The organism is Oceanobacillus saliphilus, assembly GCF_023522835.1.
GTDB lineage: Bacteria > Bacillota > Bacilli > Bacillales > Amphibacillaceae > Oceanobacillus > Oceanobacillus saliphilus.
In genome coordinates, this window is sequence record NZ_JALCZU010000007.1 from 115,343 (window position 1) to 173,013 (window position 57,671).

A 57,671-nucleotide genomic window follows, 5' to 3' on the forward strand; every position below is an offset into this window, starting at 1 on the left:
ACCATCCGTCAAATTTCGGAGGCAGTTCTAATCAATACCGGATCCATAACGTATGTGATTGATAAATTGGAAAATAAGGGATTGTTGGAACGAAGTGATTGTGCAGAGGATCGACGTGTCGTGTACATTCAGATTACAGATAAAGGGACAAAGCTAATGGATGAGATTTTCCCGAAACACCAAAAGGTTATCGAGGATGTTTTTGAAGATGTTTCTAACGAACATAAACAGATACTAATTGACGTATTAAAAAAAGTTGGCAATAGAGGAGAAAGCATAAAGTAAACAAGGCATTTGCGTTGCTGTTATTTAAGTCTAAGCCAGCCACTAGAAAGTAGTCATTCCGCCTATTCCTTTGGGCGTATACCCTATTTGAACTGCTAGTGTCAGCTAAGTTTCTTATTGCCAACAAAAGAAGTTTAAAAAAATTTGGAGGAGTATTTTATGCTTTCATTAGATCCAACGAACAATACGGAACGGGAAAATTATAAGTTATTAATTGGAAGCATCATACCGAGGCCAATAGCCTTTGTCACTAGTCTTACTGAAAATGATACAGTTAATGCAGCACCATTCAGCTATTTCAATATTGTATCATCCAATCCCCCGATGATTTCTGTCTCGGCCCAGCGAAGAGATGGAAAGCAAAAAGATACTGCGCGCAATATTCTGGGCAAAAAGGAATTTGTAATACACATTGTTGATGAAAGTAATGTGGTTGAAATCAACAAAACTGCTGCTACCCTATCCCCAAATGAGAGCGAAATAGCTTTGACCAGCCTAACTCTCATTGACAGTGAACAAGTATCTGTTCCGGGAGTAAAAGAAGCTAAAGTTCGGATGGAATGCACCTTAGAGCAAGTGATTGAATTGGGGGAAGATGGATCCATTGGTACTGATTTAATTATCGGCAAAATTGTCCGTTTTCACATTGATGAAGAAATCTATCACGATGGAAAAATTGACCCCATTAAACTGGGTGCCCTTAGCCGACTAGCAGGGACGAATTACGCTAAAATAGGAGATATATTTGCAATGGAGAGACCTAAATAACGAGAGGAGAATAAAGCATGAAGCATATTTTTAATAAAGGAACTGACCAATCTAGACCTACATTATTATTGCTGCACGGTACAGGAGGAACAGAACAAGACCTTCTTCAGCTTGCCGGAATTATTGACAAAGAAGCAAATGTACTAAGTGTCCGCGGAAATGTACTTGAAAATGGAATGCCACGCTTCTTCAAACGATTGGCTGAAGGAGTCTTTGATGAGGAAGATTTGATTTTCCGTACAAATGAGTTAAATGAATTTCTGGACGTGGCAGCTGCAAAATACGAATTTGATCGCGAAAATATCACTGCAGTTGGCTACTCGAATGGAGCCAATATTGCCGCAAGCTTAATGTTCCATTTTAAGGATGCATTACAAGGGGCAATATTGCATCACCCGATGGTACCTAGAAGAGGAATCGATTTACCGGATCTTTCAGGTAAAAATGTATTCATTGGAGCAGGTACCAATGATCCAATATGCCCTGCTCATGAATCAGAGGAGCTCAAAACATTATTGGAAAATGCTGGCGCACAAGTGGAACTTCACTGGGAGAACCATGGTCACCAATTAACAATGGCAGAAGTACAGGCAGCAAGTGCATGGTATAAAAATTAAATAAATCCGATGTGCTACCAGAGATAACTAGCACATCGGATTTTTAATTTCGGATAATAACATAGATGAGGTAAACAACATACGCAAATGCGAGAATAAGCCCTTCACGCTTTCCAATTCTATAATTCGTTCTGGAAAAAATTAATAAAACAATCGTTAAAATAACCATAATATACAGATCAGTAAAAACCTTACCATCAAAGGCAAGCGGTGTGATAACGGAAGAGGTACCTAGAACGAGAAGAATATTAAAGATATTACTTCCAACAATATTTCCAAGCGCAATTTCACTTTGTTTTTTCAATGCTGCAGAAATGGAAGTGACAAGCTCAGGAAGTGAGGTACCTATTGCTACAATGGTCAGACCTACCATTGTTTCACTCATACCAAACGTATACGCTATTTCTGTTGCATTGGAAACCACCAGATCTCCACCGACAATAATCGCAGCAAGCCCTAATAGCGATATAAAAATATTTCTGCCCCATGTAATTCCTTCTGGCAGTGGCTCTTCCTTTGAAGCCTTCCTATCCTTTAAAGCAATCTCAAAAATATAGATCATAAAGATAGTAAAGAATAAAAGTAAAATCAACCCATCACCACGGGTAAGCAGGTTATTTCTCTCCCCTTGAAGAAAAGCATCACTCATTAATATGAGTAAAGCAGCGGTGGATAATAATGTAAAAGGTATTTCTTTCTTAACCGTTTCATTCTGTACAGCGAGCGGATATAAAAATGCAGCCAAACCAACTACAAGGGTAATATTAAAAATATTACTCCCGACCACATTACCGAGAGCCACATCTGCACTTCCCTCCAGTGCAGCAATAATACTGACTGTTATCTCAGGAGAGCTTGTACCAAAAGCGACAATCGTAAGGCCGATAAGAATTGGCGAAATTCTGAGTAATTTTGCTATATTGGAGGATCCATCAACAAACCAATCTGCCCCTTTTATCAATAGCACAAAGCCTATAATCAATAATATGTATACCATGTTGTTTCCTTCCTTCAAAAAAAATTTTACATAGTATAACTTTACCCTTTATGAAGAAAATAATCTCCTCCAAAGTAAAATAGTTATAAAATGACAATAGAATAAAGATGAAGCTGCAGAAATTAAACTTCTGCAGCTTCCTTTATTTCATCCATTTTTTCTATTTCCCGACGTAATACCGGTGCAACCTCTGTTGCTAATAATTCAATTGTCTTGGCCACTTTTTCGAATGGCAATGCCCCAATGTCCGTTTGGAGCATGAAGCGCGTGTGGCCATACAATTCATGCTGATAAAGTACTTTTTCAATAATTTCCTGAGGACTTCCAATGAACATGACATTTTCTTTCCCTGTTATGCGTTCAAAATCTGAACGCTTTAGTTGCCCATTCATCCCTCTCTGCTTGCTAATGTTCTGCATATAGTTGGCATAATACGGATAAAATTCATCCTTTGCATTTTCCATTGTCTCTGCAATGTAGCCATGTCCGGTTATCCCAATTTCAAGCTGGTTATCAAAGCCAGCCTGTTGTCCAGCAGTACGGTAGGCATCAATTAAGGGCATAAATCCGGAATGTGTTCCACCGATCATTGCAATTGTCATACCGAGTCCGTACCTCCCAGCCCTAGCTGCACTGGAAGGAGTTCCTCCAACTCCCACCCAAACAGGGATTTTTTCTTGAAATGGTCGTGGTGCTATTTCAGCGTCCTGAAGTGGTGTTCGGAATTTCCCGTTCCATGTAACCCGTTCACTTTCATTCAACTTCATTAAAAGTTCAAGGTTTTCTTCAAACAGTGAATCGTAATCGTTAAAATCGTATCCGAATAGCGGGAATGATTCCACAAATGCCCCCCGGCCGGCGATTATTTCAGCGCGCCCATTTGAAATCAAATCGAGGGTAGCAAAATCTTCAAATAACCTTACCGGATCAACTGTATTTAAAACGGTTGTCGTCGTTGTAAGCTTTATATTCTTCGTTGCCTGCGCAATAGCAGATAGCACCATCTGAGGCGACGAAACGGCATAATCCAGACGATGATGCTCCCCGACACCAAAAATGTCCAGTCCGGCTTCATCTGCAAGTTTTGCGGCCTCAATTATTTCCAACGTCCGTTTCCTTGCTGAAATCGTTTCTCCATTCATCGGATTTGTCTGGATATCTCCCAATGTATATAGGCCAACTTCAAATGATCTACTCTTTTGTTGTTTAGTCATGAATGGTTCCCCCGCTTAATTTAGTTTCAGAAGAATGGTGTTCCCTGATGGATCTTCAGTAGCATAGTGATCTTTCTCAGCTTTAACTGAAGCTCCTGCTGCGTTCAGTTTTTCAATTGTACTTTTACGTGTTTCTTCATCTGGAAAATTCAACGTAAACCAGTTTAATCCAACACTATTTTGAGCTGGTTTTGGCGCACCTGTCCCGTTCCAGACATTCAATCCAATATGATGGTGATACCCATTATGGGAAGTGAAAAGTGCTCCGGGATATTCTGTGACCACATCAAACCCAAGACCATCTACGTAGAATTTCCTTGTTGATTCCAGATTGGCAACATGCAGATGAATATGCCCCATTACTGTATCCTCAGGCATTCCCTTCCAATTATCTTCTGCTTCAGCAAGTAATCCATCCCCATCAAGCGCCTCCGTTGCCATGGAAACTTGATTATCAGACCAATTCCATTCGGATGAATCCCTATCATGAGCAACTTCTATTCCATTCCCATCAGGATCATCAAAATAGAGTGCCTCACTGACATAATGATCAGATGCTCCCAAACGCATTTGTCCATTTGTAGCTTGGATGATATGTTTCAAAAAGGTGGCCAAATCCTTACGGGAAGGTAAAAGGATAGCAAAGTGATATAATCCGGTCGTTCTTTCAGCCTTTGGTAATACATTTTCAGGCTGTTTCAATGTTAATATAGGGGTTTTCCCATCTGCTGTCATTACTGCTTTACTTTCCTCTTGGCTCAACACCTTAAATCCCATGAAATCTTTATAGAAAGTAACGGATCTCTCCAAGTTTGTTACATTAATGTTAACTTCACCAACATAGATTGTCGGTTTCTCAAAAAATTTCTTTTCCATATAAATCTTCCTTTACTTTTTATTTTTATTTTAAATTAATCAAATCGTATCCAATAATAATTACAAGTCTATACTTAGTTACTTTATGTAAGTATAATTATTTTCGTTGAAAAAGTCAACAGACTGATACCATAGAAAAAAACCTTTTCTTTTCCCAGCTTTTGTATTATACTAATTTGCATTGCTTTACGTGGTTCGTAACCATCCCACGATAAAAAACTAAGGAGAGATTTATCATGAAAGTTAGAACACTTGTTATAAATGGGCTATTGGCAGCATTGTACATTGCCGTATCCGCACTTATTGTACCCTTTGGTTTTACGAATATCCAATTCCGGATTTCTGAGATATTCAACCACCTCATCGTATTTGACCGACGCTATTTTTTTGGAATTGTATTAGGTGTATTCTTATATAACTTATTATTCTCGCCGTTAGGATGGTACGATTTAGTGTTTGGGGTAGCACATTCAGCCATCTCATTGGCAGTTATCATCTTGCTCGCAAGATATATTAAAAACATCTGGGTATTGCTTGTTGCTAACACCCTTGTTTTCACATTTAACATGTTTATCATCGCCTTTGAATTAACACTGGCATTGGAGCTTCCATTCCTGTTCACATGGTTCACGACAGCGGTTGGTGAATTTGCTGTACTGGCAATCGGCATCCCGATCATATATGCCTTGAATAAAAGGTTGCAGTTTAATAAACTGATTTAGATTACTTCATCACCCGTTTTCGTTTTAATAAACGGGTGATGAAGTTTTTATTTTGCCCTTTTATCAAATTTGCTTATACTTAGATTACATTCTAACGATAGGAAGGATGACTTTGGATGATTGTCAGAGAACGTGAACATGATTATGTATTGATTCAACAGGATCACCATGCACAGATTTCCGGAGATATTCTCAAACAGTGGAAAGCAGATTATTTCTATGGCCAAGAGCTCCGCGAATCGGTCGAATATGCGGCATATCAGCATGATCACGGATGGAAAGAATTTGATAAACAACCTTTCCTGAACGACAAAGAAAAGACACCATATTCCTTTTTTGACTTTCCAAATCTGCCTAAAATCATACTGTATAAGCATGGAATTGATGAAGTGGAAAAGGTTGATCCTTATGCAGCGATGCTTTGCAGTGAACACTATAAGCGATTTTTAGTGAACAATACTTCACTTGAAGCGCAGGCATTTGTAACCTATGAGGAATTGAGGCAACAAACAATTGTTGACACACTGGATAATTTCAACAAACGTTTGTTTGAATTTCATTATGGACTTATTCAGCTTGCAGATAACCTCTCCCTATATGTTTGCATGAATGAACCCGGAGTAGAAAAACAAGATGAACATTCTTTTTTCAAAAACGGAATTCCAACCAATGAAGACATTCATGAATTTTGTAAACCGAAATTACATCTCAAGTGGCAAGATGCCAATACAGTCGTGTTGGATGACTTTCCATTCAATGGGCCAATCAACGTAAATCTGAAACAAAAGGTCATTCAAAAGAAAGCAATATGTACAAAAGGTTTAATTGACAGTTATGAAGAAGCACCTTTTGAAGAGCACCCAATAACATATACTGCCAATAGCAAACAACCCCTCTTTTCATAGGGTTCGTTGTTTTCTCGCAGTTGAAATAAAATGCAACGTAACTGTAGCTTTTTTCTCAAAAATCTGCTTTTCCCGTCGTCCGAGATCGCTGCGGGCAGTCGCTTTCCGCGGGCACGGCCTCAGCCCCGAAGAGAAAACCACTCTTCGGGGCTGAGGACACGTGCTGTTCCCGCAGGAGTCGACTGCCCTCCGCTCACCCGGACTGTTGAAGCTGTATAATTCTATTTTAATTATAGCAAGAGCAGTAATGGGCAGAAATTTTCTAACCAGCTCTGGGAAAATACACGGAGACTTCTGCGGGAAAAGAGGCATCGGTGAGACACTGAAATGCGTGATTCTTGAAGGGGCTCACCAGCCGCCCGCGATCCTGAGAGTGTATTTCCCAGAGCGGTCGCCGAAGCTACTTATCCCGCAGTCAGTCTACAGATTTCGCAACAAAACAGCACTTCTTTCTAGTGGGACAAGTAATAAACAGAGGTCCAAGTTTGCAGCAAACAGCCTAAACAAAAAAGCTGAAGCTACGGTTTACGCGTAAGCTCAGCTTTTTTTCTGTAGTGAAGTGAAGTCAATCCCATTCGTATGGAGTTGCCTGGTATACATAGTAATTCAGCCAATTGGAAAACATGAGACTGCAATGACTCTTCCATCTGTACAATGGAGCTTTTTCCGGATCATTATCAGGGAAGTAGTTTTCAGGCAACTTTGTATCGATTCCCCGTTTACGGTCACGGTGATATTCTTCTGCCAATGTGGTTGCACTATATTCCAAATGACCTGTTGCAAAAATGTTTTTCCCGTCTTTGGATGAAGCAAGAAATACTCCTGCCTGATCCGAACGAGCCAATACTTGAAGTTCGGGATGGTTCATTAATTTCTCGTATTCGATATCTGTATACCGTGAATGTGGAGCAGGGAAATGATCATCAAATCCACGAACAAGGTTTTCGTTTGGCAATAATACTTCATGTTCATAAACACCGAAACACTTCTCTGGCAACCTATATTTGCCAATGCCGTAATGGTGATATAATGCAGCCTGTGCTCCCCAGCAAATGTGCAACGTTGACGTCACATTTTCTTTCGACCAATCCATTATGTCCTTCAATTCATCCCAATAATCCACTTCTTCGAACGAGAGTAGTTCTACAGGAGAACCTGTAATAATCATACCATCAAATCTTTTTTTGTTTACTTCGGAAAATGGTTTGTAAAAAGTGTCCAGGTGATACTTACTTGTATTTTTAGATTCATGTGTTGTGAGTCGTAGGAATGATATATTTACCTGTATGGGTGTATTTCCCAAAAAACGTAGCAGCTGGGCTTCTGTTTTTATTTTTTCAGGCATTAAATTTAAGATTACTATATTTAGAGGTCGAATATCCTGGGTTGTTGCGCGTTCTTCTTCCATTACAAAAATATTTTCCCGTTCCAGAACTTCTTTTGCAGGCAGTTTAGCTGGTATTCTTATAGGCATTCCAAAAGCCCCCTTCTTTGTTTTACTCACTATAGCTATTTATTTTCTAAGTCTTTGAATGCAGATTAATATCATTTTAGCAGAAGGAGGGTAAAATTTGTTAGAGATTAATCAAAAAGATGGAAAAATTCTATTATATCTATCTAAATAACATTTCCATACATATCATCCTTTCTAACTTGTTATCCATTCTAAACTGCTATTTTCTATAATCATATATTTCCATTTTTTTCTTGATTTACGATTATTTTGTCTGCCTTAGGGAAATTATAGGTAATGTTAAGCTTTATTTGGCTGCAACTACAAATCTCAAAAGAAAAGAGGAGAAGGAATGGCAAAAGATCCGTCAAAGGAGAATAATTCTCAAACGAATTTGGAAAATAATGATACGTTAACGACGAGACAGGGACATCCAGTGACAAATAATCAGAACATAAGAACTGTCGGAAATCGTGGGCCGGCTACACTTGAGAACTATGATTTCATTGAAAAGATCAGTCATTTTGACAGGGAAAAAGTTCCTGAGCGGATTGTTCATGCCCGCGGTGCAGGTGCACATGGTTATTTTGAGACATATGGAACCGTTGGTGATGAACCAGTATCCAAATATACCAGAGCTAAAGTTTTTCAAGATAAAGGAAAACAAACACCTGTATTTGTACGTTTTTCAACAGTAGTAAATAATGCAGGTTCCCCTGAAACGGTACGTGACCCGCGTGGGTTTGCAGTTAAATTTTACACAGAAGATGGCAACTGGGATTTAGTAGGTAATAATTTAAAAATATTTTTTATCCGTGATGCCATGAAATTCCCTGACATGATCCATGCATTCCGACCAGATCCGGTAACAAATATTCAAGATGCAGAACGGTTCTTTGATTTTTGTGCCAATTCTCCTGAATCATTTCATATGGTTACATTTATTTACTCACCTTGGGGAATACCGGCCAACTATCGAATGATGCAAGGTTCTGGAGTCAACACATACAAATGGGTCAACAGTGAAGGAGAAGCTGTGCTTGTCAAGTACCACTGGGAACCTAAACAGGGCATCAAAAATCTGACTACGAAAGATGCGGAAGAAATTCAAGCCAAAAACTTCAACCATGCTACTGAAGATCTTTACGATGCAATCGAACAAGGAGATTATCCGGAGTGGGAGCTTTTTGTCCAAATCTTAAGTGATGACGATCATCCTGAGTTGGACTTTGATCCACTTGATGATACGAAACTGTGGCCAAAAGATCAGATTCCTTGGCGTCCTGTCGGAAAAATGATATTGAACAAGAATCCAGAGAACTATTTCAATGAAGTGGAACAGGCTGCTTTCGGTACAGGGGTTCTTGTTGATGGGCTTGATTTCTCAGATGATAAAATGCTTCAGGGCAGAACATTCTCCTATTCTGATACCCAACGTTATCGTGTAGGAGCAAATTATCTCCAAGTACCAATAAACGCTGCGAAAAAACGTGTCGCAACTAATCAGGAAGGTGGGCAACTGAGACACCAAAGTGATAAAGCTCCTGGTCAGAATCCGCACATAAATTATGAACCCTCCGTACTAGGCGGTCTGAAGGAAGCGGAACAGATTGGCAAGGAACATACACCACATGTGGAAGGTAAGCTTGTCCGTGAATCCATTGACAGAAATGACAATACGAAACAGGCTGGACAAACCTACCGTGAATTTGAAGACTGGGAAAAAGACGAGTTAATCAGCAATCTCGTGAACGATCTTGCCACATGCGACCAGCGTATTCAAGATAAAATGATCGCTCTCGCTGAAGAAGCAGACGAGGAATACGGCCGAAGATTGCGTGAAGGGCTCAAAAAGGCTGTTCAGATGCTGGACAAAAACGTATCAAGTCACCATCCACTAGGTGCAAAGGATGCTGAAAAAGCAAAGAAAGATGCAGTCGATAAAGGCCATGAAGCGGACCCTTATTAATAAAGAAGCCGCTGTTTAAATTACAGCGGCTTCTTCCCTATTCACCAAAGATTATCTGATTTTCGGCAGCTTATTGGATTACCTAACTTTCAATGAGCTTACAAAATTTATCCCTTAACCGGTTTTATATATTTACCAATCAACCCATGTGTCGGGGAAAAGATAAAACTTACGAGAAAAACGATTCCTGTCGCAAATGCCATGGAACCTGATATCGATGTATCTATCCATGCAGCTAGGTAATACCCTAGAATTGCTGATATCACACCAAATGAGCCGCTCAGTACAAGCATTATGGAAAGTTTGTCTGTCCATAGGTAAGCGGAAGCAGCAGGCGTGATTAACATTGCAACGACCATTATTGCGCCAACTGCATCAAAAGAAGCAACGGTCGTGAGTGAAACGAGACTCATAAATAAATAATGCATCAATAGCACAGGAATGCCTAAGCTTGCCGCCAGCGCAGGATCGAATGAAGTAATCTTCCATTCCTTATAAAACACAAGGATGAAAAACAATACGATAAAGAATACGATTATTAGCATTGCGGTAGCCTGCGGAACATTGCCGACCAATGGAAGTGTTATTGTATTGAATGGGATAAACGTAATCTCACCCATTAAAGCATGCTGCACATCTAAATGCGCATTACCGACAGATGTAGCAATAAGGACAACTCCAATTGCGAACAACGTCGTAAACACGATTCCAATCGCTGCATCCTGCTGAATATTAAATGTTTGGAGCCATTGAATTAAAACGGCAGTTAACAACCCTGCCAGCAATGCGCCTACCAACATATGCGGACCATTTAGTTCATTCGTAATCAAATAGGCAATGACAATGCCCAAAAGAACAGTATGACTGATTGCATCCGCCATCATTGCCATTTTTCTGAGAATCAGAAATACGCCAATTAAACCACAAGTAAGACCTACTAAGGAAGCTGTTAAAATAATCCATCCTGTATAAGACATCTACTTCGCACCTCTTGATTGCAGAATGCCATCTTTCTTTTCGTATGTCATTCGTTTCCGATCTTTTTTAAAATACAAATAGTTAATAAGAATACCCTTTTCCTTGCCAAAAACCAGTGAAATAACAAACAATCCAGAGGCAATAATCACGATAAAGGGACCTGTGGGCCACCCGCTGCCAAATGCACTTATGATTGTACCTCCAATACCTGCCATTCCCCCAAAGAAGGCAGATAATAGAAGCATCGTTTTAAATGAATTGGTCCAATAATTGCTGCTTACTGGTGGTATGATCAGCAATGCTGCCATCAAAATTACCCCTACTGCCTGAATACCTATCACAATCGTTGTTACCAGCACCGCTGTATATAATGTATCCATCCCTTTTAAGGAAAGTCCTTGTCCTTTCGCGAATTCAGGATCAAACAGGTAAATTTTCCATTCTTTTAAACCAGCAAAAACAACGAAAATAACCAGCAATGCCAATATCAGCATAGTCATAACATCTGACCTTACCATGGAAGCAGCCTGCCCATATATAAAACTATCCAGTCCACTTTGATTCCCCCCAGCGCTTCTGTTGGCTACAGTCAGCAGCATAATTCCCAATCCATAAAAAATGGAAAGGATCATCCCCATCGCCGTATCCTCTGTTATTCTTGTCGATGATCGAATCCACTGGATAAAAAAGGCACCAATCAATGCACTGATCGCAGCTCCTATAATCAGGATAAATAAGTTCTTTTCTCTGAAAATAAGAAAAGCAATAATGACACCTGGTAATGAAGCATGAGCCAAAGCATCGCTCATTAAACTTTGTCGTTTCCAATAAGCGAAACAGCCTATTAAACCACTGGCGACACCGAGAATCATTGTACTGACCATCACCCATTGCGTGTTACTATTCAATAGAATGGACCACATGGGTTTGCTCCTCCCTCATCCATCGCAAATCCCCTCCGTACGTCTTCGCTATATTCTCTTTTGTATAAACATCGTTCGTTTTACCATGACTTATTACTGTACGGTTCAACAGTAGAACATGATCAAAATAACCTTTAACTGTCTGTAAATCATGATGCACAACCATTACAGTCTTCCCTGAGTCTTTCAAGTCTTTCAGTATAGTCATAATGGCAACCTCTGTTGCTGCATCTACACCTGCAAGAGGTTCATCCATAAAATACAGATCGGCATCCTGAACCAGTGCACGTGCTAAAAACACACGTTGCTGCTGGCCACCCGATAGCTGGCTTATTTGACGATTGGCATAATTTGCCATGCCCATTTTATCAAGAGCCTCATATGCCTTCTTTTTATGAAGATTCGATGGATTTTTCAGCCAACCAATCTGCCCATAAAGTCCCATTGTGACAACATCAAGGGCATTTGTGGGAAACTCCCAATCTACTGATCCTCTCTGGGGAACATAACCTATTCTCTTTTTTACTTTTTTGAATGGGAGTCCAAAAAACCGAACCGACCCTTTTAATGGTGGGTGGAGATGAAGCATTGTTTTTATAAGTGTTGATTTTCCGGCACCATTTGGTCCAACGATGCCTGTCAGTGAACCCGGCTGGATTTCAAAACTAACATCGTGAAGTACTGTGTTTCTTCTATACGAAGCAGCCAAATGATTCACCTTGATAATAGCATCGTCCATTTTATTCTTCCTCCGTAATTAAGGCTTCATAAATTGTATTAATATTATGACGATACATACCTATATACGTACCTTCTTCACTGCCGGGCTCTCCCATCGCGTCAGAAAATAATTCTCCACCCAATTCCACTGCCAATCCATTGCTTTTCGCCCCTTCAATGACCGCACGTATGGAACTTTCATTAATACTACTTTCAACAAAAATGGCAGGTACTTGATATTCCTTAATAATTTCAATCGTTTCATTGATATCAGAAACGCCTATTTCCCCATCGGTACTTAAACCTTGCAGTCCAATAACCTCCATATGATGCATTTTACCGAAATATCCAAAAGCATCATGCGCAGTAATAAGTATTCTTTTAGCATCCGGTATTTCAGCTAGCTTCTCTGATTCCTGTCGTACTTTATCCAATTCTTTTATATAGTTTTGTTTATTATCTTCAAAATAATCCGCATCCTCAGGAGCGTATTCTTTTAACGCCTCAATGGCCGCTTCCAACGCCTTTTGCCAAAGATCCAAATCAAACCAAATATGAGGATCGACTGCCCCTTCTTCATCATGTAATAAAGATTGTTCGGGTATTGTCTCTCCCAATGCCAAAACTGGTACCGTACTTGACATCTCCTCAAACATTTCAACCATGTTAGCTTCCAAATCTAAACCGTTGTAGAAAACCAGATCTGCTTCAGCAATGGTTGTAATATCACTTTGAGTCGGATTGTAAAGATGTGGATCCACCGATGGCCCCATCAAACTTTTTACGTCAACTCGATCTCCACCAATGATGGACAAGGGTTCCCCAATCTGTGCAATCGTTGTAACTACATGAATCGTTTCATCACTAGCTTGTGAAGTCCCATTTTCTGAATTACATCCGGCGAATACGAGCACTAAAACGAATAATGCCACAACCCATAACTTTTTCATTAATACTTTCATGTTTCGTCCTCCTTTTTATTTTGCCTATACGCAAGTTTATTAGTTTGAGGCTAGTTTAATTCCTGTTTTACCATAAGTCAAGTATTTTTGTGTTAGTTTAATGTTTTTCCCTAAGGAAACTTATGTATCATTTCTATGTTAAGAAACTAAAATCGTGCTCGTTTTACTACACTAAAAAGCTTCATTTCCAATGTTGGAAATGAAGCTTTTTAGTGTAGTGAATTTTTCAATCAAACGTTTGAGCAAAGTAATTTTATGATGTTAACTCGTTTTTTATAATCTTTCCATAATAGTAAATAGGGAAGCTGCTAATTCGCCAACTATTTAATGTTTAGTCAGCTCAATTTTACCATTGTTGGTTTTCAATTTTATTAGATTTTCTCCCTCACCAATGACAGTATCCCAATTGGAATTACCAAAGACAGTCACTGATCCATTATCTACTTTCATATCCAGGATTGCATTTGTCGGTTCCGTTTTCGTCTCTATTTCAATCCGACCATTGTCCGTTTGAATATCGATGGGACGATCTAAATGCTCCACGGTAACTTTGACCCTGCCATTATTCGTTCTCCCAATAATTTCGCCTTCAACATGTTCCAATAGAATGGCTCCGTTGTCAGTATCCGTTGACAATCTAGTACTCTGTATATCCTTCAATTCAATTCGGCCATTGTTAGTTTGAACATCAATATCCTCCGATTGCATTCCTTGGACTGTAATTTTACCGTTGTTTCCTTTTATTTGTAATGTTTCATAATTTTTTACAGGAACATAAACCTTTAATTTAGGGGGAGAAGAAAAACTGAAATTAATGAACGTTAATCTTTTTTCCTTCACTTTTATTGAGAGAATGTCATCTTTTACATCCGCGGAAAAATGATAACTGCTATCATTTCCACCGAATGTTACAGTGGTAATCGTATTATCAGATGGTAAAATTTCAATTTCAGCATTATCAGCCACAACATCGATATCCGTAAAATCCTTATCAACAAATTCTTTGCTTTCTTCCATTACGTTCGTCGCTTCTGTTAAATTAAATGTAAAAATACTTCCAATCACACCAACCAATAAGAGAAGAATGGCTACTATGGAAAGTTTTTTAACTTTAGACATGTTTCAATCCCCCTTTGAGAAATCTTACATTGAATTTTAAATAACGAACAAACCACCTAGTAACTGTACGCGTAACATAGTACATACCAATTGTAATTAATAAGCCAAGACCGGCAAGTGCAATAGAGAAAAACAAATTATAGAAGTTAAATACTTCAGGATAAATGATTGTGTTTATCATTACGATTACTGGTGAGACAATGAATGAAATCCCAGCAATCCAACCAGATAAAATAATTGCCGCTAAGGCAATGAATGGTCCCAATACAATAATAAGATTGAAGAACCCCAACCCAATGACTGCCCATACCGCACGAAACATATTACTTGTTGTAGCAGTTGTCTCTACTTTATCAACATGATAAGTGGCAACCAATTCCTTTGCAATCTGATGGGGGGATCCAAGCGACGCTGAAATTTGCTCCTCTGTTTTCCCTTCCCCTACTCCAATGGCAAAATGCTCCTCAAAATCTTGCAAAATATCATGTCTTTCCTCTGTTGATAGTCTTTTCAAAGATGTGTTTAATGTCGATAAAAATTGGTCTTTAGTCATCATGAACACCTTCTTTTATTAATTGATTCACTCCATTTGAAAACTGATTCCATTCATCAAGTAGTTCCTGAAGATAGTTTCTTCCTACATCTGTCAGTTTGTAATACTTTCTTGGTGGACCTTCTGTAGACTCCTTCAAATAGGTTGTAAAATACCCTTCCTTCGTTAATCTCCTTAATAAGGGGTAGACAGACCCTTCAGAGATATCAATTTGCTCAGATATCTTTTGTACAAGTTCATAGCCATAGCGTTCCTTTTGATCCAATAAAACAAGAACGCATAATTCCAATACACCTTTTTTAAATTGCACATTCATCGTCGAACCACCCTCTTTTCCAAATCATCCGCTAGTATATATTATATAGTACTGATTCATTTATAGTACTCTTATTAATAAGATATCATGAAGTACTATACAATGCAAGGTACTATATGATGCAAATAAATATCAAAAGATCAGTTGGTTTGATGTAATCCCGATGTTAATCGAATAATCATACAGCAATAGGACGAACTAGGCTCCATCCCAGTTTTAGCCGGCCCTCCATAACCGCTGGATTTGGATGTAGTTGTTTACGTGCAAGTAATAATTGCTGCTAAAATATTTTCAATAAACCTCATTTCCAATAATGGAAATGAGGCTAATCTACTTAATAAAATTCTTTTCAATCAACTTTTGAGTAAAGTATTTATTATCTTTTATCGGTATTACCCTATGTCAATTGTTGTTCTGCAAACTTTCTATACAATTCATGTGATTCAATTAATTGCTGATGTGTACCCATTCCCGTGACATTACCATCTTCAATAAAAATGATTTTATCTGCATCAACAATTGTTGATAACCTGTGCGCAATAACAAAGGTTGTGCGCCCTTCCATTAATCTTGTAAGTGCTTCCTGGACAGCATGTTCTGATTGACTATCCAAACTTGCTGTTGCTTCATCCAGCATCAAAATTTTAGGATCCCTTAAAAAAGCCCTGGCAATACTGATTCGCTGTCGTTGCCCACCCGATAGCTTCACTCCACGCTCTCCTACTTCGGTATCAAGTCCATTCGCAAATGTTTTTATAAATTGATCTGCGTATGCCATTTCGGTAACTTTCCATAATTGTTCATCTGTTATGTTCTTAGAATCCTTCAACCCGTATAGTAAATTATTACGTATCGTCCCGGCCATCATTGCGCTTTCTTGAGAAACATAGCCTATTTGACTGCGCCAGGATACCATCGATAACTTATGAATAGGCGTATTACCAACTCGTATTTCTCCTAAAATTGGTTCGTAATATCTTTCCAACAAGCTAAATAACGTTGTTTTCCCTCCGCCACTTGGACCAGCGAAAGCAATCATCTCACCTGGTTGAGCATCGAACGATACGTTTTCCAATACGGGCTCATTTTCACTGTAGGAAAATGATACGTGAGAAACATGAACAGGTTGATTGGAGATGTCTTTTTCCAGCCCATCCTGGCCGCCTTCTTCCGTGACATCTAGGATCTCGATAATTCGCTCCGTAGCTCCCTTAGCTTTCTGTAATTCAGTAAAGAACATTGCAAATGAAGTTATCGGATAAATAATCTGGAACAAGTAAAGCAGAAATGCAACAAGAGAACCGGTTGACATGGTTCCTTCCGCGACACGGATTCCACCATACCCAATAATAACAACAATTACAAACATCATAATGGTATACATAAATGGTCCAATCAAAGCAAAAATACGTGCCTCTTTCAAGCCATATTGAAACATTTTGCCAATACCTGTAAGACCCTTTTCTTCTTCCTCTTTTTCAGCGGTTGAAGACTTCATTAAACGGGATTCACTTAATGTTTGTTGGATATCTCCTGTAAAAGCTGCTGTCTCATCCTGTAGCCCTTTTGATACTTTCGCCATTTTTGTTCCGAGAGGAAACATAATGGCAAGCGTAACCGGTACTGCGATTAACATTAACAATGTCATTTTCCAATCCATAATGAGCAGAATAATAAGAGCGCCTATTATCGTAATGAGTCCGGTAATAAACTGTGGAAAATGCTGCGATATGAGGTTTTTCACAATTCCTGTATCATTCACCACACGACTGACTGATTCTCCACTTGCATTTTTATCAAAATAGCTCACTGGAAGACGGATCAATTTAAACCACATCTTTTCACGCAACCGTGCAACAATTTTATGTCCAACAGCAGATAGTAAATACGTGGATAAACCGTCCACCACTGCTTGAACGATAAATACTAAAATGATAATGACAATAAGTGTTGTGCTTAATGTTTCGACAGAAAAGCCATCAACTAATTCCCTCGTAAGCAATGGTATGGAAAGGCCGACAATCATCGTAATGATGCTGCCAACTAAGCCAAATATCAGTGCCCACTTTGGAATTCCTGTTGATAGCATCAGTGATATAAATGGTTTTAATCCTTCTTTTTCTTGTTTTTTCATTATGTAGCCCCTGTCTGATCGTTCTAATTTTAAAAATTTGTTCTCGTGAACTTTCTTAAATGATTATCCTCATAAATGTACCATATTAGAGGAAAACCACCACACAAAAGAACCAGCCTTACTTTTTCAAAGCTTAGTAAGGCGATTATAGTTGAGTGATAAGAATTATATAATGTTTCTTATAGTTCTTCTCACGAGAAATCACGATCATCCTTTTATATCCCTTCTGTTGTACCCGATGAAACCTCCTACCGTTAAAGTGATTGCCACAATTGTTACAATGATAACAACCAAAATATCCATTTCTTCCACTGGAATTTGAGGAATATGTCCAAATGGAGATAACTTACTCAACCATTCAGGCAATTGAAGTAAATCACCCAAGTAAACAATAATGAAAGAATAAATTAAATAAAGCCATATAAGTCCACTTAATTTTGGTGCACTACCTACAAGCAGCACTGCAGCACCGATCATTATCCAAATTGCCGGTAAGTAAATCATCCCAGCATTGAATAATGTGCGGAATGAAATTCCATCATCCATAACAGTCGACCCAGCTGACCATAGGCCAAATATAGCCAGAAACTGCATGACAATACTGACAGCTAGAGATAAAATAAAATAATTTCCCAAAACCCTATTTCGAGTAATTGGATGACTATATAAATGCTCAGTTCGGTTCTTGTTTTCTTCACTTTTGATTTTCAAAATTATCATAATGACTGGAATGGTGCTAATCATCGACATAATTGCCATAAGCATCGTAATAAACTGCTCCGTTAGCGAAAATCCTTCTACCGGGCTTACCATCTGCTCCATAATCTCTATTTCTGCCATAAAAGATTCCAAGTCACCTAGTACCGACCCATAACTAACACCAATTGCAAACATACCAACCGCCCAGGAAATAATTGCCGTCCGCTGAAGCCGTACTGCCAGACCAAGCGGAGATTGCAAAAAGATTGACGCATCTCTGCGGCCAGTTCGTGAAGGTAGGAAACCGGACCCCATGTCACGTATTGCATGCAGAATGAATGCTACAACAAATAAAATGAGTGAAAAACCTAGTGTCAATACGATTGGCCACCAATAGTTATTAACATACACCTCCGTACCTAAAACCCAACCCAGCGGGGAAAACCAGGATATTGTTTCATTTCCGACATCACCGATTGCACGTATAAGATAGGTAAGTCCCAACACTGCAAAGGAAAGACCTATCGTCCCTCTTGAACTTTCGGATAGTTGGGCAAAAACAGCTGTTATTGCTGTAAAAAAGATACCCGTCACGCCCAAAGCAGCTCCATATAATAATGAACCTTCCAAATCCATACTTTCGATACCTAGAGCATAATTTCCAAAACCTATAATCAATGCCAATACTACATTTGTAATGCTCACGAATACAATAGTGGAAGTTAAATTGGATAAACGCCCGGAAGGCAGTGCGCGAATCATTTCAACTCGGCCATCCTCCTCATCTGTCCGGGTATGACGTGTAACAAGTAATATACTCATAATAGCAACAGTAATTGCCGTAAAAAGTAACATCTGATGCGCCATCATCGCACCAACTGTATAGTCATCCAGGCCGTACCCCTGGCCAACCATCGCTGTCATTGCAGGATTACGCATTGTTTCAGCTACCGCCTGACGTTCTGCATCATTTTGATATAAGTCAACGAATGCCAGAGCTGTGGCAAATGTTAGGATTGATAAAGAAATTATCCAAACTGGTATACGAACTCTGTCCTGCCTTAGTTGGAAGCGGGTAAGTTTGCCAGTATTTTTAAACAACTGATACATGATTACGCACCTCCTGCTCCTGAATCTGCAGTTTCATCCGTGCCTTCATAATGACGCATAAATAAGTCTTCCAATGTTGGTGGTGCACTTTCCAATCGAATGATTCCATATTGACTAATCGTTTTAATCACATGATCCAGCTCTTCTGTATCCACCTGAAAAGAGACTTCCTTCTCTCTATCATCGATTCCATGTACGCCCTTTAATTCATTCAAAGAAACAATGGGCTCCTTCGTCTCAACTACAAAATTAGTACGGGTTAAATGGCGCAATTCATGTAATGAACCTGTTTCAATCATCTTACCTTCACGAATAATCCCAACACGATCACATAACTTTTCTACCTCGGATAGAATATGACTGGAAAGCAGCACACTTTTTCCTTCGCGTTTGGCTTGTATGACGCATTCCTGAAATATATTTTCCATCAACGGATCAAGACCAGATGTTGGTTCATCCAAAATATAAAGATCTGCATCCGAGGAAAAAGCAGCAACCAATGCAACTTTTTGCCGGTTTCCTTTTGAGTACGTGCTGCATTTTTTTCCTGGGTCCAACTTAAATCTGTTGATCAGTTCTTCTTTTTTGTCTTTGTTGTTCCCACCACGAAGCTTAAGAAAGAAGTCAATTACCTCCCCGCCTGTCAGATTTGGCCATAAATTAACATCCCCAGGAACATACGCGATACGTTTATGTATTTCAACAGCCTCCCTCCAAGCATCCTTTCCGAAAATCGTCACTTCCCCTTCCGTCGCCTTTAAAATACCAAGCAGGACACGGATTGCTGTTGACTTACCAGCACCGTTCGGCCCGATAAAACCAAATACTTCCCCTTTGTTCACTTCAATATCAACACCATCAAGTGCAGTAAACTTTCCGAATTTCTTCGTTAAATTGGTTGTTTTTAAAATCGTCACCATTCCATCCCCTTCTATAAGATATTTTTCTTCCAGATGATTAAAAAAGTAATTAATGTTATATAATTCATACTATATAAGTGCATTTCCTTTTGCAATATAATTATGAACTATTTACATTGTCTTATTACATAAATTTTATTACTATAAATGTGAGGTGAAACGATATGGACGGTTTTGAGAAGCGCAGAAAAGAAAAAAAGAAAAATATTCTTGTTACTGCACAATCTTTGTTTACGGCGCATGGGGTGAAAAACGTTTCCGTAGCTCAAATAGCGAAAAAAGCAAATGTTTCTCAAGTCACAATCTACAACTATTTTGAAAGCAAGCATAAATTAGTGCACGAGGTGTTTATACATTATGTAGATACAGTATCGAAGGAATACGAGGCATTATTAAATCGTAACATTGCTTTCCCTGAGAAAATAAAGCAAATCATTTTTAATAAAAAAGAAAGTGCCAAACATATTCATGAGGACTTTTATAATTATTTTATGAAAGATTATTCACAGGGTATAAATTATATAGAAGAGCTTTACGCTAGGGAAATTTTCCCAAAACTTATTGAATTATTCAATGAAGGAAGAAAACAAGGCTATATGAATCATGATATATCAAATGAAGCTATCTTATTTTACATTCAAATGATAAAGGAAGCGATGCAACGGAAAGATGTGTATCAGAAATTATTGCCGATGACTGAAGACATTACTAAGCTGCTGTTTTATGGAATTATCGGAAATGGTAAGGATTGATTTGTGTTCCTCAAGTAATGGGTTAAAATAATGATTGCATGTAAAAAGGCGGTTGAAGCCTATTCGGTTTCAACCGCCTGCATACAGCTATTCTCCCTTACGCCGTACCCTCCAAGGAGTTCCTAAAGCAGGCAATGCCCAACGATCTACCCCATACCAACCTGCTACTTTCCAGGCCAATATTAATAACATGGCAATGATTAACATGATAGGATTTGAACTGACTGTACCGGCTAATAAAAATGACATATTCATAAGTGCACCAAAGAATGCGGAAATACCTGTTAAAAATCCAACAATTAGTCCAAGTCCCACTAACACTTCACCCCATGCTACCAAATAGGAAAATACAGCAGCATTTGGGATAACCACAGTTTCCAGGAACCATGCATACCATCCCGCTACCCCACCTTCTTCAGCAAGTGACATAACTCCCATCATATAGCCTTCAAGAGCCATACCGGCATTTTCACCGGTCCATGCATCATTTGTTACTTTTCCAATTCCTGAAGTAAACCACGTATAACCAATATAAAGTCTGAGTATTAACCATATCCAAGCAGATTTTGTATTGGTAAACAGCCATTTAGATAAAGGGTTTTCTTCCACTATCACTTCATTTCCATGTTGGCCTTTTTTAATTTCAACCATTTCATCACTCCTTCTAAGATATTGTCGTATTGTTTTTAACTTACCCAATAAGTATTGCACACCAAACATAGTTTTTCCATTATTTCCATTATTATCAAATAATTGCTCTATTCCCTTTTTTTCTTCAACATACAGCCTACACTATTGATAAATTCCAAGCATATTTATAATCCAATCAACATAATGGTATGCGGACAATTTTGTTATTATATCTCTACCGAGAAAATAAAATTGATGATATGGCATTTTTTAATTATACTAAGATGAAAGTGAAAGGAGATTATACAATGGAACAAATCAAATTAGAATCAAAAGTGTTTTCTATATTAAAAGACAAAATACAATTAATAAGATCTGACGATCAAGCTATATATTTGGTAGGTCCAATTCAATTGCCCGTTAACTTATATGGAGAGACGACCATTTTCCAATGGTATTGCTGGCTGAATTACGATGAGGTCACAGAGGATTATGAAAAGATCATCGATAAGTTATCTTCCTCCAATCTGGCTGAGTATCAGCAATCAAGTGTCCTTGTATACGGAGATTTCGAAAATGCAGACGATGCTTTAATCCGAATGCATTCGATTTGCCATACCGGAGATATTTTTGGAAGCAAACGATGTGACTGTGGTTTTCAATTAAAAGAATCTATGAAAAAAATTAAGGAACATGGATCGGGTGCTTTATTTTACTTGGCGAATCATGAAGGAAGAGGGATTGGCCTGTTCAGCAAGGCAATGGCCTATGTTCTTCAGGAAAATGGTTATGACACGGTAGAGGCCAATGAGAGTCTTGGGTTTGTCAATGATTCCAGAGATTACGATGACGCCATTAAAGTGTTAAAAACCCTGCGCATGAAACCAGTAACACTGATCACAAATAATCCGCAAAAGCTAGAAGCACTGGAAAATTCAGGTATGCATGTAACGGGACGTACACCATTATGGGGAGATGTGTCCGAATATAACCAAAAATATTTACAAACAAAAGTTGACAAATCTGGACATTTACAGGAAGAAAGGACCTGCTGCAATGACTAATGATGAATTTTATATGGATCTTGCTTTAAATAATGCGCAGGCAATGAAAGGACAAACGGATCCCAACCCACTTGTTGGTTCCGTTATTGTAATCGATAACCGAATTGTTGGCGTTGGTGCACACTTAAAAGCAGGAGAACCGCATGCAGAGATTCATGCATTACGAATGGCAGGCGAGAAGGCAAGAGGGGCAACTATTTATGTAACACTTGAACCTTGCTCACATCACGGACGAACAGGACCTTGCGCTATTGCAATCGTAGAAGCAGGAATTAAAAAGGTTGTTATCGCAACATTGGACCCTAACCCGATTGTCGCGGGAAACGGCGTCAAAATTTTAAAAGATGCGGGTATTGAAGTTGTTACCGGGGTAATGGAAAATGAATCGAAAAAGATGAATGAAGTTTTCAATAAATTCATTATGACAAAGCAACCGTTTGTAACATTAAAATCCGGAATAACATTAGATGGAAAAGTAGCATCCCGCACGTTCAGTAGCAAATGGATAACTTCTGAAGAATCCAGGCGTGATGTGCATCAACTTAGGAACGAAAATATGGCAATCCTAGTGGGAATCAATACTGTCTTAAAAGATGATCCCGCTTTAACAACAAGAATACCAAACGGACGTAATCCCATTCGTATTATCATGGACTCTAGTTTAAGAATCCCTTTGGAAGCACAAGTTCTTACAGACAACGAGGCCGAAACATTGATTTTCACTACCAGCAATTGCGATAAGGAAAAAAAGAAGTCCCTGGAAGCCATGAACATAACTGTGATTGAGACAACTGGAAGCAAACATACCGATCCAATGGAAGTAGTAGCACAATTAGGAGAAAGAGGCATCTCTTCCCTGATAATTGAAGGTGGGGGCAATATCAGCGCTTCTTTCCTTGAACATGCACTTATCGATAAAGTAGTTCTATATGTTGCACCAAAATTGATTGGTGGTAAAGATGCACCTACCTTCCTGGAAGGTACAGGCATCGACCAAATGAAAGACGCCATTGAATTGGACTATACAGACATCAGCCGGATAGGTCCTGACTTTAAATTTATCGGCTATCCAAGCTATAGCAATTCATACGATAATGAGGGGAATTTATGAGATTTGGTTTTGATATTGATGATACATTAATTAATTTAAGAGAGCATGCTTTTCATATTTACAACAGAAAGTTAAACAAAACCGTCGGATTAGATGTATTTCATCAGATACAGCGAGTGGAAATCCATGAAGCTTTCGATATGTCCGACGAACAGGGGAATGAAATGTGGAACAGCTCTCTGGATGAGATTTACTATACAGCCTGTCCCCCATTTCCTGGTGCTGTAGAAACGTTGCAAGCACTGGAGAAAAAAGGACATGAAATTTACTACATTACCGCACGGCCAAAAGAACATGGTGAGAGATCCAAAGATTGGTTAAAGCAACAAGGGTTCCCGGTACATGATGATCGGTTTTTCTATGGTATGCAGGACGAAGAAAAAATACATATCATACAGGATTTGCAACTCGATTACTACGTAGACGATAAACCCGCAGTTCTAAATACTCTCTTTGAAAGCACAACCAAATTATATGTAAAAGACCAGGCTTATAATCGGCAAATGGAAGGGATTCCAAGGATTATCGAATGGACAGACTTTATCCATAAATTATAAAGTACGCGAACAAAAAAGAAAGCTAATCCACACTTACTATCGGAAAAAGCTTTCTTTTCCATTAAACGACATCTCCTATATAGAATGCATTGCGTTGTTAATAAATGGGTCTTTATTTCCATTTTATCGTATTGCAATATATTACATATTTCATTAGTTGACATTTTAATGTATACTTTCATTAGAAGTGTTTTCTATCTTTCCAGGAAGGTGTGAATATATTGCCAATACCAACTGATCATTCAAAACCAATTCGTTTATCTGCAAAGGAAAATGCATATAATCAGCTTCAACAATGGATTATTGACGGAACTTTACTTCCCGGAGAAAAATTGAACGATACTGAACTGGCAAAAGCATTGGGAGTCAGCAGGACACCGATCCGCGAATCATTACAGTTACTAGAGTCACAAGGGTTTGTAAAAATGTATCCAGGAAAGGCTACACAAGTAACCGAAGTGGAAAAGGACTCCATCAAAGACCTCCTTCCCCCACTGGCTGTATTACAAGCGTTATCTGCAGAATTGGCGATTCCTCATTTAACAGAAGAGATTTTAGAACAGCTGAGAAAAACAAATAATCATTTCTCTGAAGCTATCAAAACTGAAAATTACTATTCAGCTTTAAAAATTGATGAACACTTCCATAAAATTATCGTCTCCGCAGCAAGCAATCCGTACATAGAGGGCGTATTGGAATCGTTACAGGCCCATGTAAGAAGACAATACTTTCATAATTCTATTGTATTGACTGAAAAATCGGTCGAGGAACACTGGGAGATTATTAATCTGATGGAAATTGGCGATATACATGCCCTGACTACAGTAATGAAAGAAAATTGGTTAAGAAACACCAATAAATTTTAACAACATGCAATTATAGATAAATCCATTGACTTATTTTAGTGTGACAAGTCTTTCAATGACAGCCTCCGTTTCACTTATGCAGTTCGGAAAGTTTTTATACTTCTTTCTTTATCTGCACATAAAAAACCGGTTCCCTAGTGGAAACCGGTTTTTTATTATACTTCCTGTGGAGAACTTAAATTCTGCCACTTAGCAATTACTCCAGTAATTACAATAACAATCAATGCCGGCAGTAACCAGCCAAGACCCTCATTGTATAATGGTAGAACATTTTCAAAGAATGATACGGCTGGTACCATCCAGCTGAAATAATCAATTCCAAGTGTAGAACACAATGCTTTTAACCCATCAAAAACAGCTAATATGAACGTAACAGCTGTAGTTGCCACATATACTACCCTCGCATGATTGAATAGCGGGGAAATAAATGTCAGCAGCATCAGTACGATTGCCAACGGATATAAGAACATTAAAACTGGTATTGAGAATGTGATAATATTAGCCAATCCGAAGTTGGCAATGACAAATGTTAATACCGTGAAAAATACAACCAAAACTTTATAGCTCATATTCGGAAAGAGTGTATTGAAATACTCTGCATTTGCTGTGATTAGTCCAATTGCTGTCGTTAAACAAGCTATGATAATCACTACAGCCAACAGAAGCGATCCAACCGTTCCAAAATAGTGGGATGCAGCTCCACTAAGTACAGGACCACCTGTATCAAATAGACCTAAAGTTGAAGCGCTTGTTGCTCCAAGGTAAGCAATTCCTACATAAATAACTCCTAGAAGCACAATTGCGATTGTACCCGATTTAGCTGTAGCAGAAAGGATTTCACTTTTCCCGGTAATTCCCATTGAACGAATAACGTTAATCACGATTATACCGAACACAAGTGAAGCCAATGCATCCATCGTGTTGTAGCCTTCTAAAAACCCTGTCATAAACGCACCACTCTGATACGCTCCCTCTGGCGACTGCAATCCACCCATTGGATTAAATAAAGCGACCAGCAGCAGAACTGCCAACAGTACTACAAGTAATGGTGCCAAAAATTTCCCTATGGTACTCACTATCTTAGCTGGATATAGCGAGAAAACAAGTGCAATAGCAAAGAAGATAATAGTGAAAATAAGCAGCGCACTTTGCAGTGAACCTTCACTAACAAATGGTGCAATCCCTACTTCAAATGCAACTGTCCCTGTTCTAGGTGCGGCAAAGAAAGGTCCAATTGTCAAATACAATAACGCCGTAAAGAATATTCCATAAATTGGATGAACTCTACTGGCTAAATCCTGCAAGTTTCTGCTTCCCGAAAAGCCCATCGCCAATATTCCAAGCAAAGGAAGACCTACCCCGGTAATTAGAAATCCAATTGCAGCAGGTCCAATGTTTGTCCCTGAATATTGACCCAATTGAGCTGGAAAGATTAAGTTCCCCGCTCCAAAAAATAATGCAAACAACATAAATCCAATTGCCATATAAGAAGAAAATGATAGCTTGTCCTTCATAATATATTGATCCTCCTCTAGATGTTAGCTCTTTATTTTATTGAATTTTTAGAATTATCGAAGAGCCATGTGCGATATATCAATGTTCATAATCATACTATTTTTTCTACCAAAATGCAATATATTACAGTAGATTTATTTGAAAATTTTCGTAAATGGAAGTTTAGCATTTTTATAGACTATAGATTGTTTTTTATAGACTATAGATTGTAAAAGAAATGATCTGTCATTTATAGACTAGACATCTTCCATAAAAGAATATAAGATTTAACTAATTATTTTAGCAAAAGAGGGATTTATAATGGAATTTTCCGACCGTTTGAAAAGCTTACCCTCCCAATTCTTTGCATCGTTGGTGAAAAAGGTTGCAGCAGCTGTTGCTGAAGGAAGGGATGTTATTAATTTGGGGCAAGGGAATCCAGATCAACCTACCCCACCACATATTGTAAAAGCAATGCAGCAGTCTGTTGAAAATCCGAATACACATAAGTATTCTCCTTTTCGTGGAACGAGGGAACTTAAGCAAGCAGCAGCAGATTTCTACAAGCGGGAGTACAATGTTGATCTCGACCCAGAATTGGAAGTGGCGGTATTATTCGGTACTAAAATAGGTTTGGTTGAGCTCCCTCTCGCCTTAATGAATGAAGGAGATTTATTATTGCTTCCTGACCCAGGATATCCCGATTACTTATCTGGCGTCGGCCTGGCAAATATCACTTATGACACGATGCCTTTACATCGTGCAAATGGTTTTTTACCTGATTATGAGGCACTAACCGAGGCCCAGAAAGAAAATGCAAAATTACTTTATTTAAATTATCCAAATAACCCAACTGGCGCAACGGCAACTGCTACGTTTTTTGAAGAAACCGTTCAGCTTGGCAAGAAGCATGACATAGGAATTGTACACGACTTTGCATATGGTGCTATCGGTTTTAATGGATTAAAACCGGCCAGCTTTATGGAGGCTGAAGGTGCCAAGGAAGTGGGAATTGAGCTGTATACATTATCTAAAACCTACAATATGGCAGGATGGCGTATAGGTTTTGCAGTTGGGAATGCAAAGATGATTGAAGCTATCAATCTGCTGCAAGACCACTTGTTTGTCAGCATTTTCCCTGCCGTTCAGCATGCTGCAGCAATCGCATTAACGGATAGTCAGGAATGCGTAGAGGAATTAGTTTCGCTCTATGAAAGACGACGTGACACCTTGATTCAGGAATGTAATCGAATTGGCTGGAAAGTCGATGCGCCACAAGGATCTTTCTTTGCATGGCTACCGGTTCCTGATGGTTTCCAGAGCGAAGAATTTGCAGACTATTTGCTTGAAAATGCAGATGTTGCGGTTGCCGCCGGAAATGGATTTGGAACATTTGGTGAGGGATACGTGCGCATAGGGCTGCTTGTGGATGAAGATCGGTTAATTGAAGCTATAAGCCGAATAGAAAAATTAAACATATTTAGTCACTAGTGTTGTAGTAATCATAGGTAATAATACAATAAGACGTTTACTTGTAACAAAAGGTTTTTTATAAGAAAAATTTATACATCTATTCGTCCAAACTCGGATAATAAAGATAAAGAAGGTCATTCGCTAGAGGAATGACCTTCTTTCTTGCTTACTGGCATTACACACGTTACAGATTTTCCTTGTTCTACCGGGTAAAATTGATTACCATTCGTTTCTTCATCATATTTCCGGTAAAAATCCACACCATCTATTTCTGTCAATACGAGATCCACCGTTATGACGGGATTTTCCCCCTTCACTAGATGGCCACCAAATACGTTCCCATCCTGATCACACATCGTGCCATGAAAGTGCGTATCAAATGCATCGTCCCGCCTACAGACTACTCCTGTTCCTTGCAGAAATTCAATTGGTCCCTGTTTCACTTTCAAATCACCATACCCTACACCAATACTAGACTTCTCCTGAGGCACCAGATATATAGATAACCAGTTTGACTGAAGCTGCCAAAACTTTCCGTTACATCATTAAAGCACCCATTAATTACAGATTATTTAGCAATGATTTTAATTAATTAGCAGTAATTAATAATTAATAATTAATAAAGCCATTATAAATATTGGCGTTCTCCAGTTTGTGATGCTTTTTCCACTGCATCAAGAAGCTGATGAAGTTTTACTGCATCCGCAAAACTAGGTGTTAGTGATGTTCCTTCTTGTATATCTTTAACAAACTTTCTGTGAGCCTGAGCGACATTCAGAACCAATCCTGTATCGTTTTTAAGGGAATCTGGTACCCAGTAATAAGCATTTGGGATTGTTAATTAATGAAGTTCTTTATCAGTAGGGCCTGCACCCCGTAATTTGTATGATCCCATTTGAATGGAAGCAGGCGCATTGAGTACGATTGTTTCCTTCTCTCCGAAAATTTCAAGAGTAAGTCCTGTTTGGTACTTAACTCCCCCTTGTATATGAACGCTAGCTGTTTCGTCATTGGTCAATTTACCTGTAATCAATATTTGATCATCTATCGTTTTTTCAATGACTTTTTGGATATCCACCAATTCGACTTCAGGGAATTGTTGCGCTGTGACGGCTGAAAGTTCTTTAAACTCTCCAAGCATGTAGGTAAATGCATCAAGATTATGTCCGCCTACAATAGTGAGCAAGTTTCCTCCTATCTTCCGATCAAATACGTACGCAGTAGCCTTGTCACCCACTCCACCCATTGCATCAATAGAGACATTTAAATTGGCTGACAAAACTTTTCCAACATAGCCTTCCGTCAATAAATCTTTAACATAATTGATGGCTGGAGCCTGTCTGGCCTGCAATCCAATCGCATTTGGCAATTGTCGGGACTCCACCCATTCCTGCATTTCGATCGCTTCAGTGGTGTTCGAGTCTAGAGGCCATTCACAATAAATTGGTTTTACAGCAGGAACAATAGCTTTTACTGCATCATAATGTTCCTTTACGTTGATGCTGACGACTACCATATCCACATCAGAATGTTGCGCCAAATCTTCCGCTTTATCAAAAGCATGAGTTGCCTTGAAGGTATCAGCGCTTATCATGGCACCTTCTATATTGCTGGTCCCAACTGCAGTGAGTTCAAGCTCTTTCAGGTGCTCCATTGCTGGAATATGTGACCCTCTAGCCCATCCGTTATTAAATGACCCGCATATAATACCTGCTCGTACTTTTTTGTTATTCATTGTAAGAATACCTTTTCCATTTTTATTAACATTCGTTTAACTAGAGCTATTTATTTAGGCTACTAAATAAATAGCTAAATTATGAATTATAAAAGGTTATTCTCCATTTATTCTCTAATTAATAATATCTTAATTAAATATATTTGACATTGTTCTGGCGATGTTATATATTTATATCGAATTCGAGATTAATCATTTCAGGAATTTTTATTTAAGGGTTTAATATTAACTTATAAAAATTTTAAAACAATTATCTTGAATCAAAATATGAAAAAGGAGGTAGTATTAAGAGTTTAATAATTGATAGGTATATAAATTTATAGTTTATAAGAAATAAAATAAATAATTATGGAGAGTGAATTTAAATGCATAAAATATTCAAAAAACTAATTGCAATCGGAATTGTTTTAACTATGGTACTAGGTATTATTGGAACTGTATCATTTACTAATACTACAAGTTCACAAGCAGCAGCTAATGAAAATCAAAAAGTGAAGGCAGAGTCGAAATCAACATCAGACATATTAACTCCTTCAAATCACACGTTATTAATGATTGATCATCAACCACAGATGGCTTTTGCTACTAAGTCACATGATATGACCTTAGTTCTTAATAACGTAGCTGGGTTAGCAAAATCAGCGAAAACATTTAACGTACCAACAGTATTGTCAACAGTATCTGCAGATACATTTAGTGGTCAAATTTTCCCTGAGATTAAAGAAGTATTTCCTGATCAAGAAATTATTGATCGTACATCAATGAATGCTTGGGATGATCAAAATGTTGTAAATGCAGTTGAAGACGCTGGAAATAAAAAATTAGTCGTTGCCGGTCTTTGGACTGAGGTTTGTGTAGTTATGCCAGTGCTAGACGCACTTGAAGAAGGTTATGAGGTTTACGTGGTAACGGATGCTTCAGGTGGTGTCACTACTGAAGCACATGATATGGCTATTGAACGTATGATTCAAGCTGGTGCAACACCAATTACTTGGATGCAGTATATGCTGGAATTACAACGTGACTGGGCAAATCAAGAGACTTATGATGAAGTATTGTCAATTGCTAAAGAACATGGTGGAGCATACGGATTGGGTGTCCAATATGCTGAAGATATGTTCGGTGCTAAAGAAGGTAAGTAATTAGATAATTAATAAAAAAATACCTCCCTATCAAAAGATAAGGAGGTATTTTTTACTTTTTAAATCATTTTAAAAAGATAACCGTCCGGCGCTGGAAGCTGCAGCATTAACAGATCTAACAACTGCTTCTATTGGATTTAAATTTAATGTAGCTAGCATATACACACGTAACGGAGAACGTAACAACCATTTTAAATCAGCAGAATTCTTTGATGTCGAAAATAACTCAAGTATTAAAGGGGTAACAAAACCAGTTACATTTGACGTTGAATGCAGAGGTTTATGGATTTGAGGAAAAATTTATGAAATGTTGGTGGTACCCTACATGCAAAATATCGATTAAAACAGGTGCAAGATAGCATCTAAAGTGACAAACAATGAATACATTTAAAAATAAATATTGACGGAATCAAATTTATAATGTAAATTTAATTATTAATTAACACTGATAATTTAATAGCTTATATCTCTTATCAAGAGTAGCTGAGGGACTGGCCCGTTGAAGCTCGGCAACCTCTATGTAACTATCATAGAAGGTGCTAAATCCTGCAAAACGTCATGTTTTGAAAGATAAGGGAGGACCTTGTAGAACTTACAAGCCTCTCTTTCTTATAAAGAGAGGCTTTTTCTGTTATCATCAAGACTATCTAAATTCAGGAGGAAAGAAAATGAAAAAAATTGGTTTTATATTATTCGTCGTTTTATTTGTTGGAATTCTTAGCGCTTGTGGCAGTGGATCATCTGAGGGAGCTTCATTAAGTGAAGATAAACTTGTTGTAGGGGTAACTGCCGGCCCACATGAACAAATCGTGGAAGTTGCTGCGGATGTTGCTGCAGAGCAAGGTCTGGAAATTGAAATAAAAGTATTCTCGGATTATGTCCTGCCAAACACTGCGTTAGCTGAAGGTGACTTGAGTGCCAACAGTTATCAACACGGACCCTTCTTGGATCAATTCAACGAAGACCATGGAACTGATTTAATACCTGTTGGTAAAACGATTCTAAATCCAATGGGTGTATATTCCGAAACGTATCAAAGCATCGAAGACCTTCCAGATGGTGCAACATTTGGTTTGCCGAATGACCCAACAAACGGTGGGCGTGCACTTTTCATATTGGAAGAAGCTGGAGTCATTACACTTGCAGAGGGTAAGCAAGAAACTGCTTCCATCTATGATGTAGTAGAAAACCCAAAAAACTTAGAGTTTATTGAATTGGATGCTGCACAGATTCCAAATCAGCTGAGTGAAGTAGATGCAGCAGCAATTAATACCAACTTTGCACTAGGGGCAGGGATGAATCCGAAAGAAGATTCCATCCTATTAGAATCCACAAATTCCCCATATGTAAACTTTATCGTCGTTCGTGCCGAAAATGAAAATGATCCGGTCATCGAAAAGTTGGTAAATGCTTACCAATCAGAAGAAGTTAAAACTTTTATCGAAGAAGAATTTCAAGGTTCTGTTATACCAAGCTGGGATGAATAAAGGTAGGAGAATGCTGTCCTTATTGGAACAGCATTCTCTTTTGAAAGGAATGTAGACATAAATGATTAAACTAGAAAATATTTCAAAAGTATATCCTTCTAAAAATGGCGATGTCCTTGCCGTTAATAACGTGAACCTTCACGTAAAAAAAGGTGAAATTCATGGTGTGATCGGATACAGTGGCGCTGGAAAAAGCACATTAATCCGACTCGTGAATTTACTGGAGAAACCGACTAGTGGGAAAGTATATATCAATGGCACTGAAATGACATCCCTGCCACAAGAGAAACTACGCAAAACCCGTCAAAAGATCGGCATGATTTTTCAGCATTTTAACCTGTTGAAAACTGCAACAGTATATGAAAACATAGCCATCCCCCTAAAACTTCTCGGTTATGACAAACAGGAGGTAAAAGAACGGGTAGAGAAATATTTATCGATTGTGGACCTATCCGATAAAAAGAACACCTATCCTGCTCAATTATCCGGTGGGCAAAAACAGCGGGTAGCCATTGCCAGAGCATTATCACAGGAACCGGAAGTATTACTCAGTGATGAAGCAACAAGTGCACTGGATCCTGAAACCACAGATTCGATTCTTGATTTACTCCTAAAAATCAATGAAGAACTTGGAATAACCATTTTGCTTATTACCCATGAAATGAATGTCATACAGAAAATATGTGACTATGTTTATGTCCTTGAAAACGGGGACGTTATCGAGGATGGATCAGCTATTAATTTATTTACGAACCCCCGGGAAAACACGACAAAGAAATTTTTAAATACCATTTCCCAACGTAAATTGTCATCATCGCTCATTTCACAATTGAAATTAAATGGTGCTGTTACCAGACTTACATTTATTGGAGAAAATACAGGTCAGCCTCTACTCGCTCAAGTGAGTCAGAAATTTCAAGTAGTGCCAAATATATTAACGGCAAATATTATCGAACTAAAAAACGGGATTGTGGGAAACCTGGTTATTCATCTCGTCGGAAAAAAAGAACAAATTGATGCCTCCTTGCAGTTTCTCGAAAATCAAGGTGTCGGCATAGAAGAATTGGAGGGAAACTAGAATGGAAATGTTTATCCAACAATGGCTCCCAATCATCGGTGAATCTGTAATCGAAACTTTCCAAATGGTGATTATCTCACTCTTTTTCGCTATCATTATCGGTTTTCCATTAGGGATCCTAGTTGTACTCACCCGCCCTGGGCAGTCACTGGAAAATAAATTTGTCTATCAGATACTTAATCTACTTATAAATATTATAAGATCAATACCTTTTATCATTTTGCTATTCTTTATTTTACCATTCACAAAAATTATCGTTGGAACGACCATTGGAGTAAAAGGCGTAATTGTTCCACTCGTCATTTACACAGCACCATATATCGCCAGACTCCTTGAATCTTCATTATTGGATGTTGAAAATGGTGTAATTGAAGCATATAAAGCAATGGGAATTAAAACAAGGCAGATTATTTGGAACGTTATGCTCCGAGAAGCCCGCCCATCCATCGTATTGGGACTGACCATTGCGACAGTTGGATTAATCGGTGCCACAGCAATGGCTGGGCTTGTCGGAGCTGGTGGTCTTGGTGATTTAGCATATCGTTTTGGACACCTACGATATGAAGTAGATGTTATGTATGCAACTGTCTTTATTCTGATTGTACTCGTCCAGGGTATTCAAACGATCGGGAATAGACTTGCTGCACGCCTGAAAAAAGACTAAGTGGAGGTTTTCATATGACAGATGAACTATTATATATTGAAAGAAATGGCGCGATGGCAACTATCGTTATCAATCGCGCTGAAAAAAAGAATTGTTTTTCACTTGCTATGTTTCAAAAATTAGATTCATTACTTGAGGAATTAAAACAAGATAAAACCGTTAAATTACTCATCATCCGTGGTGTCGATGAAACAGCTTTTTCAGCTGGTGCTGACATCAGTGAATTTCTCGAAGTACGTTATCATGCTGAGAAAGCAAAAGCATACAATGATTTCGCACTTGGAGCAATCGAAAAATTATACCGATTTCCAAAGCCGACCATTGCACTTATTCAAAAGCTTGCAATCGGGGGCGGACTTGAGCTTGCCAATTCATGTGATTTCCGGTTTGCAACATCGGGCAGCAAATTAGGTATCACTTCTGCAAACATTGGTATTGTATATAACTTATCAAGCACAAAAAGATTATGTAATTTAATCGGACCCTCTAAAGCGAAGGAATTACTTTATACGGCACAACTGATAACGGCAGAGGAAGGACAGCAAATAGGCCTCATCGACCAAGTTCATGCTTCTGATGAAATCGAGGAAAAATGTCTGGAATTCGCAAATCGTATTATCGCCAAATCATCTGTGGCAAATTCTGGTATTAAGCAAGTAATCCAATCCATTATCGACGGTGAAAATGAGGAGACGGAAGCTATCTCAGATGTTATTCTCAAATCCTATAGTTCCGATGATTACTTTGAAGGTATCCAGGCCTTTTTAGAAAAAAGAAAGCCCAATTTCTCATAAAGGTGGGATTCTCTTGTCAACCGTAAAGAATAGTGATTCATTTATCGAAAGTATCGTAACCTCAGAATCTTTTCCATTCAACGCAGAGGAATTGGAAGCTGCTGCTAAAGAGAAAATGCCAACTGCGGCTTTTGGATATACAAGATCTGGAGCAGGCGGCGAAGAAACATTAAGAAAAAATACGGCTTCCTTTGAAAAATATTCAATCATACCAAAATATTTAAATGACGTTTCGGTTGCAGATACTAGTATAGAATTGTTTGGTCATACATATGCCCACCCCTTCCTCCTTGCTCCTGTAGGAATGATGAAGATATCACATAAGGATGCAGATATTGCAGTGGCAAAAGCTGCTGCAAACTATCAAATACCATTTATTCAAAGTACTGTTTCCAGTTATTCCATTGAAGAAGTTGCTGAAGCTTCCGGAAACAGTCCAAAATGGTTTCAACTTTACTGGTCCAATAACGAAAATATCTCCTACAGCATGGTGAAGCGTGCCGAAGAAGCCGGATATGAAGCAATTGTATTAACTATTGATACATTTATGTTCGGCTGGCGAGAAGAAGATATGCGTAATCACTTCTCCCCATTAAAAGAAGGCTATGGCAAAGCAAACTATATTACAGATGACGTTTTCCGTGCATCCCTTCCGAATGAATTTGAAGAAACGGTCATACAAGAAATCTTATCGAATATTTACCATCCAACATTAAATTGGAAGCATGTGTTGGAATTGAAAAAAAGAACATCCTTACCGGTTCTATTAAAAGGTGTGCTGCACCCTGCAGATGCCAGGCTTGCAATTGAAAGCGGAATTGATGGCATTATTGTCTCTAACCATGGTGGTCGTCAATTGGATGGCGTCCTTTCAAGTATCGATGCATTGCCTGCTGTTGCTAAAGAAGTGAACGGACAAGTTCCAGTCGTCATGGACAGTGGAATCCGTCGTGGAGCGGATGTCGTAAAAGCACTTGCCTTAGGAGCAGATGCCGTACTCTACGGCAGACCTTATGTGTATGGATTGGCCATTGCTGGTCAGGAAGGTGTCGAAAAAGTACTGGCGAATTTCATTCAGGAGACGAAGGTTTCCCTTGCATTATCTGGAGCTGTCAATATTAAGGAAGCTAGAAATATACAATTAGTTAAGGAATAGTACATTTGCGTTTAAGAATGAAATAAGGAAATCGGCTTTTTGCCGGTTTCATTTTCTTTTATATATATGAAGTTAGTCTTAAAAAGATAGTGAAGGTGGCGACAACATGAAACAAGCATTAGAAGGCATGAAGGTAATCGATCTATCTCAAGTATTGGCTGGTCCATACTGTACAATGGTGCTTGGGGACATGGGTGCTGATGTCATCAAAGTGGAAAAACACCCTTTTGGAGATGACACACGTACGATGGGCCCTTATATAAATGAAGAAAGCTATATGTATATGATGGTAAACCGAAATAAAAGAGGTCTTTGCCTAAATTTAAAAAACGATGAAGGTCGGGACATTTTATATAAACTAATCGAAGATGCGGATGTCTTTGTAGAAAACTTCCGACCTGGTGTAACAAAGAAACTTGGCATTGATTACAACACATTAAAAGAAATCAATCCAAACCTCATCTATTGTTCGATTTCTGGATATGGACAAACTGGACCATATCGCAATAAAGGTGGATTTGACATTATGGCTCAAGGACTTTCAGGGCTAATTGATATGACAGGCGATAAAGGTGGAAAACCCGTAAAAGTGGGTATCGCCATTCATGATATTGCGGCAGCTGAAACCGCAATTCAGTCCATACTTACTGCTTATATCCATCGACTTAAGGGTGGAAAAGGTCAGTATATCGATGTATCACTCGTAGATTCCGGACTTGCCTGGACCGTTTGGGAGGCTGCCGCTTTCTTCGGTAAAGGGGAAGTTCCGCGCCGCAATGGTACAGCCCACCGTGTATCCGCACCATACCAGGGTTTTAAAACCAAAGACGGCTTTATTCTAATTGGGGCAGCCAATCAAAAACTATGGGAAAAACTTTGCACCCATGTGTTAGAAAAACCTGAATGGATCGATGAGCCCCGTTTTCTTACAAATAGCATTCGCGCCGAGAATGTTGATGAACTTGAAGTGGAGATTGAACGTGTCCTGACACAAAATTCAAATGATTACTGGCTTGATTTATTGGATGAACATGGTATTCCTTCAGGTCCTATATTGTCATATGACCAAACATTGAACAATGAACACATTCAATCACGGGATATGATTCTCGATTATGAACACCCTGTTGGCGGGCATATGAAGACGCTTGGTTTTCCTGCCAAGTTCTCTGAGACACCAGGACAATTCTCAAAACCCGCTCCGCTTCTAGGTCAGCATAATAAAGAAGTACTCGAGGAACTAGGGTATACAGCGGATCGTGTGAATCATTTAATGAAAACAAACGTTGTAAAGTAATGTTCAAAACGAAAATGTTTCACCAATGCACAAAACAAGGTCCATATCTAAGCAAGATAAAAAAACCGGGCAATATTAGCCCGGTTTTTTTATACACGTTTTATTTTCCATATATCTGTAGCATACTCTTGAATCGTCTGGTCACTTGAGAATTTCCCTGAATAGGCAATGTTTGTTACACTCATATTCAACCAAGTCATGCGATCACGGTAGGCACGCTCAGCCAGTTCATGTGCCTCTAAATAGGATTCAAAATCCTTCAGCACAAAATATGGATCATTATGATAAAGCGTATTATAATAAATATCTTTAAATTCTATATTATGAACTCCGAACTCCCCCTGATTCAATTGATCCAATATACGCTTGACCCGGTCATCTGTATTATAAATATCTCTCGCATTATATCCACCATGCTGATAATAATGCAATACCTCATCAGCAGATAAACCGAAAATAAACATATTTTGATTACCAACCAAATCATGTATTTCTATGTTAGCACCATCCATTGTTCCAACGGTTAAGGCTCCATTCATCATCATTTTCATGTTGCCTGTTCCGGATGCTTCCTTACTAGCCGTTGAAATCTGTTCACTAATATCAGCAGCAGGAATAATTTTTTCTGCCAGACTGACATTGTAATTCTCCATGAAAATAACCTTCAGTCTGTCCTTCACGTCGGGATCATAGTTTACAATCGATGCCACTGTATTAATCAGTTTAATAACTTCTTTTGCTAAATGATAGCTTGGCGCAGCTTTTGCCCCGAAAATAAATGTACGTGGCGTCATATCCTGATTAGGATTCTCTTTTAATTCATTATAGAGATAAATGATGTGAAAAATATTTAATAGCTGACGCTTATACTCATGAAGCCGCTTGATTTGCACATCGAATATGGATCTCTCATCAACAGCAATACCCATATGCTGATGGATATAATTTGCCAAAATTTTCTTGTTTTCATGCTTGACCTGATCAAATTTCTCCAACAATGAACTGTCATTGGAATATTTCAGAAGACTGATGAGCTTTTTTGGCCGCTTTATCCACTGGGGACCTATAACATCTGTCACCAAGCTCGCCAATTTCGGATTGGCCTGTAACAGCCAGCGACGGTGCGTAATTCCATTTGTTTTGTTATTGAATTTTTCCGGAAATAGGGTGTAGAAAGTTTTCATTTCCTTCTTCTTCAATATTTCTGTATGGATTCTTGCCACTCCATTTACGCTGAAGCTACCGACAATGGCTAGTCTTGCCATATGCACGCGATCATAAGCGATAATTGCCAGTTCCGGGATTTTATCACGTAGCTCCTCATTATCGAACCAAATTCCCTTACAGAACCTTTCATTAATCTCGTCGATAATCATAAATATTCGCGGCAGCAAATCCTGCATCATTTTCGTCGGCCACGTCTCAAGTGCTTCACTTAGCGTTGTATGGTTCGTATAGGCAAAGACATGTGTCGTTACTTCCCAAGCTTTATCCCAGCTGAACCCTTCCTCATCCATTAAAATTCGCATCAATTCGGGAATGGCAAGACTTGGATGTGTATCGTTAATCTGAATGACTACTTTTTCAGCCAATCTGCTTAGAGACATTTTATTGTTTAACTTAAAATGCTTCAGTATGTTTTGGATACTTGCAGATACAAGAAAGTATTGTTGTTTAAGACGGAGCTCCTTCCCCTCGTAGCTCGAGTCATCAGGATATAAAAAGCCTGAAATCTGTTCAATCGAATGCTCGTGGTCAAGATCACGGTAAAATTGCTTGTTTTCTTCCAACGTATCGGTATTATTTTGAAAGACTGATTCCGCACTCCATAACCTTAGTGTATTGACCGTTTCATTTTCATAACCAACCACAGGTATATCATACGGGACAGCCATTACTTTATCTGTATTTTTGTATTCAAATTCGAGTGTGCCATCATTTCTTTTGTGCATATGTACATCACCGTGGAATTGAATAACTACTGCTTCTTCTTCATTTCTCGTTTCCCATGGATATGGATCTGTAAGCCAATAGTCGGGCAGCTCAACCTGATTGCCGTGGATAATGCGCTGTTCAAATAAACCATATCGATATCTGATTCCAAACCCATGACCGGGATAGTTCAGTGAGGCCAGTGAATCAAGGAAACATGCCGCCAAACGTCCGAGGCCCCCATTCCCCAAACCTGCATCATGCTCTTGCTCAAAAACCTCCTGTGGATGGAAGCCTAATTCCTCTAAAGCCTTTATTGTTTCATCAAGCATGCCACAATTTAAAAGATTATTTTCCAGTAGCCTTCCAATTAAAAATTCCATGGATAAATAATAGACCTCTTTATATTTTTCATCCTTGTATTTTTTCTTGGTCTGAAACCATTGCTGTTTCACTTCTTCATTTACGATTGAAGCAAGGACATAATACATATCTTTGGATGATGCTTCCTTCACTTCACGTCCCAGTTCGGTAATAAGCTTCTTTAGGATCTGTTCTTTTAATACATCGGTTGTTAACTCAGTCAAGGAAATATCCCTCCCTTATCCATAGACTAATTCTCGTGATAAACTTTCGTAAATTGTTACGTATTGATGTGCTGAGTCTTTCCAACTAAACTGGCTTTTTGTCACATTTTTATATAGCTTTTGCCATTCTGAAGGATTGTTATATATCTCCAAAGAATAATTCAGCACATTCAGTAGGTCATGTGCATTATAATTGGCAAAGCTGAAACCATTTCCCTCACCTGTCAACATATTATAAGGAGAAATCGTGTCTTTCAATCCACCCGTCTCCCTCACAATGGGAACGGCCTTATATTGCAGTGCAATAAGCTGTGACAATCCACATGGTTCAAACTTTGAAGGCATGATGAAGAAGTCGGCACTTGCATATAATTGGCGAGCAAGCTGTTCATCAAAGGATATTAATGCCGCTGCTTTATCCGGATAACGATGAGCCAGATCTGAAAAATAGCCTTCAAATTCAGCATCACCAGTACCTAATACGATAAATTGGATATCCTGCTCTAAGAATTCATCCAAAATATGTTGGATAAGATGCAAGCCTTTTTGTTCTACGAGCCGGCTTATAATGACATACAATGGACGATCCTCTTCAAATGAAAGTCCAATCTTTTTCTGCAGTTTCATTCTGTTTTCTTTTTTCTTGGATCTTGCTGAACGATAATTTACAAATAGCGCCGGATCTGATGAAGGATTATATTCCCGTGTATCTATCCCATTAATCACCCCCACCAAGTCTGCTTTTCTGTCTATGAGCATGGGATGAAGTCCTTCACTGTAATAAGGATTTCTAATTTCCTCTGCATAGCTCGGACTAACGGTTGTGATTTTGTCTGCGTGGAATAGTGCACTCTTAAGGCAATTAAGCATCCCATCCCATTCCATGCCACTTATATGTTCCCTGCCCAGGTTGAAGAAATCCTCATAAATATCCAAAGGCATGACACCCTGATATTTAATATTGTGAATGGTAAAGACTGTTTTCATGTCCTGGACAGGTTGCAAAATATTGGCAAGTGCAATGGTAATACCTGCCTGCCAGTCATGCCCATGAAGAATTTGCGGCTTATAATCAATATGTTTTAATGCTTCTATGACAGCATGACTGAAGAAAACGAACCTTTCGCCATCGTCATAGTAACCATAAATACCTTTTCTCGAAAAGTAATAATCGTTGGAGATGAAATAATAAATAATCTGATCATATGTCAACGTAAAAATATGTGCTTCTTGTGTGCGCCAGCCGAGTTCTACATCGAAAGAACCAAGGTAGTCTAGCTGACTTTTCCATTTTTCGTCCATTTCGTCATACAATGGCAGAATGACGCGTACTTCCTGCTTCTCATACTGCTTAAGTGCTTGCGGGAGTGATCCTACTACATCTGCAAGCCCCCCCGTTTTAATAAATGGTGCACATTCAGAGGCGACAAATAATATATTATTCATTAATAGCTCTCCTTTCTTAATTTATAAGACTTTAAAAAACGTGGCATTCGCACAAAAGCTTAGGCGAATGCCTTCGTTGCACTTATGCAAGTAAGAAAGTTTATATTCTTACTTAGCAAGAAAGGCCCCATAAAGTCCCATTCCTTTTAAAAGCACACTGTGGGTTTTATATAACCTGCCTTTTGGCAACAACATATGGCTTTTCCTTCGACCCTATGATTTTCTGATTCCTGGTAACATGGACATCTTTATCTAAAATCACATTTTCCAAATATACACCTTCTTCTATCGTACAACGCTGCATAATAATCGAATTCTTTATGGTTGCGCCCTTTTTAACATTCACACCCCTGAAAAGCATACTTCCCTCTACAGTTCCATCAATTACACAGCCATTTGCCAGTAAGGAATGATTTACTACCGCCTGTTCGAAATATTTTACCGGCGGATTATTGGAGATTTTTGTTCGTACGAAATTATTATTAAAAAATAAATCGCGGTAGTTTTCTTCTTTCAAGAGATTCATATTCTGCTTATAAAAGCTTTCAATCGTGTTGACGAAAGCACTATATCCTTCATGTTTATACTTTTGTACGTTTATCTCGGAAAGTTTGTCTTTAATACCACACTCAAAAAAATGATCTTTGTTATAGGCGATGCACGTATCAACCAAATTCATCAGCAGATCTTTGTTAATAATGTAAACACCGGTAAAAAGCTCTGAATTTTTCTGATCGTTCGTTATATTCGTTACCCAATCCGATCCGTCCGCTTCTATTCTAAAATAGGGGTAATGTTCAGGTTGGACTTCGCCTACATCAGTGGTAATCAAAGTAACGTCTGCCTTCCGATCCAGGTGAAACGCAAATGCATTCTTGTAATCCGTGTTGGAAATAAATTGACTGCCACTGATTAAAACATATTTTGATTTACTTCGATGGAAGTAATCACGATTATTATGAAAGAAACGCAAATCTCCCTGTGATCTGTCGGTTGGGTCATTCCAATCAGGCGGAAGGATGAACAAACCACCATTTCTTCGATCAAGCTCCCAATTCTCCCCTGTTCCAATATGGTCCAGTAATGAACGGTACTTATTTCTCACAAATATAGCAACTTCACTAATATTAGAATTAACCATGTTCGACAATGCAAAATCTATCATTCGGTAACGCCCCCCAAATGGAAGGGAAGCACTACTCCGAAAATAAGATAATTCATTAAAAACAGAGTGTTCATGATCAAGGTTTATAAGTCCCATCAACGATGTCATTATTTATCACCCCCTGCAGGCGTAAGCATGGCACCTAGAATGTCTTCGTTTATAACAAGTGGCTCCTCATACTCACCTCTCTGAATAATTGTCCCCTCTGGTATCATCGTGTTTTCCATAACAATGACACGTTCCAATATACAATTTGCCGCAATGGTTGCTTCCGGATGAATGATGGATTGTTTAATCGTACTTCCTTCTTCAACCCTCACATTCTTAAACAGAACGGAGTTTTCGATATTTCCATATACAAAGCACCCTGAGTTAATCAGAGAATTGGACACGGTTGCTTGTTGACCGATATATTGTGGTGGAAGATTCGAATCATTTGTGTATATTCTCCAATTTTTATCATTTAAATAGAGACCTGACTTTTCATGAAGAAGATCCATATTGGCTTCCCAGTAGCTTTGTATAGTTCCCACGTCTTTCCAATAGCCACTAAAATGGTATGCAAACAGCCGACGGTTATTATGGAGCATTGTAGGAATTATATCTTTTCCGAAATCATGGCTCGATGCTTTATTATGTGCATCATCGACTAAGTAGGCTTTCAACTTTTCCCACGTAAAAATATAAATTCCCATAGAAGCAAGATTACTTTGTGGTGTTTTCGGTTTCTCTTCAAACTCATAGATCCGCATGTTATCAGAGACACTTAATACGCCAAATCGTGAAGCTTCTTCCCACGGAACTTCTATAACGGAAACGGTTGTATCTGCCTCCGTTTCTTTATGCTGCTCAAGCATTTTCAAGTAATCCATCTGATAGATATGATCACCGGAGATGACCAAAACATATTCCGGGTCATACTGATTGATAAAATGAATGTTTTGATATATTGCATCGGCAGTCCCTGAGTACCAATCGCCACCAGTTTTCCCTGTGTAAGGAGGAAGCACGGTCACCCCACCGCTTTGTCTATCCATATCCCAAGGATTACCATTCCCAATGTGCTTATTGAGTTCAAGTGGAGAATATTGCGTTAAAACTCCAAGCGTTTGAATACCTGAGTTGGTGCAATTGCTTAATGTAAAATCGATGATTCTATATTTACCACCAAATGGTACTGCCGGTTTTGCGCCGTGATGGGTTAGTGCGCCCAAACGCTTCCCTTCCCCTCCTGCTAATAACATACCAACACATTCTTTCAATATGAATCCTCCTCGTCCAGTTGATTAAGTTTGAATATCGTGATGGCTAACGGTGGAACTTTTATTTTTATATGCTGCGGTAATCCATGCCACTTTATTGGAAAACTAAAATGTTCAGTGCCATTCAACTGGCCTGAACCCCCAAATTCCTCCAAATCAGAGTTGAAAACCTCCTGATAAACTCCCGCAACAGGGACACCTACTTTGTAGTCATAATGGGTATTTGGCGTGAAATTGCACACGATAATCAATTCATTGTCAGGTTCTTCGCTCATCCTTCTGAAGGCAATAACACTTTGATCAATATTATGGGCATCAATCCATTCGAAGCCATGATAATCATGATCCAACTCAAATAATTGACAATTTTCAGTATAAAAATGGTTTAAAGCCTTCATATAATTGTAAATTCCATGATGGAGCGGATAGTCAAGCAAATGCCAATCCAGTTGCTCCCTATCTTTCCATTCTGCATATTGCGCTAATTCCCCACCCATAAATAACAGCTTTTTTCCGGGATGTGCAAACATGTAGCCATACAACAGACGCAGATTGGCAAATTGTTGCCATTGATCTCCCGGCATCTTGTCCAGTAGTGATTTCTTACCGTGAACAACTTCATCATGCGAAAGAGGTAATAAGAAATTTTCGGAATACGTATACATAAAAGAAAAGGTCAAGAGATTATGGTGCCATTTACGGTTACCAGATTCTTCTTCCATATAGTTAAGCATGTCATTCATCCAGCCCATGTTCCACTTAAAGTTAAATCCTAGCCCACCTATGTATGTTGGTGCCGTAACTAGAGGTAAGTCCGAACTATCCTCCGCCATCATTAACGTATTCGGTTCATAAGAAAAGACTACTTCATTCAATTTACGAATAAATGCAAAAGCCTCGAGATTTTGTTCGCCACCAAAAGTATTATAAATTTTTCCCTCTCCATCCTGTCTATCAAAATTGAGATACAGCATACTGGCGACTGCATCCACCCTTATCCCATCTATATGATATTCATCGAGCCAAAAGACCGCATTGGAAACTAAAAAACTTTGTACCTCCGGACGCCCAAAATCAAATGCCAACGTTCCCCATGATTTTTTTTCTGCTTTAAGAGGGTCTTTATATTCATATAAAGCATCTCCATCAAATTGCCGAAGCGCAAAGTCATCTTTACAGAAATGACCCGGAACCCAATCCATAATCACACCAAGATTGTTCTGATGACACTGATCCACAAAATATTTGAACTCATCGCGTGAGCCATAGCGGGAGGTGACAGCATAGTAACCTGTTATCTGATACCCCCAGGAGAGATCGAAAGGATGCTCAGCCAAAGGTAGTAATTCGATATGTGTGAAGCCAAGCGACTTTACATATGGAACCAGTTGATCGGCTAATTCCATATATGTATAAAATTCACCGGATTCTTTTGTTTTCCAAGAACCAAGATGTACTTCATAAATAGAAATGGGTGAAGAATATGGATTGAACTTCTTCTTATCTTCCATCCATACATGATCGTTCCATTCATAGGTCGGTAATTCTTCTGGAGTCAAAGATGCAGTTTTTGGTCGCAGTTCTGATTGGTATGCATATGGATCTGCTTTTAACAATAATTGGTTATCTGATGTTATAATTTCATATTTGTAAATGGAACCAAAAGGGATATCACTGAAAAAACCAGCCCAGATTCCCTCACTTGTTATCCTTTCTAATGGATGAGTTTCTCCATTCCAGTTATTATAGTCCCCGGCAATACGTACTTCGCGTGCATTTGGCGCCCAAACAGCAAAACGGCAACCTTTTATGCCTTTCCAGTCGATAACGTGGCAGCCCAGCAATTTATAGCTCTGATAGTTCGTACCCTGGTGGAATAGATATATATCTTGTTCCGAAATGTGGTATTTCAACAATGGATGCCCCCTTCCAAGACCGGTCAAGATAATGAGAATATATATTGTACAATATTTCTGAATTTCGATTACAGTTAATTATAGATATAATAAATACAGAATTCAACCTAGTTATCAGAAAATTCCTCCGACAATTCTCTGTGATTTGTGTGGAGTATTGTCGAATTTTGGAGGAACTTACGTAATCATTAGCGTTTATGGCTAGTAATGTTTAATAATGGTAAATATGGTAAAGAAAGTTTAAGATTAATTTATTTGGTAAATTCCCGAAAAGTCGGGTATAACATATACTGTAGCAGTTAAGCGCCAATTGAAGAGGGGTTGCCATCGTGAGAAAAAATATCGCTTGGATGGATGACGTTCATGTACTGACAGTCATCGTTGAAAATATAACAGACATACCTGATTATACAAATGAGAAACCTGTCCTATTTTGGGAGGATAAAAAAAAGTATTTCTCCGTAACTTCCCAGAAAAAAATAGATGATTGTACATTTATTCTGGAAATGGAAGATGTACTGCCTATTGGCGAAGAACTTACCCTTGCTTGGGGAAAACTGAAGTTACCTGTTTTTCCACGCGCCATTGTGCGTACTGAATGGTTTGAGGAGCATTTTGCTGCGACAGACATTGATCTTGGAGCAAAATGTACAACTGATTCCACAATATTCACCGTTTGGTCTCCGACAGCGACTTCCCTAAAGTTGGCAATGAACTCCAAAATGTATGCGCTAGACAAGACAGAAAACGGCGTTTGGCGTGTAGAAATTGAAGGGGACTGGCACGGCTATGCTTATGAATATGAGGTTACTATAAATGGTGTAACCGAACGAGTTAATGATCCATATGCAAAATCGATGCTTGCAAATAGTGAAAAAGGTGTGATTGTTAATTTTTCCAACATGGACCAGGCTGACAATGCTGGAAATCGCCCTACTATCCGTAATCTACAGGATGCAATCATATATGAATTGCATGTGAGAGATGCCTCTATCCAGCAGGAAAGCGGCATACTAAACCGTGGCAAATTTTTAGGTTTGGCAGAAAAAGGGACTGCCACACCGAATGGATTTTCTACCGGGCTTTCCTATTTGAAAGAGCTTGGGATTACACACATTCAGTTATTGCCAATTAACGACTTTGCACGGGTCGATGAACTCGATCCCAATAAACAATATAATTGGGGCTATGATCCTTTATATTTCCAGGTCCCAGAGGGTAGTTATTCCATATTGCCTGAAAAACCTCTTGCAAGAATCAATGAATTCAAAGCTATGATTCAAGCATTCCATCGCGAAGGTCTGTCGGTTATTCTAGATGTTGTCTATAACCATGTTTTTATAATGGAAAAGTCCCCTTTTGAAAAACTTGTGCCAGGGTATTACTTCCGATACCATCCAAATGGACAATTGAGCAATGGAACCGGCGTTGGAAATGATATTGCGACCGAAAGAAAGATGGCCCGAAAATTCATTCTTGATAGCGTTGATCTTATGATTCAGGAGTATCAAGTCGATGGTTTCCGTTTCGATTTGATGGGAGCAATCGATATGGAAACAATGAAGCAAATCCAAGCGCGTTGTAAAGAAGAGGAAACGCCAATTATGTTGCTTGGGGAAGGTTGGGAATTGCCAACAGCTTTACCTTCAGCTATTAAATCAACCAGCTTTAACTCTCATCTACTACCGGGAATTCGTTTTTTCAATGACTATTTCAGGGATTCTATAAAAGGAAATTTATTTACGGAAGAGGATACTGGTTATATTAATGGTGAAGGTCGCTTTCTTGAAAGAATGCCTAAACTAATGTGTGGTTCTGCCTTGGAAGAACATGGAGATCCTTTTGTATCCGATATCATTCAAACCGTCAACTATGTCGAATGCCATGATAATCATACATTATGGGATCGTCTGCAGCTTACAAATAAGCATACGGAAGAACCAGTACGAAAAAAAATGCATCAACTGGCAACAGGAATTGTCTTATTAAGCCAAGGTGTACCTTTTTTACACGCTGGCCAGGAATGGTTCCGCAGTAAGCAAGGGGATGAAAACAGCTATATATCCGGTGATCAAATCAATCAGTTGGATTGGAATAAGAGAGAGCAGGAAACAGACAACATTGCATATATAAAAGCACTGATCGCATTGAGAAAAAAATATGATGTTTTTCGAATGACGTCAAAACAGGAAGTCAGAAGAAGATTTCACACTATCGAAGCACCTCACCCAGTCTTTGGGTTTACCTTATTGGGTGATAAAGACGATTTTACCATCTATATTAATCCAACCAATAGCAAATTTGAACTCCACCTTCCTTCGTCAGGAAAATGGAATGTGGCTGTAACCAATAATTCTTCGATAAGAGAAAAAGGGCCGGAAATCATTGGAGAATTTACATTTATCGATCCGTATGAACTCGTCGTATTCCAAAAAACACGTAAACCAGTACCAACAGAAGCGGAGGTAACAAGCACAGGAAATGTCATAGGATGAATTTTCAAAAGGAATTTCCACGAGCGTGTGGGCATTCCTTTTTATTCTATGAGTTAATTGATGGATTTCCTTATAAATCAAACGTAAACTGAATACAGAGAGGACGTTAAGCTAATGGTCTTATTAAATATTCTTGATTATGCATTGATTGATGAAGGGTCAACTTCCAGGGATGCATTACGGCATACTACAGATCTGGTGAGAGTTGCAGATGAACTTGGATATCATCGTTTCTGGGTTCCGGAGCAGCATCAGGCATTATCCATTGCCAGCAGCGCACCGGAATTGCTTATGATGCACCTGGCCACTAACACTAAAACTATCCGGATTGGTTCCGGTGGAGTGATGATTCCTCATTACAGTCCATATAAAGTTGCAGAAAATTTCCGTACGCTGGAAGCACTTCATCCAGGAAGAATTGATCTCGGGATTGGAAACAGTACTGGCGGAAGACTCGTGAATCACGTCTTAAATGAAGAAAAAGAAGAACGTTTATCCTATGAACAACAGGTGAAAGATATTCAAAAATATTTAGGAGATGACACGACCCAAGAGCATCGGTTCAGGAAGGTAATCGCAATGCCGCAGATTGATACACTTCCTGAGATTTGGATGCTCGGAGCTGGTGGTAAAAGTACGAAAATAGCTTCTGAACTCGGTACGGCCTATACATATGCACACTTTATTAAGCCATTTGAGGTTGGTTCTGAGATAATAGCGACCTATCGAAAGCATTTTAAACCATCGATCTTCCATGATAAACCAAATGTCGCCATAACTGTATTTGTCGTCATCGGAGAAACCAACGAGGAAGCAGAAATCTTTGCCAAGGCATTTGACTTATGGATGGCATCGTTGGAAACAGCTAAAAACCCAACTCATTTCCCTTCCGTTGAAACGGCAAAAAGAAGGCAATATAGTCCTTTTGAAAAACAAAAAATCAATCAAATACGCAAAAGGGCTATCGTAGGAAATCCACATTTTGTGAGAGAAGAGATAGTAAAATTAGCTGAACGCTACCATGCAGACGAAGTTACGGTCATTCCGAATATTCCAGGAGCAGCAAATCGTATGAAAGCAATTCAATTACTTGCTAAACAATTTAAACTGCACAAGATAAAAACATAAAAGAGGATGTTCAAAAAGAGAATGGCGTGTTCTCTCTCATTCAAACAGAACGATTCCTAATCCTTTACTTTCAATAGTCGTAAACCATTTGCTGTCACCAACAACGTCGCCCCCATGTCGGCTATGATTGCAATCCAAAGTGTTAACCAGCCTGGAATGACAAGCAATAGAGCAATCACTTTAATGGCAATGGAGAAGGTAATGTTTTGCTTTATAATCGTTAACGTTTTCCGACTTAACTTAAAAGCGAAAGGAAGTTTAGTTAAATCATCGCTCATTAAAGCTACATCTGCCGTTTCCAGAGCTGTGTCCGTACCTGCTCCTCCCATTGCTATTCCGACTGTAGAGGCCGCTAAAGCTGGTGCGTCATTAACACCGTCACCAATCATGGATACACTGTCATATTCAGCACTTAGTTTTTTAATAACGTTTAATTTATCTTCCGGTAACAGTTCAGATTCAACATCTGTTACCGCAACTTCCCCTGCTATGGCCTGTGCCGTTTGGTGATTATCACCCGTTAACATAATTGTCTTTCTTATTCCAAGCTGATGTAATTTTTGAATAACTTCTTTACTCGTTTCACGCACTTCATCCGCTACTGCTACTACTGCCATTATTTCTTTCTCAGTTCCCATAACTACCGCAGTTTTTCCTTCTTCCTGCAGTAACGTTACCTCAGCCTCTGAAACATGTTCAATACCAAGGTCACGAAAAAGTCTTGGACTGCCAATATAATAGGTTATTCCATTTATATCCCCTCTAATACCCTTACCTGTAATTGAGGAAAAATTCTCCACCACAACATTGGCATATTCGATATTATCCTGTTCAGCCTTTTTTATAATTGCTGATGCGAGAGGGTGCTGTGAACGATTTTCTAGGGCTGCAATCGTAGCGAAAACCTGTTCCGGATGAGCCTGATTATTTATTATTTTAACATCAGTTACAACTGGAATTCCTTTTGTCAGTGTACCCGTTTTATCAAAAGCAATTACTTTTAGCGCTCCCAATTTTTCCAGATAAACGCCACCTTTAACAAGTACACCATTTCTCGCTGCATTTCCAATGGCAGTCACAATTGATACAGGAGTGGAAATAACTAGCGCACACGGACATCCAACAACCAATACTGCTAATCCCTGATAAACCCATGTATCCCAACTAGCCCCAAAGAACAACGGAGGAATGATTGCAACCAGCGCTGCAATCATCATAATCAACGGCGTATAATACTTTGCAAACTGATCGATAAAGGCTTGAGAAGGGGCGCGCTCCGCTTGTGCTTCCTCTACAAGATAGATAATTTTGGAAAGTGTTGTATCTTCCGTCTTTTTGGTTACGCTTACTATAAGCAAACCTTCTTCATTAAGTGTTCCGGCGAAGACCTCATCATCGACTGCCTTCTCAACAGGAACAGACTCACCTGTAATGGTTGCTTGGTTTACTGCCGAATATCCATTAACAACGATACCGTCCATGGCAATCTTCTGACCCGGCTTAATGATCATAATATCGCCGATTCGAATATCATCGACATGTATTTTCTTTTCCTTGTCATCTCTTCTGACAAGTGCCTCCTTAGGTGAAATATCCATTAAAGAGCGGATGGATTGTCTGGCCCGGTCCATTGAAAATCTTTCGAGCGCCTCACTGATTGCAAAAAGAATAACAACAACTGCACCTTCTGCCCATTCCCCAATAAGTGCCGCTCCAATGACAGCTACAGTCATCAGTGTTTTCATATCAAATTCTAGCCTAATTAAATTCTGAAAACCTACCTTAAAAAGGGAGTAGCCACCAATTACAATAGCTGCAGCGAAGAGGGTAATAGTAGAAACATTTTCTTCTCCATTTACAAGCAGGGATAGATACCCCATACAAATAAGTAAAACGGATGTCAGAATTCTACCATGTTTCTTGATAAATGACTCTTTTTGCTCTATATGCTGGAAACCTGTATTAGAATTTCGCTTTTTTTCATGTACTACTTTTAAATTTTCAAAAGCACCAGCTTTCTCCAAATCTTCAATCGAAGTTTCACCGTAAACAGAAATTTTTGAAGCACCAAAATTTACTTTCGCATCCTGAACACCCGGAATTTGTTTAACATTCTTCTCGAATTTTCCTGCACAATTTGCACATGAAAAACCCTGTACTCGGTAAACGTTTTTCTCATCTTCCCATTTCTCGGGTTCACCCAATTTCTTCAACCTCCTTTTGGTGAGCAAATGCAATTTGAATCAGTTCCTTGACATGGTTGTCATCCAATGAATAATAAACTAACTTTCCTTCTTTTCGATATTTCGCCAATCCAATATTCTTGAGCAATCTCAAGTGGTGTGAAGCTGTAGCCGTGGATGACCCAATAATATTGGCTACATCGCATACACATAGTTCATTTTCTATAGAAAGTGAATAGGCAATTTTTATCCTCGTCTCATCAGACAAAGCTTTAAATATATTTGCTACTTCCATTGGCTTTTGTTCCTCAAGTATATTTTTTACATTCATTACTTTTTCTTCATCGACACAAGTTATTTCACAAACATCCTTAGTCAATTCAATCACCCTCGATTTAGTTTTATCATAAACTTATTTTATATTACTATATTCAAACAATCAAATATGTGTTTGAATGTTTTGTATAAAAATAATTCCTTAATGAACTCCATTTATCTCTATCCAGACTTAACCGTCGTATAGTTCATATATGTCCCCTGTACTATTTTTTTATTAGAAAGAAAGTTGAATTAAAAAATTTTCAGTATCTCATATTTAAATCCATGGTATTGATAGTTTTGTTTACGATACATCTCCCTTGCTGTATCTTCACCATCCGCAACAAGGATTATCGTTTTATCATGAAATGCTTCCATTACAAATTTCTGCAGCCTGCTGCCGATTCCTTTTTTACGCAGCGTTTCATTCACATCCAAGCTATCCATTTCAGCCGTTTCATCTTTTATAATTACATCAACCGAACCCGCTGGATTCCCTTTATAATACGCGATAATCTGTTTTACTCCTGCGTCTTTAAACAAACGTTTGTTTAAACTATGATTATACTTCGCAAACGCTTCACCAAATTGCAAATCCTGCTCATATTTTAGTAACAGAAATGTTTCCAGACTTTTATCTGTCACGAATTCTATTTTAATATCTGGATTTTCCTCTATAGGTGGAAACAGATTAGGCTCGATCGAATATAACTCAAGAAAGCCAATCTCGTATTCCTTTTCTTTAAAGTATATCAACAGTTCCGTTGAAGGCTTTTTATTTTCCGGCAAATAAAACTTTATGTGATTCTGCCCTTTACGCTTATGAAATTCCATTAAAAAAGCAGCAGTTTGCTCGAATTCATTCCATGTTGGCACCCGTTTAAAGTCTATGAAATTACTATCATAACGAATTAACATTTCCGGATAATGATAATGTTTATAAAGCGTATTTTCATCTATCATGTGTCCTATCGTATCTATATTTTCAAATGTTAGTTTATTCATACATAATTCCCTCCCAATAATCTACTCCCTAACGTATGTATACTATCAAATTTTTTTGAATTAAGTAACTACTTCTTATATAATATAAATTAATACATAAAACAAGATAGGTGATGGTCGTTATGAAAACAATTAAACACGTATCGTTAATAGGCTTAGGAGCAATTGGTTCCGCCTATGGAAGCAGATTGCAAGCAGTACTTGGGGACTCATTAACAGTTGTTGCCAACGAGGAACGAATTAACAAATACCAATCTTCCGGGCTTGAAGTAGATGGTACCGTTTTTCATTTTAATTACAAACTCCCTCAGGCAAAAGCAGAACCAGCAGATCTCGTTATCTTTGCCGTAAAGAACGCAGAACTATCACAGGCTATTGCAGATATGAGGTATCATATTGGACCAGATACAATTATTCTTTCTTTGTTAAATGGCATATCAAGTGAAGATGAGATTTTTGAAGCAACAGCTAATTCACACATCCTTTATAGTATGTGCGTTGGTATTGACGCCGTCCGAACAAATAATAAAATCCGCTTTTCCAGCATTGGCAAAATATGCTACGGCGAAAAGAATCAAACAATATCTGAAGATGTTCGGATGGTTAAAGAAATCTTCGATAAAGCAGAAATTCCTTACGAGATACCAGAAAATATATGGCATACAATTTGGGCGAAGTTTATGTTTAATGTAGGGGTTAATCAGACCTCTGCCGTATTGCGGGCTCCTTATCGATTTTTCCAGGAAATACCTGCACTACATGAGTGGATGGAGCAAGCCATGTATGAAGTAGTTGCCATTTCCGAAAGGGTCGGGGTCAACTTAACAGATGAAGACGTGAATCGTTACAGACCAATATTGATGAACCTAGCTCCAGACGGTCAGACATCGATGCTTCAGGATGTAGAAGCAAATCGCAAAACAGAAGTTGACTATTTCGCAGGTAAAGTATGTGAACTCGGAAAAAAATACGGAATTCCAACACCTGTTAACGACCAGCTATATACAATGATACCGATCATTGAAGAAATGGGGATGTTAGAAACAGTATCCATTCAAAAATGATGAACAGCTGTAGATGAATCCGTAACTTTATCCAAGAACTATACTCCCCCCTAGCCATGCGATACAACGAATAAGTTGATAGCAAAGAGAAAGAGATAACACCAATCCTAAAAACGCAGCCTTTGGGCAAATTGCCTGCCTATGGTTGCGTTTTTGCATAGTAACCTAAAACACTAAACGATAAATCAAAAAACGCTCATTCGGATTTTTTTCATATAAAAGCGGTAGAATGACTTCCTTCTTTAATTCAAAAGAAGTATGATTCTCAAGAAAATAAATATAATCTTCGTGGGGGTAATATAGTATCAATTCCACTTCACGTTCTGCTTTTTCTACAGAGCGCAAAATATTGGAAATAACTTTTCTAAAAATAGTAACTGAAAATGGATTAAAAAAATAGAAGCGGTTATCATTCGGTTCTATCATGTACTCTTCTGCCAGACAGCAGAAGAATTCAATGGTATCCTCTTTTTTAGTTGTATGTTTCAAATAATTCCGTTGGTTATCAATTGCTTCCTGATAGAAGTGCTCATCCATTTCAATTCCTTTGACCGACGAATCAAAAAAGTAATGGATGTAAAAGTTCAGCCTTCCTTTCCCACATCCGTAATCAACCAGTTGATCATCCTCTTCTAATTTATAATGTTGGAATAGAGTCTCCATAGCAGAATATGGTGTGGGTTCATATGGATTGTATTGAATCGAATCCGGATAGGATACCTTCTTCTCGGCCGCTGTTCGGATATGCATTAATTTATCAAATTTATATTCATTCATAGGATCGTCCTTTATCGTTTTTTCTAAAATGGAAATAAAATTGGAATGACAAACATCATGACTATGAACATAATAATCTGTAACGGTACGCCAATTTTAACAAAATCAAAAAATTTATAACCTCCCGCTGTCATTACCATCGCATTTGTCGGTGACGCGACAGGGGTAGCAAAAGCCATATTAGCTGCAACTCCGATTGCAATCAGAAATGTATACGGATTGGCATCCATACTCAAAGCAGCATTGAATGCGATTGGCGCAAATAGAACAGCAGTTGCTGTATTACTAATGAACTGTCCAAAAATCATGGTCAGCAAATAGAGTGCAGCGAGCACTCCGATTGGCCCAAACCCACCGATTAGCTCGATAATCCCTTCTGATAACAATACCATACCACCGGTTTTTTCCAGTGCGATTGCCATCGGAAGCATGGCAGCAATTAAAACAATACTTTCCCAGTTCATCGATTCATATGCGTCCTCCATATTTCTTAGGCAACCTGTAACCACCATCAACACTGCCCCAATAAGGACAGAAATAAAAGGTGCAAATACTTCAAACACCATGAGGAGCACCATCAATAGCATGATTCCGCCAGCTATCGGAGCTTTTCCCGTTGCTGAAGCTTTTCCAGCATATTCTTTCGGCTTTCCTACAACGACTACATCCTTTGCTTCCCTCGACAGAAGATCAATTTCGTCCCAATCTCCCTGAACAAGAAGGGCATCTCCGAAACGCAGCCGTAGTTTGGACTTTTCTCGAAGTACATATTCCCCTTTTCGATTGATTCCGATAACATTCAAATTATATTTTTCACGGAAGCCAATTGCTTCTATCGTTTTATTAATGAATGAAGAATTCGGTGTTAAAAGCACTTCGGCCATACCGAGCTGTTTGGACACGAGATCATCTGCACCACTACTACCTGTACCGATCAAGAGAGAATAATCATCCGCAAACTTGATTACTTGATGTTCCGACCCTTCAATCAATAAAATATCATGTTCTTTAATCATACTGTTTGGGCCTGCCATTTCCTGATAAGTAATCGGAAAAATATTTATTCCTTCTTTTGTTTTCCTTTCTATCTTAAGTATGAAAACATGATAGTTTGCAGGAATTTCCATATCTCCTAGCTTCTTTCCAATCATTGACGATTCTTTAGAAACTTCAACCGTATACAAATTACCACCCAGCTGATAATCTACTGCAAGCTGTTTCGGAGAGAAATCATACCTTTCACCTTCACCACCTCGTTTTTTTATATCGGGCAAGAGCGTATTTTTCGTGAAAAATAGATAAAAGATTCCTATGACAAGTGCAATTAATCCAATCGGCGTTATTTGAAAAAAACCAAGTCTGTTGTATCCGTTTTCACCTAAAACCTGGCTGACTATCAAAATGGGCGGAGAAGCAATTAACGTAAGCAGGCCTGATAAGCTTCCAACATAGGATAGAGGAATGAGATATTTGGAAGGACTGCTGTTCATACTGACTGCAATACTAATAACGACCGGAAGCATTAATGCCACGATTCCGGTATTACTCATAAATGCTCCAACAAATCCAACAATAAAAAGAAGCAAGAAGAACAGCTTGGACTCACTCTCTGCGGACCATCGCAGCAAAAGGTTGCCCGCCATCTGTGCCAGTCCAGTCCGTAATATCCCCGCACCGACGATGAATAGCCCCGCTATCATAATTACTACATTATTTGAGAAACCTGAAAGTGCTTCTGACGGTTCAAGTATCCCCGTAATTACCATTGCAAGCAGAGCCATGACTGCAACAAGATCAGCGCGTACCTTACTGCTCATAAATAGAATTATTGTAACAGCCAAAATAAGAAATGTGAGTGCTAACTGCATGGTTTCTGCATCCCCCTCGTTTCGTTAACGTTTATTTTATTTTGTCAGATATGATAAAATAAAACAACCGAACGGGCTATATTATTCAATTTTCAGAAACTTAATTCTCGAAAATTCTATCTATTTGGTTTCAAAACCATACAAATAGGGAATAATTTGTCCGTACACTTTTACTAAATCAATTTAGGGGGAAATATGAAAAGAGTTTCGAAGGTTTTCTACATTGCTGTCACATTAGTTATTATCACCGTTATATTAGGAGCTGCATTTCCGGCTCAGTTTGAACAAGTCACTACGAATGTTAAAGATTTCGTATCGATGTCATTTGGCTGGTACTATATGCTACTGATGTCAGCACTTGTTATATTTGCAATTTTTATAGCTGCAAGTCCATTTGGTAAAATCCGCCTCGGAAAGGATACCGATAAACCAGATTTTTCAACCAAATCTTGGATTGCCATGCTTTTCTCAGCAGGGATGGGGATTGGGCTTGTTTTCTATGGTGCGGCCGAACCAATCTTCCATTACATGTCAGATGCACCGGTATCCGAAGTCGGTACCGCACAAGCATTTAAAGATGCTCTTTCCTATTCTTATTTCCATTGGGGTATACATGTATGGGCAATGTATGGAGTTGTCGCACTTTCACTTGCATATTTCCAATTCAGAAAAGATGCACCCGGGTTAATTTCAACAACACTTAAGCCAATTTTTGGAGACAAAATGGATGGCCCACTTGGTACTGCAGTCGATGTTTTAGCTGTATTTACGACTGTATTTGGTGTAGCTACTTCACTTGGATTTGGTGCTGTTCAAATTAATGGTGGTTTATCACATCTGTTCGGTATCGAAATTGGGGTTGTATCTCAATCATTTATCATCCTTATCGTTACTGTCCTATTCCTAATCTCTGCATGGACAGGGTTAAGCAAAGGAATTAAATACTTATCCAATACCAATATGGTTCTTGCTCTCATATTATTTA

At 38.6% G+C, this 57,671-nt stretch carries 52 protein-coding genes and 2 riboswitches (2 of these 54 running past the window's edge); of the genes, 24 read left to right on the forward strand and 28 right to left on the reverse strand.

Features of this window, described 5'->3' with window-relative positions:
* The 3 genes from MN204_RS12790 to MN204_RS12800 form a co-directional block, all read left to right on the forward strand.
* Positions 1–285, forward strand: partial view of a MarR family winged helix-turn-helix transcriptional regulator gene (locus tag MN204_RS12790; RefSeq protein WP_249871477.1) — the 3' portion only. The gene continues 150 nt to the left of window position 1, outside the view; only the last 285 of its 435 coding nucleotides appear in the window; its start codon lies off the left edge, out of view; the stop codon is at positions 283–285.
* 159 nt (positions 286–444) lie between these two features.
* Positions 445–1,053: a flavin reductase family protein gene (locus MN204_RS12795; RefSeq protein WP_249871478.1), complete on the forward strand. Its 609-nt coding sequence runs from the start codon at positions 445–447 to the stop codon at positions 1,051–1,053.
* 17 nt (positions 1,054–1,070) lie between these two features.
* The gene (locus MN204_RS12800; protein WP_249871479.1) at positions 1,071–1,670 is read left to right on the forward strand and encodes an alpha/beta hydrolase; all 600 of its coding nucleotides are present in this window, start codon (positions 1,071–1,073) and stop codon (positions 1,668–1,670) included.
* 43 nt (positions 1,671–1,713) lie between these two features.
* On the opposite strand, the gene MN204_RS12805 is transcribed toward MN204_RS12800, so the two are convergent.
* The 3 genes from MN204_RS12805 to MN204_RS12815 all read right to left on the reverse strand — a co-directional run bounded on the left by MN204_RS12805 (position 1,714) and on the right by MN204_RS12815 (position 4,757).
* On the reverse strand, positions 1,714–2,667 hold the full coding sequence (locus tag MN204_RS12805) for a calcium/sodium antiporter (protein WP_249871480.1): 954 nt from the start codon (positions 2,665–2,667) through the stop codon (positions 1,714–1,716).
* A 122-nt stretch (positions 2,668–2,789) separates the two neighbouring features.
* Positions 2,790–3,881, reverse strand: a complete 1,092-nt coding sequence (locus MN204_RS12810; protein WP_249871481.1) for an LLM class flavin-dependent oxidoreductase — start codon at positions 3,879–3,881, stop codon at positions 2,790–2,792.
* Between the two features lie 15 nt (positions 3,882–3,896).
* The gene (locus tag MN204_RS12815) at positions 3,897–4,757 is read right to left on the reverse strand and encodes a VOC family protein (RefSeq protein ID WP_249871482.1); all 861 of its coding nucleotides are present in this window, start codon (positions 4,755–4,757) and stop codon (positions 3,897–3,899) included.
* 184 nt (positions 4,758–4,941) lie between these two features.
* A riboswitch (PreQ1 riboswitch) is annotated at positions 4,942–4,986 on the forward strand.
* Positions 4,987–4,993: 7 nt separating this feature from the next.
* Here MN204_RS12815 and MN204_RS12820 point away from each other — a divergent pair.
* Entirely contained in the window at positions 4,994–5,479 is a 486-nt protein-coding gene (locus MN204_RS12820) for a QueT transporter family protein (protein ID WP_249871483.1), read from the forward strand.
* Between the two features lie 116 nt (positions 5,480–5,595).
* Positions 5,596–6,384: a DUF3891 family protein gene (locus MN204_RS12825; RefSeq protein WP_249871484.1), complete on the forward strand. Its 789-nt coding sequence runs from the start codon at positions 5,596–5,598 to the stop codon at positions 6,382–6,384.
* A gap of 565 nt (positions 6,385–6,949) precedes the next feature.
* Here MN204_RS12825 and metA read toward each other — a convergent pair.
* Positions 6,950–7,858 (reverse strand): homoserine O-acetyltransferase MetA, encoded by a 909-nt coding sequence (gene metA / locus MN204_RS12830; RefSeq protein ID WP_249871485.1) that lies wholly within the window; start codon positions 7,856–7,858, stop codon positions 6,950–6,952.
* Between the two features lie 331 nt (positions 7,859–8,189).
* On the opposite strand from metA, the gene MN204_RS12835 reads away from it, so the two are divergent.
* Complete coding sequence (locus MN204_RS12835; protein WP_249871486.1) at positions 8,190–9,806, forward strand: catalase; 1,617 nt, start codon at positions 8,190–8,192, stop codon at positions 9,804–9,806.
* Positions 9,807–9,913: 107 nt separating this feature from the next.
* Here MN204_RS12835 and MN204_RS12840 read toward each other — a convergent pair whose 3' ends face one another.
* From MN204_RS12840 to MN204_RS12885, 10 genes are all read right to left on the reverse strand, one after another.
* Positions 9,914–10,783, reverse strand: a complete 870-nt coding sequence (locus tag MN204_RS12840) for a metal ABC transporter permease (RefSeq protein ID WP_249871487.1) — start codon at positions 10,781–10,783, stop codon at positions 9,914–9,916.
* The gene (locus tag MN204_RS12845; protein WP_249871488.1) at positions 10,784–11,707 is read right to left on the reverse strand and encodes a metal ABC transporter permease; all 924 of its coding nucleotides are present in this window, start codon (positions 11,705–11,707) and stop codon (positions 10,784–10,786) included.
* On the reverse strand, positions 11,685–12,446 hold the full coding sequence (locus MN204_RS12850) for a metal ABC transporter ATP-binding protein (RefSeq protein ID WP_249871489.1): 762 nt from the start codon (positions 12,444–12,446) through the stop codon (positions 11,685–11,687). Before MN204_RS12850 ends, MN204_RS12845 begins: the two co-directional genes overlap by 23 nt.
* A gap of 1 nt (position 12,447) precedes the next feature.
* Positions 12,448–13,389 (reverse strand): metal ABC transporter solute-binding protein, Zn/Mn family, encoded by a 942-nt coding sequence (locus tag MN204_RS12855; protein WP_249871490.1) that lies wholly within the window; start codon positions 13,387–13,389, stop codon positions 12,448–12,450.
* A 324-nt stretch (positions 13,390–13,713) separates the two neighbouring features.
* The gene (locus MN204_RS12860; protein WP_249871491.1) at positions 13,714–14,508 is read right to left on the reverse strand and encodes a DUF4097 family beta strand repeat-containing protein; all 795 of its coding nucleotides are present in this window, start codon (positions 14,506–14,508) and stop codon (positions 13,714–13,716) included.
* Entirely contained in the window at positions 14,501–15,061 is a 561-nt protein-coding gene (locus MN204_RS12865) for an HAAS signaling domain-containing protein (RefSeq protein WP_249871492.1), read from the reverse strand. The genes MN204_RS12860 and MN204_RS12865 overlap by 8 nt, the downstream gene beginning before the upstream one ends.
* The gene (locus tag MN204_RS12870; RefSeq protein WP_249871493.1) at positions 15,054–15,377 is read right to left on the reverse strand and encodes a PadR family transcriptional regulator; all 324 of its coding nucleotides are present in this window, start codon (positions 15,375–15,377) and stop codon (positions 15,054–15,056) included. Before MN204_RS12870 ends, MN204_RS12865 begins: the two co-directional genes overlap by 8 nt.
* A gap of 397 nt (positions 15,378–15,774) precedes the next feature.
* Positions 15,775–17,511, reverse strand: a complete 1,737-nt coding sequence (locus MN204_RS12875) for an ABC transporter ATP-binding protein (RefSeq protein WP_249871494.1) — start codon at positions 17,509–17,511, stop codon at positions 15,775–15,777.
* Between the two features lie 207 nt (positions 17,512–17,718).
* Complete coding sequence (locus tag MN204_RS12880; RefSeq protein WP_249871495.1) at positions 17,719–19,320, reverse strand: ABC transporter permease; 1,602 nt, start codon at positions 19,318–19,320, stop codon at positions 17,719–17,721.
* Positions 19,321–19,322: 2 nt separating this feature from the next.
* A complete protein-coding gene (locus MN204_RS12885; protein ID WP_368858667.1) occupies positions 19,323–20,237 on the reverse strand; it encodes an ABC transporter ATP-binding protein in 915 nt (304 codons plus the stop codon).
* A 167-nt stretch (positions 20,238–20,404) separates the two neighbouring features.
* Here MN204_RS12885 and MN204_RS12890 point away from each other — a divergent pair, with 167 nt between their 5' ends.
* Complete coding sequence (locus MN204_RS12890; RefSeq protein ID WP_249871497.1) at positions 20,405–20,992, forward strand: TetR/AcrR family transcriptional regulator; 588 nt, start codon at positions 20,405–20,407, stop codon at positions 20,990–20,992.
* An 87-nt stretch (positions 20,993–21,079) separates the two neighbouring features.
* Here the strand turns inward: MN204_RS12890 and MN204_RS12895 are convergent, their stop codons facing one another.
* Entirely contained in the window at positions 21,080–21,643 is a 564-nt protein-coding gene (locus MN204_RS12895; protein WP_249871498.1) for a DoxX family protein, read from the reverse strand.
* A gap of 287 nt (positions 21,644–21,930) precedes the next feature.
* Here MN204_RS12895 and MN204_RS12900 point away from each other — a divergent pair, with 287 nt between their 5' ends.
* The 4 genes from MN204_RS12900 (at position 21,931) to MN204_RS12915 (ending at position 25,220) form a co-directional block, all read left to right on the forward strand.
* Positions 21,931–22,686, forward strand: a complete 756-nt coding sequence (locus MN204_RS12900) for a GTP cyclohydrolase II (RefSeq protein WP_249871499.1) — start codon at positions 21,931–21,933, stop codon at positions 22,684–22,686.
* Positions 22,679–23,797 (forward strand): bifunctional diaminohydroxyphosphoribosylaminopyrimidine deaminase/5-amino-6-(5-phosphoribosylamino)uracil reductase RibD, encoded by a 1,119-nt coding sequence (gene ribD, locus MN204_RS12905; RefSeq protein WP_249871500.1) that lies wholly within the window; start codon positions 22,679–22,681, stop codon positions 23,795–23,797. Before MN204_RS12900 ends, ribD begins: the two co-directional genes overlap by 8 nt.
* Positions 23,794–24,354, forward strand: coding sequence for a 5' nucleotidase, NT5C type (locus MN204_RS12910; RefSeq protein WP_249871501.1), 561 nt, complete (start codon positions 23,794–23,796; stop codon positions 24,352–24,354). The genes ribD and MN204_RS12910 overlap by 4 nt, the downstream gene beginning before the upstream one ends.
* Positions 24,355–24,575: 221 nt before the next feature.
* The gene (locus MN204_RS12915; protein ID WP_249871502.1) at positions 24,576–25,220 is read left to right on the forward strand and encodes a GntR family transcriptional regulator; all 645 of its coding nucleotides are present in this window, start codon (positions 24,576–24,578) and stop codon (positions 25,218–25,220) included.
* Positions 25,221–25,375: 155 nt separating this feature from the next.
* Here MN204_RS12915 and brnQ read toward each other — a convergent pair whose 3' ends face one another.
* Positions 25,376–26,734: a branched-chain amino acid transport system II carrier protein gene (gene brnQ / locus MN204_RS12920; RefSeq protein ID WP_249871503.1), complete on the reverse strand. Its 1,359-nt coding sequence runs from the start codon at positions 26,732–26,734 to the stop codon at positions 25,376–25,378.
* 301 nt (positions 26,735–27,035) lie between these two features.
* Here brnQ and MN204_RS12925 point away from each other — a divergent pair, with 301 nt between their 5' ends.
* On the forward strand, positions 27,036–28,205 hold the full coding sequence (locus tag MN204_RS12925) for a pyridoxal phosphate-dependent aminotransferase (protein ID WP_249871504.1): 1,170 nt from the start codon (positions 27,036–27,038) through the stop codon (positions 28,203–28,205).
* A gap of 116 nt (positions 28,206–28,321) precedes the next feature.
* Here the strand turns inward: MN204_RS12925 and MN204_RS12930 are convergent, their stop codons facing one another.
* Positions 28,322–28,630, reverse strand: coding sequence for a PCC domain-containing protein (locus MN204_RS12930; RefSeq protein WP_249871582.1), 309 nt, complete (start codon positions 28,628–28,630; stop codon positions 28,322–28,324).
* A gap of 398 nt (positions 28,631–29,028) precedes the next feature.
* Positions 29,029–29,922: a Gfo/Idh/MocA family protein gene (locus MN204_RS12935; protein ID WP_249871505.1), complete on the reverse strand. Its 894-nt coding sequence runs from the start codon at positions 29,920–29,922 to the stop codon at positions 29,029–29,031.
* Positions 29,923–30,473: 551 nt separating this feature from the next.
* Between MN204_RS12935 and MN204_RS12940 the strand changes: the two genes are divergently transcribed.
* From MN204_RS12940 to MN204_RS12975, 8 genes are all read left to right on the forward strand, one after another.
* Positions 30,474–31,064 carry a hydrolase gene (locus tag MN204_RS12940; protein ID WP_249871583.1) on the forward strand — a complete coding sequence of 197 codons (591 nt, stop codon included), beginning with the start codon at positions 30,474–30,476 and terminating at the stop codon, positions 31,062–31,064.
* Positions 31,065–31,155: 91 nt separating this feature from the next.
* Positions 31,156–31,356: a YceI family protein gene (locus MN204_RS12945; RefSeq protein WP_306798703.1), complete on the forward strand. Its 201-nt coding sequence runs from the start codon at positions 31,156–31,158 to the stop codon at positions 31,354–31,356.
* A 175-nt stretch (positions 31,357–31,531) separates the two neighbouring features.
* A riboswitch (SAM riboswitch) is annotated at positions 31,532–31,641 on the forward strand.
* 91 nt (positions 31,642–31,732) lie between these two features.
* The gene (locus MN204_RS12950) at positions 31,733–32,551 is read left to right on the forward strand and encodes a MetQ/NlpA family ABC transporter substrate-binding protein (RefSeq protein WP_249871506.1); all 819 of its coding nucleotides are present in this window, start codon (positions 31,733–31,735) and stop codon (positions 32,549–32,551) included.
* Between the two features lie 61 nt (positions 32,552–32,612).
* Positions 32,613–33,629 (forward strand): methionine ABC transporter ATP-binding protein, encoded by a 1,017-nt coding sequence (locus tag MN204_RS12955; RefSeq protein ID WP_249871507.1) that lies wholly within the window; start codon positions 32,613–32,615, stop codon positions 33,627–33,629.
* A gap of 1 nt (position 33,630) precedes the next feature.
* Complete coding sequence (locus tag MN204_RS12960) at positions 33,631–34,293, forward strand: methionine ABC transporter permease (RefSeq protein ID WP_249871508.1); 663 nt, start codon at positions 33,631–33,633, stop codon at positions 34,291–34,293.
* A 14-nt stretch (positions 34,294–34,307) separates the two neighbouring features.
* Positions 34,308–35,087, forward strand: a complete 780-nt coding sequence (locus tag MN204_RS12965; RefSeq protein ID WP_249871509.1) for an enoyl-CoA hydratase/isomerase family protein — start codon at positions 34,308–34,310, stop codon at positions 35,085–35,087.
* A gap of 13 nt (positions 35,088–35,100) precedes the next feature.
* Positions 35,101–36,243: an alpha-hydroxy-acid oxidizing protein gene (locus MN204_RS12970; RefSeq protein WP_249871510.1), complete on the forward strand. Its 1,143-nt coding sequence runs from the start codon at positions 35,101–35,103 to the stop codon at positions 36,241–36,243.
* A gap of 106 nt (positions 36,244–36,349) precedes the next feature.
* Positions 36,350–37,540 carry a CaiB/BaiF CoA transferase family protein gene (locus MN204_RS12975; RefSeq protein WP_249871511.1) on the forward strand — a complete coding sequence of 397 codons (1,191 nt, stop codon included), beginning with the start codon at positions 36,350–36,352 and terminating at the stop codon, positions 37,538–37,540.
* Positions 37,541–37,629: 89 nt separating this feature from the next.
* Here MN204_RS12975 and MN204_RS12980 read toward each other — a convergent pair whose 3' ends face one another.
* From MN204_RS12980 to glgB, 5 genes are all read right to left on the reverse strand, one after another.
* Positions 37,630–40,059 carry a glycogen/starch/alpha-glucan phosphorylase gene (locus MN204_RS12980; RefSeq protein ID WP_249871512.1) on the reverse strand — a complete coding sequence of 810 codons (2,430 nt, stop codon included), beginning with the start codon at positions 40,057–40,059 and terminating at the stop codon, positions 37,630–37,632.
* 15 nt (positions 40,060–40,074) lie between these two features.
* A complete protein-coding gene (gene glgA / locus MN204_RS12985) occupies positions 40,075–41,505 on the reverse strand; it encodes a glycogen synthase GlgA (protein ID WP_249871513.1) in 1,431 nt (476 codons plus the stop codon).
* A gap of 166 nt (positions 41,506–41,671) precedes the next feature.
* Positions 41,672–42,778, reverse strand: coding sequence for a glucose-1-phosphate adenylyltransferase subunit GlgD (gene glgD, locus MN204_RS12990; protein WP_249871514.1), 1,107 nt, complete (start codon positions 42,776–42,778; stop codon positions 41,672–41,674).
* Complete coding sequence (locus MN204_RS12995; protein WP_306798699.1) at positions 42,778–43,932, reverse strand: glucose-1-phosphate adenylyltransferase; 1,155 nt, start codon at positions 43,930–43,932, stop codon at positions 42,778–42,780. The genes glgD and MN204_RS12995 overlap by 1 nt, the downstream gene beginning before the upstream one ends.
* Positions 43,929–45,845: a 1,4-alpha-glucan branching protein GlgB gene (glgB, locus tag MN204_RS13000; RefSeq protein WP_249871586.1), complete on the reverse strand. Its 1,917-nt coding sequence runs from the start codon at positions 45,843–45,845 to the stop codon at positions 43,929–43,931. Before glgB ends, MN204_RS12995 begins: the two co-directional genes overlap by 4 nt.
* Before the next feature lie 332 nt (positions 45,846–46,177).
* Between glgB and pulA the strand changes: the two genes are divergently transcribed.
* Positions 46,178–48,343: a type I pullulanase gene (gene pulA, locus MN204_RS13005; RefSeq protein WP_249871515.1), complete on the forward strand. Its 2,166-nt coding sequence runs from the start codon at positions 46,178–46,180 to the stop codon at positions 48,341–48,343.
* 114 nt (positions 48,344–48,457) lie between these two features.
* On the forward strand, positions 48,458–49,471 hold the full coding sequence (locus MN204_RS13010) for an LLM class flavin-dependent oxidoreductase (RefSeq protein ID WP_249871516.1): 1,014 nt from the start codon (positions 48,458–48,460) through the stop codon (positions 49,469–49,471).
* 56 nt (positions 49,472–49,527) lie between these two features.
* Here MN204_RS13010 and MN204_RS13015 read toward each other — a convergent pair whose 3' ends face one another.
* From MN204_RS13015 to MN204_RS13025, 3 genes are all read right to left on the reverse strand, one after another.
* The gene (locus tag MN204_RS13015; protein WP_249871517.1) at positions 49,528–51,675 is read right to left on the reverse strand and encodes a heavy metal translocating P-type ATPase; all 2,148 of its coding nucleotides are present in this window, start codon (positions 51,673–51,675) and stop codon (positions 49,528–49,530) included.
* Positions 51,668–52,033 (reverse strand): ArsR/SmtB family transcription factor, encoded by a 366-nt coding sequence (locus MN204_RS13020; RefSeq protein ID WP_249871518.1) that lies wholly within the window; start codon positions 52,031–52,033, stop codon positions 51,668–51,670. The genes MN204_RS13015 and MN204_RS13020 overlap by 8 nt, the downstream gene beginning before the upstream one ends.
* A 191-nt stretch (positions 52,034–52,224) precedes the next feature.
* On the reverse strand, positions 52,225–52,977 hold the full coding sequence (locus MN204_RS13025) for a GNAT family N-acetyltransferase (protein WP_249871519.1): 753 nt from the start codon (positions 52,975–52,977) through the stop codon (positions 52,225–52,227).
* Between the two features lie 122 nt (positions 52,978–53,099).
* On the opposite strand from MN204_RS13025, the gene MN204_RS13030 reads away from it, so the two are divergent.
* Positions 53,100–54,041 (forward strand): ketopantoate reductase family protein, encoded by a 942-nt coding sequence (locus MN204_RS13030; protein ID WP_249871520.1) that lies wholly within the window; start codon positions 53,100–53,102, stop codon positions 54,039–54,041.
* 165 nt (positions 54,042–54,206) lie between these two features.
* Here MN204_RS13030 and MN204_RS13035 read toward each other — a convergent pair whose 3' ends face one another.
* Together MN204_RS13035 and MN204_RS13040 are read right to left on the reverse strand one after the other, a co-directional pair.
* Positions 54,207–54,818: a class I SAM-dependent methyltransferase gene (locus MN204_RS13035; protein WP_249871521.1), complete on the reverse strand. Its 612-nt coding sequence runs from the start codon at positions 54,816–54,818 to the stop codon at positions 54,207–54,209.
* Positions 54,819–54,841: 23 nt separating this feature from the next.
* Positions 54,842–56,686 carry an SLC13 family permease gene (locus MN204_RS13040; RefSeq protein WP_249871522.1) on the reverse strand — a complete coding sequence of 615 codons (1,845 nt, stop codon included), beginning with the start codon at positions 56,684–56,686 and terminating at the stop codon, positions 54,842–54,844.
* Positions 56,687–56,881: 195 nt separating this feature from the next.
* On the opposite strand from MN204_RS13040, the gene MN204_RS13045 reads away from it, so the two are divergent.
* Positions 56,882–57,671: the 5' portion of a glycine betaine uptake BCCT transporter gene (locus MN204_RS13045; protein WP_249871523.1), read on the forward strand. 719 nt of this gene lie beyond the right edge of the window; 790 of the gene's 1,509 nt are visible here — the first part of the coding sequence; it begins with the start codon at positions 56,882–56,884; its stop codon lies off the right edge, out of view.

Excerpts from the sequence above, each read along its gene's own strand:
- MN204_RS13030 (WP_249871520.1), top strand. The coding sequence starts at position 53,100 with ATGAAAACAATTAAACACGTATCGTTAATAGGCTTAGGAGCAATTGGT.
- MN204_RS12960 (WP_249871508.1), top strand. The coding sequence starts at position 33,631 with ATGGAAATGTTTATCCAACAATGGCTCCCAATCATCGGTGAATCTGTA.
- MN204_RS12835 (WP_249871486.1), top strand. The coding sequence starts at position 8,190 with ATGGCAAAAGATCCGTCAAAGGAGAATAATTCTCAAACGAATTTGGAA.
- MN204_RS12890 (WP_249871497.1), top strand. The coding sequence starts at position 20,405 with ATGGACGGTTTTGAGAAGCGCAGAAAAGAAAAAAAGAAAAATATTCTT.
- MN204_RS12870 (WP_249871493.1), bottom strand. The coding sequence starts at position 15,377 with ATGAATGTGCAATTTAAAAAAGGTGTATTGGAATTATGCGTTCTTGTT.
- MN204_RS12865 (WP_249871492.1), bottom strand. The coding sequence starts at position 15,061 with ATGACTAAAGACCAATTTTTATCGACATTAAACACATCTTTGAAAAGA.
- MN204_RS12860 (WP_249871491.1), bottom strand. The coding sequence starts at position 14,508 with ATGTCTAAAGTTAAAAAACTTTCCATAGTAGCCATTCTTCTCTTATTG.
- MN204_RS13010 (WP_249871516.1), top strand. The coding sequence starts at position 48,458 with ATGGTCTTATTAAATATTCTTGATTATGCATTGATTGATGAAGGGTCA.
- MN204_RS12900 (WP_249871499.1), top strand. The coding sequence starts at position 21,931 with ATGGAACAAATCAAATTAGAATCAAAAGTGTTTTCTATATTAAAAGAC.
- MN204_RS12955 (WP_249871507.1), top strand. The coding sequence starts at position 32,613 with ATGATTAAACTAGAAAATATTTCAAAAGTATATCCTTCTAAAAATGGC.
- MN204_RS12825 (WP_249871484.1), top strand. The coding sequence starts at position 5,596 with ATGATTGTCAGAGAACGTGAACATGATTATGTATTGATTCAACAGGAT.
- MN204_RS13035 (WP_249871521.1), bottom strand. The coding sequence starts at position 54,818 with ATGAATGAATATAAATTTGATAAATTAATGCATATCCGAACAGCGGCC.
- MN204_RS12925 (WP_249871504.1), top strand. The coding sequence starts at position 27,036 with ATGGAATTTTCCGACCGTTTGAAAAGCTTACCCTCCCAATTCTTTGCA.
- MN204_RS12800 (WP_249871479.1), top strand. The coding sequence starts at position 1,071 with ATGAAGCATATTTTTAATAAAGGAACTGACCAATCTAGACCTACATTA.
- MN204_RS12850 (WP_249871489.1), bottom strand. The coding sequence starts at position 12,446 with ATGGACGATGCTATTATCAAGGTGAATCATTTGGCTGCTTCGTATAGA.
- MN204_RS12880 (WP_249871495.1), bottom strand. The coding sequence starts at position 19,320 with ATGTATCAGTTGTTTAAAAATACTGGCAAACTTACCCGCTTCCAACTA.
- MN204_RS12940 (WP_249871583.1), top strand. The coding sequence starts at position 30,474 with ATGATTGATCATCAACCACAGATGGCTTTTGCTACTAAGTCACATGAT.
- MN204_RS12965 (WP_249871509.1), top strand. The coding sequence starts at position 34,308 with ATGACAGATGAACTATTATATATTGAAAGAAATGGCGCGATGGCAACT.
- MN204_RS12910 (WP_249871501.1), top strand. The coding sequence starts at position 23,794 with ATGAGATTTGGTTTTGATATTGATGATACATTAATTAATTTAAGAGAG.
- metA (WP_249871485.1), bottom strand. The coding sequence starts at position 7,858 with ATGCCTATAAGAATACCAGCTAAACTGCCTGCAAAAGAAGTTCTGGAA.
- MN204_RS12795 (WP_249871478.1), top strand. The coding sequence starts at position 445 with ATGCTTTCATTAGATCCAACGAACAATACGGAACGGGAAAATTATAAG.
- MN204_RS12845 (WP_249871488.1), bottom strand. The coding sequence starts at position 11,707 with ATGTGGTCCATTCTATTGAATAGTAACACGCAATGGGTGATGGTCAGT.
- MN204_RS12820 (WP_249871483.1), top strand. The coding sequence starts at position 4,994 with ATGAAAGTTAGAACACTTGTTATAAATGGGCTATTGGCAGCATTGTAC.
- MN204_RS12975 (WP_249871511.1), top strand. The coding sequence starts at position 36,350 with ATGAAACAAGCATTAGAAGGCATGAAGGTAATCGATCTATCTCAAGTA.
- glgA (WP_249871513.1), bottom strand. The coding sequence starts at position 41,505 with ATGAATAATATATTATTTGTCGCCTCTGAATGTGCACCATTTATTAAA.
- brnQ (WP_249871503.1), bottom strand. The coding sequence starts at position 26,734 with ATGAAGGACAAGCTATCATTTTCTTCTTATATGGCAATTGGATTTATG.
- MN204_RS13025 (WP_249871519.1), bottom strand. The coding sequence starts at position 52,977 with ATGAATAAACTAACATTTGAAAATATAGATACGATAGGACACATGATA.
- MN204_RS12875 (WP_249871494.1), bottom strand. The coding sequence starts at position 17,511 with ATGAAAAAACAAGAAAAAGAAGGATTAAAACCATTTATATCACTGATG.
- MN204_RS12895 (WP_249871498.1), bottom strand. The coding sequence starts at position 21,643 with ATGGTTGAAATTAAAAAAGGCCAACATGGAAATGAAGTGATAGTGGAA.
- MN204_RS12805 (WP_249871480.1), bottom strand. The coding sequence starts at position 2,667 with ATGGTATACATATTATTGATTATAGGCTTTGTGCTATTGATAAAAGGG.
- MN204_RS12815 (WP_249871482.1), bottom strand. The coding sequence starts at position 4,757 with ATGGAAAAGAAATTTTTTGAGAAACCGACAATCTATGTTGGTGAAGTT.
- ribD (WP_249871500.1), top strand. The coding sequence starts at position 22,679 with ATGACTAATGATGAATTTTATATGGATCTTGCTTTAAATAATGCGCAG.
- MN204_RS12950 (WP_249871506.1), top strand. The coding sequence starts at position 31,733 with ATGAAAAAAATTGGTTTTATATTATTCGTCGTTTTATTTGTTGGAATT.
- MN204_RS13040 (WP_249871522.1), bottom strand. The coding sequence starts at position 56,686 with ATGCAGTTAGCACTCACATTTCTTATTTTGGCTGTTACAATAATTCTA.
- glgD (WP_249871514.1), bottom strand. The coding sequence starts at position 42,778 with ATGACATCGTTGATGGGACTTATAAACCTTGATCATGAACACTCTGTT.
- MN204_RS12810 (WP_249871481.1), bottom strand. The coding sequence starts at position 3,881 with ATGACTAAACAACAAAAGAGTAGATCATTTGAAGTTGGCCTATATACA.
- MN204_RS12840 (WP_249871487.1), bottom strand. The coding sequence starts at position 10,783 with ATGTCTTATACAGGATGGATTATTTTAACAGCTTCCTTAGTAGGTCTT.
- MN204_RS12935 (WP_249871505.1), bottom strand. The coding sequence starts at position 29,922 with ATGAATAACAAAAAAGTACGAGCAGGTATTATATGCGGGTCATTTAAT.
- MN204_RS12855 (WP_249871490.1), bottom strand. The coding sequence starts at position 13,389 with ATGAAAGTATTAATGAAAAAGTTATGGGTTGTGGCATTATTCGTTTTA.